Origin of the sequence: Collinsella sp. LCP21S3_A3 (assembly GCF_052118905.1) — a bacterium.
Lineage (GTDB): Bacteria > Actinomycetota > Coriobacteriia > Coriobacteriales > Coriobacteriaceae > Collinsella.
The window spans coordinates 1-57,671 of sequence record NZ_JBQKGH010000011.1 but is presented as its reverse complement, the minus strand read 5'-3'; the positions used below and the strand labels follow the sequence as shown (position 1 = coordinate 57,671).

Sequence of the window (57,671 nt, the reverse complement as noted above, 5' to 3'; positions counted from 1 at the left end):
CAGGACCAGCTGGATTCGGCCACCATAGAACTGAGGCACCGCGAGCGTGTAGCTAGCTGCGGGGCGGTCTGGTCCGCGTCGCGCTCGGTCAGGAACACCGCGCGGCTAAAAGAAAACGACAGGTAGTTTTTGAGGATGCGGTTACTGGGACCCCAGTCCTCGGGATCGGCGAGGTCAACCAGGCGGTCGTAGCAGGGCTCGGGGCAAAACGCGAAGTCACACACATTGCTGCACAGGGTGCTAGGGAGTTCCATGCGGTGTCCAACCCATTCAGTAACCAGCGTGCGGAAGGTTTGATTCTATACGGGCGAAGCGCAGTCGAGACACACAACGCAATTGCGCCTAAGCTCTTCCGCGAGATCGGCGCGAGAGCGGTTTCCGGATACGAGGTCTTGGATCCAGACGTAGTACTGGTTGTCTTTGGGCTCGGGGCTGTCGGACAGCACGACCGGGGTGCCGGCGAACCTTAGGACGGACAACGCAAAGACAAGGCTGGTGCGTTTGTTACCGTCCTCAAAGATGTGGTCCTTGACCATGTGCTCGGCCACGTAGGTGACCTGGTCAAAGATGTCTGCGAAGCGGTCGGCCGGCGATTGGCCGAATATCGTACAGAATGCACCCGCAAGCACGGACTCGACGCGTCCAAGCTCAAGCGCGGCCCGGCCGCCTGTGGCGTCGGTTGTATAGCAGCGCCTGACCGTCATCAGCGTGCTGTGTAGGCGCATTACGGCCGCGGCCATAGATTCGAGCGAACCGGCATCATTGAACGCGAGCGGCGCGAACGGATGAGCGCTCCGCTGCGTATCCGCCATCATGAGTCCTCCAAGAGCCTGAGCGCGTTGGGCATGCCCTCAATGGTCAGTCGAATAGCTTCATCGATCGACGTGACGCCGGCGAGCAAAATCGATGATGGTGAATTTGCCTCGTGTGCAGTTGAATGACCTTCTTTAGCAACGTGATTGGCGCCGTCATCTAGTTGAACGTAGTTCCAAGGCATGACTGCCTCCTCTATAGCTTTACGAACGGAATGGCCCGCGAGTCGTACTCCAGGGCGACCGGTTGCCAGACGAGGTCTTCGATCGCGCAGTTTAGGGTGTTTGCGAGCGCCAATGCCGAAGAGACCGAGGCGCGGCGCAAATCCAGCTGATTCTGTTCGTAGAGCTGTATAGCGCGAAGTTTAACCCCCGATTGGGCGGCGAGCTGTTTTTGCGTTAGGCCGGCCGCCTTTCGTGCCGCTTTGAGGCCCTTTTTGTCTGCCTGGGCTTTGTTCCATTTATCGATGACTATCTCTGCGAATGTATCTTCCGACGCCTCGTGAAGCGGGGAATACGAACCGATAATCCAATCAAGCGGGGCGACTTCAAAGAGCTCGTTAAAGTTCAAGCTGCTCGCCCATTGCGAATAAGCCAAAACCCAGCCCGCCCAATACTGAGGCGAACGATCAAGCGGATAGCTCTCCCTACATTCTGCGGGTTTCAGTCCCGCACTGGCAATTATTTCACGCGCAAGTTCGTCACCCGACATGCCGCAGACAACGCGCGCCACACCACGCTCGAATTGACTCATCTCGCGAGAATTCAATAGGATTGTCGTTAGTTCGACAGGACTCAGCCCTTGGTCACAGAGGGCAAAGTCGACCGCCTCGCCCAGCGTTCTCATGGCATCCTCGAGATACATCTCACTGTAGGCGTGGGTCATTTTCTGTCATCCCCTCTCGAACGATATCGACGATACGAATTCCCTCAAACGGGTTTTCGGTAAGCAATTCCCGATACTGCGCCCTTGCCAACTCATCTCGGTCCTTGGCCAATGGGCCATATAGAGCTTGTGGCGCACGTTCAAATCCAGCAAAACGAATGCTCTTAAACGCGCGCTCGCTTTTGAGCACAATCTGTTCTCCAAGGTTACCGAGCCTCATCGCTCGACCGAGCTGGTCAATGGTGATCGTATTGTTTACAAACGCCCTGGCATAGCTGAAGTACGAGTCATCCGCACGCCACCCTCTAATCACATCGTAAGCGTTAGCATCAGGCAAAAAATGATCGCGAAGGTATTCGCATGCCCCCACAGCGACGGCGGTGTCCTTTCGGAATGAACGATGCTCTACAAGCAATGCTATCCAATGCAGAACTGAATATTGCGGCGATAGCAAGTCGAGAATTTTGAGATCGGCCATGTCGAGTTCATATCGATTTGCAAAGCCGTCTGCGTCCCTAGAGCATGCCCATTCCCTTGCAAGGTCGAGGCTCTCTGTGCAATAGAATCCCTGTCCATAGTCGTTATGGACATTCCCCAGGCCAATCTGGGGAGTCTCAATGATCTTCTGAGAACCATGCCATAGTTCCACGCGAGTCTCCTAACAGGTATCGCCCTAGCGATAGTATAGCATGCTATCGCTAGGGCGATACCTGTATTCAAGTGCAAGAGGGTGTATGGAACTGAGTTTGAGTTCAATACTGACTTCTAAGACTCTCCGAATCCGGAAGTATGCGGCAAAATTCAGACTTGCCGACCACACTGGAGCACACCGACGCCTCTACCTGCTACAGTACTTCATAGATGCACACCTCATCTTGCTCGATGCTTTTGCGGAAGGGCGGGCGCATGTGCTCTGGTGGGTTGGTGACGATATCAACTTTTCGCCCAAGTTCCTTCTCGAGCTCATGGGAGAGTTCGTAAAGCGCGCCGAACGTCATGGTGTTGCCGCAGACTAGGCGCAAGTCAATATCGCTATCAGGCGTTTGCTCGCCTCGGGCAAACGAACCAAATAAATATGCCTCGCTGACGTCGTATTGAACCAGCACGCGGGAGGCCGCAGATGATATGTCAGCAAGTGAAACCATGTCTCAATTGGGCGTTTAACAGTAGAACGTCAGGGGGCCAGCGCCGAAACCGCCGGTCCGGCTTTTTGGCGTTCGGCGAGCTCGAAGATAAACGGGGCGTTTGATCTAACGAATTCAGTCAAGAAATTGAGGTCATCAGCAGTAAATCCTTCGACGTTGAACCATTTGACCGCAGGCAAGAAGCATTCCGCATGGTCAAAGCCAAAGTCAACCGGGCGCTCGACGGCCACGCGAACGGTTCCGTCTTCTCTTGTCTCTGAGTAGGCAAATTGAGTGCCATCATCAAGCTGAACATAGCTCCAAAACATGACTACCTCCTTAGTGGTTTTATTAAAGTATAAAGAGCAGACTAGATGTAACGCGGCATGAATTGGAGCATTCCTATAAGACCTTGCAACCGTGCTCGTTAACCCAAGGCGGCAAGCCGTTCTAACTAACCCGAATGCAGCAAGTAAAAGCAAGGCTTGACCCCAGGAGCAAAGGAATTCTCGGTCAAAAGGACCTACCCCCATTCGGGAACCCAGCCGAATCCATCCCAAGTCAACCTTGCTTTGGTCGGAACTATATCACCACGAGTTCGGGCTACGCTAGCCAGCGGGATATTTCCGATAACCACCGATGTGCAAAAAATGGCGAAGTACGAACCTCGCCAGTCTGACGCTTCCGAGACAATCGCCTCTTCGGTGATTGAATTCTCTCACACTTCAGAGGCTTTTAGAGCCGCATCGATTAGGTCGGCGGCGTTGTCGAAGCGGCCGGGATTCCCCCTGGCAAAGAACGCATCGCTCTCGTGAATTGCCTCAAGGCTTTCCGTGTTGGGCTCGGCGTGCAGAGTGAGCTGAGTGATGGTATCTGTAAGCTCCTTGTCACGTTTACTTCGCTTCATAGAGACGCACCTCATCCTGTTCGAGATTTTTGCGGAAGGCCGGGCGCATGTGCTCTGGTGGGTTGGTTACTATATCAACCTTTCGGCCAAGTTCCTTTTCGAGCTCAAGTGAAAGTACATATAGCGTGCCAAACGTCATCGTGGCGCCGCAGGCTAGACGCAAGTCAATATCGCTATCGGGCGCTTGCTCGCCTCGGGCGAACGAGCCAAACAGATATGCCTCGCGGACGTCGTAGCGAACCAGCACGCGGCAGACCGCAGTGGATATGTCAGTAAATGAGATCATGGATAATTGCCGCTCAACGGTAAACATCAGGGGACCAGCGCCGAAACCGCAGTCCAACTTTATGGCGTTCGGCAAGCTCGAAAATGTATGGGGAATTTGACCTGAGGTTCTTGGGTAATAGTGTGACTGGCCGTAGCACGGGATAATCACACTATTGGCCCGACCCAAATACATCATCTACAAGATCAGGCAAATCTGTCCATACCTGATAGGCGGCAACGTTGTCCGGATTTGCTTCTCTTGCGCGGCGTTTATCATCGGTATTGTGCTTTGCGGCATTGGCCAAAGCCTGGTCCTTTTTGCCATCAATCATTTCTAGATTTACAGACTTGAACTTAGACGCAGACGACCTGTTGGGGTCGGTGGTCTTTAATACACCAAGGTTGCGCGCCCTTTTCTCACATTGGGGAGTCGATGCAAAAGTTTCCGGGCATGGTGACACATGATCGATGAGCCACACTTCAAAGCATGGATTAGAGATTGCAAGCCTTACACCTTTGGCCTTTGCTTCTCGTTCTGCCACGGCTAGGTTTCTGAACTCATCCGAATCGACAACAATCCATGCGGAACTCAATGCTTCGATTTCACCTATTTTAACTGCCTTTTTATCATTCTCGAGCTCTCGCGACAGTTGCTTGGCCACCTTCAAGGGATCTCCGTCTATATGCCGATACCGCACGCTTCCGCGAACGTCCATCTCACTGATTAAGTGGTTGAAGTATTCGGTTTCGGTCACCTTGCCATTGGACACAATTAAGTGGCGCTTTCTTTTGGCTCTTGTTTGCTTTTTGCGGCCAAGAGCAAGCCCTCTCCTTTCTGCCTTAGCCATTTATATCAGCGCCCTCCTTCATGAGTCGGGCCACAAGTTGATGAAAACTTGGGTTGGGCAGCGGCACATAGACACCGTTTAAGTAATTGCGCCCCAGATTCTCATTTGCGCGAGGGGAATACTCCATCGCGGCAATTAATTGCGAAGTACCTTCAGAGTCCTTTTCCACAAACCAGACCTGGTCACGTTCGAGCACCTCTTCCATGGGGCTGGTTCGCGTCATCAAGGTGACATCATGGGTTGAGAAGATTAGCTGCGCGCCATTTGGATTTGTGTCGGGATCGGCGAACAGTGAGACGAAGTCGCGCAGGAGCGTAGGATGAAGACTTGAATCAAGCTCGTCAATTACTGTTGTGGCCCCGCTGCTTAAAGAGCGTAAGGCTACCGAGAAAAACGCCAGCGCAGCTTTTGTACCCTCCGATTCATGGGCGGAGTCCAGCCAAAAGCCATCTCCCGAGCCTTTGTGGTGGAAGAACAGGTCATAAGCGAACGACCATTTAAAGTCTTCTGCAATTTTATTACGTGCCTCTTCCGGAATCTCATCGAGTCCAACGAGCGAGTCTTTTAAACTCATGACGCCTTCCGCTTGACGGACATCCATGCCGTCAATTCCGATGTCAGCATATTTAATAAGCTGAGATAGCATGTGAGCTCGTGCGTCATCGTTGATAAACAGCTTTTTTATGGTGGCGAGCTCTGCTAGATAATGCGTTGCATCATAAAGATTGATGTCATTTGCAAGAGCTGCAAATGCAGGTTGAATTACATCGCTTCCAGCCGCCGCGGCGGCAGATAAGAACAAAGAATTATTGCGCGTGATATCCCAAAGTTGTTTTTTGGCGCCTGTAAAGGTGCTACCAAATTTAATTGACTGTTCCCCGTTTATCGATGAGCGGTCATAGAGAAGGGACGGCTGTTTTGATCGATACACGATGAGATTCTCATATGTAACCTCATTTTTGTTTACACCAAATGAAAACTCATACTTTAAGTTGTTGGCGATAAAATCTATCGAGAATTCTGTGTCATTTGTTCGCGATTCCGAGTCAAGTAAAAAGGGGACGATGGGTATTTGAGACTTCACATCGCCCGCCGCGTAACCGGTACGTACAAAGTAAGAGACAAAGCTAAGAGCGTTTAAGAAATTTGATTTGCCCGAAGCGTTTGCACCGTAAATCGCAGCCACTCGCACGGGACCAAGTTCCTTTTTGCTTGAAATCGGTTCGAAAGAGAACTGCTGCGTATCCCGAAAACTGAGGAAGTTCTTAAAAGAAAAGTTGAGGATCATCTTTAGAATCCTTTTCGCAAAAGTTGATTTACCACAGACATCCTTTAATAACAAGGACAATTATATAGTTTTAAAACCATTATTTGTTAGCTTTGAACAAATATCTGCTTTAAATTGAAATTTATTTAAGATGCCCTATTAACATTACAAATTGCTCCATCGCCGCTACGACAAGATCGGCACCATTGTCAAAACGTCCTATTTTGCCAGATGCCAGGAATGCGTCCCCTTCGCGAATGGCCTCAAGACTTTCGGAATTAGGTTCCTCGGGGGCAAAAGCCAGCGGGATGCGATGAGAATTGGCATTTTGCTTGAAGAAGAATCGATATCGTAGAAGCTTCCCTATTCAAGGAGAGAGAGTGTGTTGACGTAAGCCAATACCCTCACTCAGGAGCAATCCGGAAAGCGAGCGCCTTGGCAGCGAATCGCGGCGCATAGGAGCGCTATGCCGAGAAAGATTAGCGTAAGGGATGCGGCGATCCAGCAGTTATCACCGGCCTTGGGGAGCGAGGCGGTCGTCGCGGTGGCGGCCTTGGGCCTAGAGGCCTTTCCGGCCGTGGTGTTGGTCGCTGTGGTCGTGGTTACTGTCTTAGTCGCGGCTGCGGGCTTTTGTGTGGGGTTCGTCGACGGATTCGCAGCTGGCTCGCCGGTAGCGGGATCGGTGCCAGGGGCGGACGGACCATCGCCCGGCGCATCGGGACCGGCGGTCTCCCCCGCCGGCGCCGTGGTATCCACGGGCTCGATCGTCACATGCGCTGCCGCGGACCCGTCGGCACCCACCACGCCGCCCGTGCCAAAGGTCCCACCCGCAGGCGCAACAAAGCGCGCGGATGCAAGCGACCCGCCCAGGCAGGCGACGCCGCCGTCGGCGCCCGACGCATCCAGCCAGGACGCATCGACGGTAAGCTGCCCGGCCGCGCCGCCGCCGGCAGCCCTGCTCGGCAGGCACACGCCATAGGCGCGCACGCTCGCCCCGGAGCCCGCGCCCGCGGCGACAACGCGCCCACCGCCGCGAACGGCAAGACCGTCCGCGATCACGCCGGCAACCCGCGCATCCGCGATGCCGGCGCCGTCGGCCCGCGCGTCAACCTTGCAGCGGTCCACCGCGAGCGTCCCTGACACGTAGATCCCGCACTGCGAGCCCGTGGCCACCAGCGACCCGGTGCCGCGGAGCGTCAGATCGCCCCACACCTCCATGCCGCAACGCGAGATGTCCACGTCGGGCGCGCTCGTCTCGACAACAGTGTTCTGCCCGGTCAGCGTCACCACCAGGCCGCCGTCGGCGCCGATAGCCTCGCCTGTGTATCCGTTAAGTTCCAGGTGGCCGGCATCGGTCCAAGCCCACCCGGGGCCCGAAACGCCTGGCTCGCGGTACGTCGCGCCCGCGATGATCAGGCTCTCCGCGCCCGCGGCATAAGAAGGCCCGCCCAGCAAAACGCATAGGCAGGCCATGGCAATAAACAGGATGTAGTGTCGGCTGGTGTGGAACGCGGCAGCAAACATAACCGCTCCGATCTTCGCAAGAGCCATTGGAAACTGCATCAGGAAATGACCTGGTGGCAGCAGTTATTAGTGTAGCGAGATTAGACAGGGGGCACAGCAAATACCCGTAATCGATTCCCGAAATTAGGTGTAAATCGTTTTGCCAGTCGGTGAATGGAAGGGACGCCCGGCAGCAATTGACGTTCATGAAAACTCGAGTTTGTATCAACGGGCCATTGCGGGCATAAATCGTAAGACGAATCTACTTTGATAGCTGCAGCTCATGGCAATCGCTCACTCCGGCCACACGGCAAACTACCAGAAGGACGGCTACGCCTACCGCTCAACCGACCTATCCAACAATTACTTTGTGCGAAATGGCAAGGCCGATGAATGGGCAACAAAGTACACCGACCGCATTCAACAGCACTTGGAAGTCAAGGCAGAGAGTTTTCCATCGATGCTGATAACCAGTCCTTCCCGCCGAGCATCTCGGGGATTCAGAACGGGATTGTTGCATATGCGATGAATCTGCGGGAGCGAGAAACCAATTACAGCAAAGTTGAGCTTGCTGCGACTTCGAACGTCACCAAAGAATCGATCGCGTCGGAAATGTTGGTGTAAGCGCGCCGACGGCTGACCGCTAAACGCAAGCGGCCCCTGTCCCAGAATCTGGAATCGCTACATAACACAGGTTCTGGGAAAGGACAGGGACCGCTATGGAGATATTAGCAGACGCGATGCCGGAGAAGGCCGCCATCCCGAGGTCGACCGACGGGATGGTCGACATCCGGTCGCTGCTCAGGCTGCTCGCCGAGCAGGTTGTCAACGCCATCATTGACGAGGAGGCCGACCAGCTCTGCGGCGATGGGGCCAACGGCAGGAACGGCTACCGCAACCGCACGCTCGAGACGTGCGTGGGCACGCTCAACCTGAGAATCCCCGAGCTCAGGACGGGCAGTTTCTTCCCCGAGGACGTCCTCGAGCGCCACCGGCGCGTCGACCGCGCGCTCGTCGCAGCGGTGGCCGAGATGTACGCCACCGGCACCGGCACCAGGAAGGTGCAGAGGATAGCCGAGAAGATGGGCATCGAGAGACTCGGCAGGGATCGAGTGGGCGCGATCGCCGCGACCCTCGACGCCGAGATAGCCGACCTCGCGGAGGGGCCGCCCGATGCGCGCGCGATACCCTACATCTGGCTCGACGCGACCTGCGTCAAGTGCCGCCGCGGGGGCCGCGTGGCTTCGACCGCGGCGGCCACGGCGATAGGCTGCGACGAGTCCGGCTGGAGGCGGGTGCTGGGGGTATCCGTGGCGGGCACGGGGTCCTGCGAATCGCGGCTCGGTTTCCTGCGGGAGCTGCGCTACCGGCACCGAGCTCGTCGCATCCGATGCCCACGGGGGCCCGGTCAGGGCCATAGGCGAGGTCTTCCAGGGGGCGGCCTGGCAGCGATGCGCCGTGCACCTGGTGCGCGACTGCATGCGCGAGGCCGGCTCCCGACAGCTGAGGCGCCGCGCGGGGCACCTCGTCTCCTCGGTCTTCCGCGCCGGGGACGCCGCCATCGCCGCGGCCATGCACCACGCGGCGTGCGAGATGCTGGAGGGGTGCTGCCCGAGGGCGGCAAGGGTGCTCGAGGAGGCGGAGCCCGACGCGCTCTCGTACCTGGACTTCCCGCCGTCGCACTGGAAGCGCCTGCGCACCAACAACGTGCAGGAGCGCACCAACAGGGAAATCAAGCGCCGCTCGCGCGTGGTGCAGGTCTTCCCGTCGGAGAGTTCGCTGCTCAGGCTCGTGGGCGCCGTCATGTGCGACCAGGCCGAGACATAGTCCGGCTCGCGCTACTTCTCGGAGAGGAAGATGGCCGAGATGCATGACGCCGCGTTCAGAATGGGTGCCGCGGGCGAGCACGACCGGGCGGAGCTGGAGAAGGCGGCCAGGAAGATAATCGAATCCAGCCTGGAACTTGCCGGCAGCGTGGAGGCGGCCTAGGATATCAACTGATTCCGGATATCGGACACAGGGGCCGCAGGGGCCCTTACACCAACTTTCTCGACACTACCGCGACCTGGACCAGCGTCACCTCTACTTCGGCCTAACCGACGAGCTGATGAGCATCGCCCACAGCGACCACACGGCGAACTACCAGAAAGAAGGCTACGCCTACCGCTCAACAGACTTAAGCAACAACTATTTCGTTCGCAACGGCAAGGCCAACGAATGGGCAGGAGCATACGCCGACCGCATCCAGCAGCACCTCAACGCCAAGGAGACCGAGTTCTCCATCGACGCTGATAACGGCACCATCCCGCCCAGCATCTCGGGGATACAGAACGCGATCGTTGCGTACGCGATGAACCATTGGGGGGTGGAGCGCGGCCGACGGCAACGTGATGCTCACGGCGACGTCGAACGTCACGACGGTCTCGAGCTACCAGTGGTCGGCGAAGTTCGACTTCGAGGTGGAGTATCCCGAGACACCCGCCATACCTGATCGCGTAATCGATGACGGCGAGTACCGCATGGCCTCGTGCGCCGACACGTCGGTTGCGCTCGGCTGCAGCGGCGGGTCGGCGGTGCTCACGTCCTCGGCGGCCACGGTGTCCATCGCCCGCGACGAGACAACCGGCATGTGCAGGGTGTCCGCGCTCGGCAGGGTCCTGAGGGCCGAGGGCTGGTCGGCGCGCTTCGCCGTCGCCGACGGCTCGCGGGCCGAGCTGTGGGAGCACAGGCGCGAGGCCGGCGCCTACGTGCTCGTGAGCGCCGATACCGGGCTCGCGCTCGACGTGCCGGGCGGCAGCGCCCAGGACGGGAAGGGAATCCAGACATGGACGCCAAACGGCACGCCCGCCCAGTCGTGGGAGCTCGAGGCAATCTAATCGTATATTGCCATCAAGAGAAAACTTAAGGTTGTGGCCTTCTGCCCAAGAAGCTATCAATGAGCGATTTCTCATATTCGTTCATGGCGAACAGCCTAAGAACAAACAGGTAGCCCACGCCAAAGACCGCCCCGGCAAGAACGAACGTCAGCCAAGACCCATGCGCGATGGGAAGAAGCCAATATGCCGCGCCGAATAGGGCAAAATACATGAGCTCGGGCACCATAACACCCATCATCGATTTCCAGAACCTTTTGACATCGAGCCCTATCTTCACCTTGTAATACCAGTTCATAATCAAGCCGTTCCCAACGAACATCGCGATAGCCGTCGAAACCGCAGCGCCGATGAGGCCGTAAACCTGCAAGAGTGCAATGGTCAGGACCAAGTTGAGGAGCGCGATGCTCAGATACACGATCCCCCTGAACTGGTAGCGGTTCATCACCTGCATGATGGTGAGGCCGAGGTTCTGGATGAGGTCGATGGTGAACGGGACCATAATCACAAGGGCTACGACGTAGGCCTCGAAAAAACCCTCACCAGCCCAAAGCGTCATGAAGTCAGCGCCGAGAACCGCGAACCCGCCCAATATGGCCAGGCACAGCATGAGGGAGATGCGACCGACTTTGATGAAAAGCGCCGAGATTGCCCCCATGTCGTGGTCATGATGGTACAGTTCGGAAACATGTGGGAAGAACACCGAGGAGACGGCCGTCCCCACGGTCATGTAGGCAGTGTAGACCTGCGAGCCGACGGCATAGACGGCGACGGGCGCCGCGCCGAAGAAGTAGCCGATTATCAGCTGGTCGGTCTTCCAGAAAATCTGGTCCGCGAGCGTCACCAGAACGATTACCGCGCTGAAGCCGAGCAGCCCGCGCGCAAGGCCTCTGTTCCACCCGTGGTATGTGTAGCTCGCCTTCAAAACATTGGCGGCATAGAAGCGCTGCGCCAGCGCGCAGAGCGCGTTCATCGCGAGCACAACGCAGGTGACGGCGAGTGCCGAGGGGCATATCCTCGTGAGAAGAAGAACCAGAACCGGCTGAAGGACCAGCGTGACGGTCTGCGACCCTTTGAGGAAGAGGAACCGCTCATTCGCAGTGATGATAGAAACGTTGATCGCGTTGTTCATCGTCACAACGCAGTTAACGCCAAGGACCATCAGCATGAGCGAACATTCGTCAATCTGGGCAGACGTGAAAGAGGTCGCGTAGACAGCTCTAAACGCCACGACGATGCCCAACATGATTACCATGGTGGCAACGGACAAGGCCCAGTACATTCGCTTTGCGATGGCAAGGGTGTTCTCCATGTTGGCCCGGTCGTCATTGGCCTTGTACATGCAATAAAACCTGCCAACGCCGGCTGCGAGAATGCCGTTGATGGAGACGATATACGACACGATAGACCCGATGAGCTGGTACAGCCCGTATTCCTCCTGCCCGATCGAAGACAAGAGCAAGGGAACGTAGATGAGCTGCACGAGTATGTTGCATATCGTGTAGACGTAGGTGACAACGACACCGCTACGCCTGTTTGATGAGTCGCTCATTAAGTGCCTATCCAATCTCGTTGAATCAAAAGAAATCCGGTCGGGGGAAGCAAACAGGCCGAGCAATCGGGTGGTATCCGGAGTTACCTCCCCTTCAGCCGAAAGCTATCGGGCAGATGCTTCAGAACGGAACCGGCCTTCCAAGGCAGCATGCTTAAATCAAGAAGGCGAAACCTTTTCTCTTCCATGAGGGTGAGCCTCAAGCCGTCAACTGCCGAAAGATCGCTGTCGCCACGCAGCCCCATGGCAACTTCGAGCGCATGCTCTCGGCGAATCGCCTCATAAGCCGCCCATCGTTCGGCTCGACTAAGGGTTTCGTTGTATCGCAGTCCCAGCAAAGCCCCCGATGCGGTTGAGAGGAAATGGGCGGCCCAATCGCCAGCAGGGATTCCACGCTCGTCCATGAATGCCAGAACCTCGTCCTCGACGTAGCAAGCCTGATAAAAATAGGCGGGATCGTACCCCCCGTTCGTGGTCGAGGCGGGGTTGTACCTGTAGAAGTACAGGGGCTCGTCAACCAGCCAAAATGAGCCAGCGTTGCGCATAATCTCAAGGCTCTGGAGTCTGTCCTCCGCCATGAGCAGGCGAGGTCTCGGTTTTTCACTTTTGCTGTAAAGCGTTCTCTTAAACGCTTTACACCAAAGGCTATTCAAAGAATAGCCTTTGGTGTATACGCGCCACACGGCGCCCTCTTCGACGGGGCCGCCGCCTCCCAAGCCCGACAGGTCGAGAAACCTTACCGGCCTCCGCTCATCGCATGTGGCGTTATAGAACACGACGTCCGCTCCATGGTCGATGAAGACACTCTTCAATTTCTCCAGCATAGAGCGGTCGAGAAGCTTGTCGTCAGAGTCGACGCAAACAACCACCTCGCCCCTCGCCAAATCGAAGGCCTTTTGGCGAGCGGCATAGGGCCCGCTGTTCGGGATGCGCTCGACGCGCACAGCGGAGAGGCACCCGGCTGTACCCTCATCCAAGGTCAGGGGTTCGGTAGACCCGTCATCGACGACAACGACCTCGTAGTCGCCGCAGCTCTGCGAGGCAATCGACCGGAGGCAGTCGTCGAAATAGCGGTCAGCATTGAACGCCGCGATGCATATCGAGAAGAAGGGCTTCGTCATCGAGCATGCCCTCCTATTCTCGGTGAATCCGCCCCGGCCTTCCGATCGTCGAATCGACGCAGCAGGCCGCTTGCCGCCCACGCGAACACGCAAAGGTACACGAACTTCATGGCCGCATCGGTGAAATAACCTCGCACGAAAAGAAGGAGGAATATGGCGAGGACCGCAGCCAGCCACATGCCGAGACCAGCCCCTTCGCGGCCGACGAGGTTCAGCCGGTTCTGGCACCATGCCAGGACGCACCCGACGAGAAACGGGCCGACGAGCCCGAACCAACCGAAGTTGTAGTAGAACTCTCCGAGCATCGATCCACCCAGGAAAGTGGTCCCAGGGATGACCGTCGTGAAGAGCGTCGAGGCTTTAAGCCCGGCAAACCTGTTCACGAGCATCGGTATGACGGACAGAATTCCCGCCACGTACGTGCTCCCCATGCCGAAGGGCAGGATGGACGGAACGCTCGCCATGCTCACAACAAGGGTCGAGAAGGCCGACCCGAACTCGCCTAGGCTGTCCCAGAAAACGTCGAAGAACGAGGCGTTGGCCAAATAATTCGCCAGAGCGTCAAAGGAGAAGCCGTCGTTTCTCAGCTCCCCGAACGCGTCAATCGCAAAAAGGAGGAAAACGGTGGAGACGCCGAATACAACGACGCGCGACGGCGAGAGCTTTCGCAGGTAGCCGAAATACACAAGGCACCACACGGCAAGGAAGCAGACCGGGTCCTGCCTGCCCCCCGTCGACATAAGAACGACCTTGACTGCGACGACGGCCCAGAACAGGAAGGCGCCCCTGCGCTCCTTCCCGACCAAGAGCAGGAACATGAGCAGCCCGGCCTCGAAAAAGAAGGACGCGGCCTGGATGGGTGCCGGGATAACGAGCGAGTACACGCCGCGATATCCCTCGGCCGCCGCCCCTGACAGTTTCGCCAGGTTCACGTACAGCCAGAAGGGAAGCCCTACCACAACGAGCACCCAGGCGAGCTTCTCACTGACTTCCCAAGGCCCTTTAACGCCCCGGCTCGCCCCTTTCGGCGGTCTGGCCTGAAAGAGTACGGCTCCCATTGTCAAGAGCGACTGCGAGTACAGGTAAAACGAGAAGGCCTCCGCCACGGTCGCGGCAGACCCGTACATCCTGAAGTCGAGGTTCAGGACGTCGTTGTAGCCGGCAGCGACGCATGCGATCTGCCCGCAATGGAAAATCCAGTTCGCGGCCAGGAATAGGACGGCGAAGAGCTGACGGCAAGGCGAGAAGGCCAGGATGGCCACCAGGAAAGCGAGCTGGAGGACCGACGCGGCGCACATGGCGCCATAGCCGTCGAACGTGCCCACGACCGCGATGACGACCATCTGTAACGCAATCGCGATTGTCGATAGAACCTTGTATGATGTTAAGTCGTTAATCGTTGAGCTAGTCATTGTTTCCATTGCCGTCACCGAACTTGGCACCCGCCGTAGGCCGCGAGGAGCCTTCTCGCCACGGTGTCGCTGTCATATCCGATGGCAACGAGGCGCCGCGCAATCTCCGCCTCCGTCGGCACCTTGTAGCCGGCCCCGGTTTCCCTGATCGCGTCCGCCCACCTCCCCGGGTCGTCGCAGGGTATCTGACGGAACAAACCGAGTCCCAGGTCGTTCGTGCCGGGAATCGAGTCAGAGGCGAGGCACATGGTGCCTGAAAGCTGGGCCTCAAGGGCCGACAGCGACATTCCCTCGACAATCGAGGGCATCACGAGGAAATCGAAGTACCTCAGAAGCGACCTTGAGTCGCTGCGCTGACCGAGCACACGCACGTGCGGGTCCCCTTCGGCCAGCGCCTCAATCTCAGCCCGCCGAGGCCCGTCCCCGGCGATAAGCAGACAGTGTTCGACGCCATCTTCGCATAGCCTTCTTGACAGAGCAAGGGCGAACTCAGGCCGCTTGTTTGCATCAAGCGCGCCGAGGAAGCCCACGCGCAGCCCGCGCTCGGAGTCGAACGAGAACTCCGAATCGTACTGCTCCCTAGTCGCAACAACTTCGGCCGGCTCCATCGGAAACTCGACAATGTTCGGCAGGAACTCGAAGCCCTTGCCGAAATAAGCCATACCCGCCGGCTCGGAGCAGGCGAACATGGCAGTCGCGTAACGTCGGTTCAGCGCCGGCGCCATGCCCATCGCTATTTTGAAGGGAAGCGACATCGAGCGCGGAAGCTCGCTGTGGCTATGCATGACTCGCCTTTCGACGCCGCAGGCCTTGGCAACCCTGCAGACCACCCAATTCAAATGGCCGAGATGCACGTGGACGGCGTCGCATCCGCTTTCGCGAATGGCCCGCTCGGCATCTTTGCAATACTCGAGCGGACTGCTTGAAAAAGGCGTCAGGCGATACGCCGTCGCGCCAAGGACGTCGAGCTCCCGGGCCTTCTCGTCGGAAGGCGGGACGCAGCAGGCGAAGTCGACGTGGAAGTCCCCGCATAGCCTGAAGCAGGCCTTTACCTGTGTCAGGACAACCGCGGCAACGCCCCCGCTCTCCAACGTCGAAACGAAAACAAGAAGTTTCAAAACAATCTCCCCAGGCGAATGCCCATCAAATCGAAGCGCTCAGCGGCCCACGGGCGAAAGCCCCTTCCTCCAAGGCGACGTCAAACCCTTTCACGACAACGTCCTCCGACAGCCTCTTGAAGCGGAGCGCCGCTTCCCGCGCGCACCAGGGGCCGTTGGTGGTCTCCTCCGCCGCGGCCCCGACACGCCGGGCGAGCTCTCCGTCGTTCAGCACGCCGACGACCCTGCAGGCCAGTCCCTCGACATCCGAGCCAGTAAAGACGAACCCGTTTTCCCCGTCCTTAATAAGGTACGGCACAGAGCCCATCTCCTCGCTCGCGACGACGCAGCAGCCCACTGACATGGCCTCGTTGACGGTCGCGCCCCAGCCTTCGTTACGGTCGCTAGTCGCCAGAAAGACGCCGCTTTCCCGCATGAGCGCGAGCGTGTCGCCGTGCGAAAGCTCCCCGAGGAACTCCACGTTGTCCGCGACGCCCAGCTCGCAAGCCAGCGCTTCCAACCTGTCCCTCTCGGGGCCGTCCCCGGCTATGCTCAACTTGACGTTGACCCCGGCCGACAAGACACGTTGAAGCGCGTGGATCTGCAGATCCACGCGCTTCAACGGTATAAGGCGCTGTGCGCTGCACAGCGCCTTATACCGTGGAAGCGGTGTTTTCGAGTCCGGTACGTCGTCCGTCGCCTGCACCTGCGGAAAATAGCCCCACTTGAGGCACTTGGAGACGGGAAAGCCGAAAAGCCCGAGGTCCCTCGCCGTGTAGGCGCTGGCACAGAGCACGCGCATCTCGTCTTTTTTATAGCGACCGAAACGGTTCCACGTCCTGTAGACCTTGGGCGGCACGAACCTCCACCAGTCACCGCGCTTAAGCAGTCTCTCCGCGTACCGGAAAAAGGGCTTACCTATCTTCGCGCGCGCGCGAACGTACTGCTCCTTGCCGGCCATGTCACCGAAGACCACGATGTCGTCCTCGACGGCATGGCGCATGGCGAGGGCGGCGTGCGCCTCGTCCTGATATTCCTTCACGACGAAGGCGTAGTCGTCGTCAAGGCTCACCCTGCCGACCATGCCGCCGGTTGCGAGCAGGGATACAAACGTGTAGTCGACGTCGTCCATGGCGTCAAACTCCTTCGCCAGCGGAAGCTGGTGCGCGTTGAGGAAGTTGGAGAAGAACGTGATGCGCATCCCTATGCACTCCTTGCAAGTTCGACCATCCGGGCAAGCGCGCCTTCGTACCCCTCGACAACGCGCGAGTCGCTCCGCCGCACGGTCTCTGCACACCCGCCCGTGTCGTAGGTCACCACGGGCGTCCCACAGGACTCGGCCTCCAGGTTCACCGTGGGGAAGTTGTCCTCGACGGTGGGATTGAAGAAGACGTCTGCAGTCGAGTAGATAACTGCGAGTTCCCGCGCGGAGTCGGTACGCTGAAGACCAATGACGCTGGGGGGGAACTGTTTAATCTGCCCTTCGCTCAGTCCCATAAGCACGATGACGTACTTGTCGTTATCCAGCTCCCCCGCCAGCCGCACGAAGTCAGCGAGGCCCTTGCGCTCGGTCCACGGACTCGCGACGCCTAGGATCATAAACCTGTCTCCTATTCCGTAGCGCTCACGGAAGTCGCCCGGAGTGGGCTTGAAAATTCTCTTGTCGATGGTGTTGTGGCGAACCTCAACGGGATAATCCTTGAGGAAGCTTTCCCCCACCAGATCAGCGAGCCATTGCGAGGGCGTGATGAGCTTCAATCGGTCGGCGGACACTAGGTTGAACAAATGTTTCTTCTGCTCGAAGTTCCACGAGCAAGAGCCTTTTGAATACGTCTTGGGATAGGTATCGAGTTGTGGGCATGGTTTTGCGTACGCGCAATGGGACTGCCATTGCGCGCACTTCGCATATGTGAAGTGCGCGCAATGGCCCGTGAACGCCCAGCAGTCGTGCAGGGTCCACTCCACCCTGCAATCATGGCTCGCAAGCCACCCGAACAACATCTCTATGTTCACGTAGTACCCGTGCAGGTTGTGTAGGTGCACCACGTCGGGAGCAATCTCGTCCAACCTGACGAGCAAACGCTTCGTGGCAGCCATCGAGTGGAACGCCGCCTTGCCATCCAGGCGCGTCAGAAGCACGTCGAGCCTCACCTCCAGGTCGGAGGCGAAGCGCATCTCGTTGGCATTCTCAGCGTCGCGGCCGCGACCCCAGAAAGCATAAGAATCCTCACCCGCGGCCAGAAGCTCCTTGTGCTCCTTCATCATAATGCCGCCGGTCGAGCCGTTCGGCACGGTGTTTATGTGGGCATAGACCGTCACTACAGGCTCTTCCTCCACACCATCTTGTCCACGACGCCGGTGTAGCTCTGAATGATCTTGACCACCTTGGTGGACACGGTCTCGTCGGCGTAGTCGGGGACGGGCGCCTCGGGCAGCGACCCCTCCGCGTCGAGCTCGACGGCGGTGTGGACCGCCTGGAGCAGGCCGCGCTCGCTGATGCCGGCCAGCGTGAAGCAGGCCTTGTCCAGCGCCTCCGGGCGCTCGGTGGAGGTGCGGATGCACACCGCCGGGAACGGGCGCCCGACGCTCGCGAAGAAGCTGGACTCCTCGGGCAGGGTGCCGGAGTCGGAGACAACCGCGAAGGCGTTCATCTGCAGGCAGTTGTAGTCGTGGAAGCCCATGGGCTCGTGCATGCGAACGCGCGGGTCGAGCTTGAAGCCGGTGGCCTCCAGGCGCTTGCGGGAGCGCGGGTGGCAGGAGTACAGGATCGGCATGTCGTATTTCTCCGCCAGCGCGTTGATCGCGGTGAACAGGCTCGTGAAGTTGGCCTCGGTGTCGATGTTCTCCTCGCGGTGCGCCGAGAGCAGCATGTAGCGCCTGGGCTCAAGGCCGAGCTTAGAGAGGATGTCCGAGGCCTCGATCTTCTCCAGGTTGGCGCGAAGGACCTCGGCCATGGGAGATCCCGTGACGTAGGTGCGCTCCGGGGCGCAGCCGGTATCCTTGAGGTAGCGGCGTGCGTGCTCGGAGTAGGCCAGGTTGACGTCGGAGATCACGTCGACGATGCGGCGGTTGGTCTCCTCGGGCAGGCACTCGTCCTTGCAGCGGTTGCCCGCCTCCATGTGGAAGATGGGGATGTGCAGGCGCTTGGCCGCGATGGCGGACAGGCAGCTGTTGGTGTCGCCCAGGATCAGCAGCGCTTCGGGCTGAACCTGGACCATGAGCCTGTAGCTCGCGGCGATGATGTTGCCCACCGTCTCGCCGAGGTCGGCGCCCACGGCGTCCAGGTAGACGTCGGGGTCGGCGAGCTCCAGGTCGCGAAAGAAGATGCCGTTCAAGGTGTAGTCGTAGTTCTGCCCGGTGTGCGCCAGCAGGCAGTCGAAATGGCGGCGGCACTTCTTGATGACCTCGGACAGGCGGATGACCTCGGGGCGGGTGCCCACGATGATCAACAGCTTCAGGCGGCCGTCGTCCTTGAATGCGATATCGGAATAGTCCTTGCCCATGCGGCTAGACCTCCTCGTAGTAGGTGTCGGGGTTCTCGGGGTCGAAGGGCTCGTTGGCCCACATGACCGTCACGAGGTCCTTCGTGTCGGACAGGTTGGTGATGGAGTGCGTGTAGCCGGGGATCATCTCAACCACGCGCATGTCGGGGCCGCTCACCACGTACTCGTCAACGGGGAACGGGTTGCCCTCGGCGTCCTCCCCCACCTTCCTCAGCTTGATGGAGGCGGTGCCGGAGACCACCAGGAACCTCTCCCACTTGCTCATGTGCCAGTGGTTGCCCTTAGTGATCCCGGGCCTCGAGACGTTGATGGAGACCTGCCCGCGCTCAGGCGTGCGCAGGAACTCCGTGAACGAGCCGCGGTCGTCAGTGTTGGGCCTGAGGCCGTAGGCGAAGTTGCCCGGCTCGTAGTAGGACAGGAACGTGCTCCAGAGCTTCTTGGAGAAGGAGCCCTCGGAAAGGTCGGGCACCGAGAGCGTCTCGCGGCTGTCGCGGAAAGTATCCAGCAGGTAGACGATCTCGCCCAGGGACTTCACGTCGGTTTCCGGGACGTAGCAGAACCCGTCACCGTCGACGCGCTCGAGGCCCTCGTAGCCGCAGCGGTGCTCCTCGCCCACCAGGGCGCCCAGCATCTCGTCGACCAGGTCGTCGATGTAGAGGAGCTCCAGCTCCACGCTGGGGTCGTTCACGGTGTAGGGGCGGCCGTTGGCGATGGCGTCGCAGAAGGTCGCCACGGCGGAGTTGTAGCGCGGGCGGCACCACTTGCCGTAGAGGTTGGGGAAGCGGTAGATGAGCACCGGGGCGCCGGTCCTCTCGGAGTACTCGCGGAAGAGGCCCTCGCCCGCGAGCTTCGACTCGCCGTATACGGAGCCCTCGAAGCGGCCGGACAGGCTCGCCTGCGCGGAGCTGGAGAGCATGACGGGGCACGTGTTCCCGTGGCGCTCGAGCGTCTCGAGCAGCGTGGAGGCGAACCCGAAGTTGCCCTCCATGAACTCCGCCTGGTCCTTGGGGCGGTTGACGCCCGCCAGGTTGAAGACGAAGTCGGCGAGGGAACAGTACGCATCTAGTTCCCCAGGAGTCGAATCGATGTCGTACTCCATGACCTCAAGGGGAAAGAGTGACTGGTACTTCGCGCGGCGGTCCTTGCCGTCGCGGATGTTCTTCAGCGCGCAGCAGAGGTTCCTCCCGACGAAGCCCCTGGCGCCGGTGACGAGGACGCGCACCCTACTGCACCGCCTCGTGCTCGCGGCCCTCCAGGGCCAGCTGCACGTACTCGGCGGTCTTGATCTTGGCGATGGTGCCCTCCACGTCGAGCCTCTCGGTGTTTTGGGAGGTGTAGGACTCGTCTGCCTGGGTCTCCACTTCGCCGTCCACGACGAACTTGTCGTAGTTCAGGTCGCGAGAGTCGCAGGCCACGCGGTAGTAGCCGCCCATGTCCTCGGCGCGCAGGCGCTCCTCGCGGGTCATGAGGGTCTCGAAGAGCTTCTCGCCGTGGCGGGTGCCGATCACCTGGGTGCCCACGCGGCCGAAGACCTCCTGCACGGCCTCGGCGAGGTCGCCGATCGTGGAGGCCGGCGCCTTCTGGATAAACAGGTCGCCGGGGTTGGCGTGCTCGAAGGCGAACTGCACCAGGTCGACGGCCTCGTCCAGGTTCATGAGGAAGCGTGTCATGTTGGGGTCGGTGACCGTGAGCGGCTCGCCCTTTCGGATGCGGTCGATGAAAAGCGGGATGACAGAGCCGCGCGAGCACATGACGTTGCCGTAGCGGGTGCAACAGATGGTGGTGCGCCCGGCGCCGTTGCGGGCGTTGGCGTAGATGATGGACTCCATCATGGCCTTGGACTTGCCCATGGCGTTGATGGGGTATGCGGCCTTGTCGGTGGAAAGGCACACTACGCGGTCCACGCCCTCGTCGATGGCAGCGTGCAGGACGTTGTCCGTGCCGATGACGTTGGTGCGCACGGCCTCCATGGGGAAGAACTCGCAGGAGGGCACCTGCTTCAGGGCAGCGGCGTGGAAGATGTAGTCCACGCCGTGCATGGCGTCCCGCACGCTCTGGGCGTTGCGGACGTCGCCTATGAAGAAGCGCACCTTGGAGGCGAGCTCGGGCGACTTCTCCTGCAGGCGGTGGCGCATGTCGTCCTGCTTCTTCTCGTCGCGGGAGAAGATGCGGATCTCGGCCAGGTCGGTGTTCATGAAGTGCTTAAGTACGGTGTTGCCGAACGAGCCGGTGCCGCCCGTGATCATGAGGGTCTTACCAGTGAACGTACCGCCGCAGTTATTCATTTTTGCCATCCTTCATAGCCTGAAGCTCCTTCTCGAGAATCGTGTAGAAGCTGTCTTTTGCAAAATGCTCTTCGTAATAACGTCTTCCGCGCCTACCCATCTCCTCGCGCTGACTGGGTGACATATCGGCAAACTGCCTGCAGATAGAGGCGAGGCCCTCAGGATCTTCTGGATCACAGCACAGACCACATCCAGCCTCTTCGATCACATGACGGGCTTCGCCGGTCACGGTGCCCAAAATAGGCCTTCCGGCCGCCATATAGGACGTAACTTTTCTGGGGAGCGTATAGCCGAGAATCGAATTGTTGGCAAAAGTGGCAACCATTGCGTCGCTTGAGCCATAGAACGACGGCATCTCAGCCAAAGGATGGCGCCCATGGAATTCAACGCACGAAGCACCAATCTCACTCTTATATCTCTTAAGAGTCTCAAGTTCAGAGCCGGAACCCACAACGTGCAGTGCAAATCTCGGGTCGCCTTCAAGATAGTGACCGGCTTCTACAAATGTATTCACAGCCTGAGCAATTCCGACGTTGCCAGCGAAAGTTAGATTTACTTTTGCGGAATCATACTCTGAACGCTTAGGAGCCTCTTCATTGAAGATATCCTCTGCATATTGCGGAAGATAGACCGTATCACGATTCATTTTTAGAACGGACTTAAAGTAGTCGCTAAAGTTTCTAGATGTAACAGCCAAAACGGTGGCAGCGTTGTAAATCTTGCGAGAAACCCGTGCATAGCCTTTAAAAATGAGGGACGTACGCTTGATGTTGCCAACAGTCAGACTTTCGGGCCAGAGATCTTGACACCACAAAAGAACAGGCACGTTATGCTTTTCACCGTATGCAAGTGCAGGTCTTGCCATCATAACGGGTGAAGTCTGGAACGAAAGGACAACGTCATACTCTGCATTCATCCTAAGAGCTTCTTTAGTAGCCCTAGAGCTAAAGCTGTAGTAATTGATCACTCGCTGCCAAATTTCACGTCCACGAGGAATGATTTCAACACGTCTAATATGAACGCCGTTGCGCTCCTGACTGCCGCGAGCACCGCGCTCATAACCAGGATAGATATCGCCATCAGGATAATTTGGGGTGCCAGTGAGCACCGTAACCTCATGGCCCATGGCGGCAAGTCCCTCACAGACATCGGCAATAGCAAACGGCTCAGGCCAATAATGCTGGCTAACAGCCAAAACACGCAGAGGACGCTCGGTCTTAAATGAGGGACCGGCAGAGACCTTATCGACATCGACCGCACCAACAAGTGCAGAGGCAATTTCGTCCTTTGTATAATCCTCGGACTCGTCAACTTCATTGATGGGAACAACTTCGTTTTCGCCAGTCTCCGGATCAAATCTCCTACGCACAACAGGAACGAACATCTGCAGATACACGCCCAAAAGAATTGCGAGCGCGGCCAAGACAACAAAGATAAGCAGCTTCCAGATGAGCGGGACCTGGGTAATGATGAATGCAAACACACACAGCAGGGCAGTAATGGCATATATGATTGCAACTAGAGCCTTTTGCCCAAAGCCACGTTTGAGAAGTCGGTGGTGAATATGTCCCTTATCGGGCGTACCGATACTAACTCCGACACGAGACCGGCGAACAATTGCAGCAAAGGTATCCAGAATGGGGACACCGACCATAACAATCGGAGCAAGGATCATCGAGAGGGTAGTATGGCCCGTATTAAGCAGCATGACAGCCAAGCCCAGGGAGAATCCAAGAAGTAGCGAGCCCGAATCTCCAAGGAAAATTTTTGCAGGGTTAAAATTCCAGCGTAAAAAGCCAAGCGTTGCACCGAAAAGAGCGGCAACCAAAGCGGCGGTTTCAAAACGGAGGGTCAAAACCGCCATAGCAAATAGTGCGGCACTGCAAACAGCAGTAATTCCTGACGCGAGGCCATCAACGCCATCAATTAAGTTAATGATATTGGCGAAGGAAACCAGGAAAATAACTGTGAGTGGATAGGCAAAGATGCCAAGATCGAGATAGCCACCATATAGCGGACTTGCAATTTGGCCAATAACAACACCCGATGCAACAGCAATGCAAGCGGCAACAATCTGCCAGAAAAACTTATTGAGAGCAGTAAGTTGAATTGCGTCGTCGACAACGCCAACGGTAAACATTGCCGCTATAGCCACAGCCACTCCCAAAGGATTTACCCCATTGGAAGACAAAACTTGAATTGTAGAAGGCATACCAAGAGAAGGAGCAGCCAAGACCCAAACGAGGAAGGAAACTGCCATGCCAAGCATTACAGCAATCCCGCCCATTCGCGGAGTAGGCTTGGTATTTACACGACGTCGGCTCGGATAATCAACCGAGCCGACCCTCCATGCAATCTTTGACGCAAGTGGCACCGTAAACAACGTCACCACCAGAGCAGTGATAAACAGCAACAGTGCAGCAGTTTTGATTTCGCCCATTAAATACATTCTCTCTTAGCCTACGTCCCCGCCCCCGGGGATCCTCCCTGTCCCGTTAAACAGTCGCCCGTAGTTAGGCGATCGCCTTTTTAAGGTTTCGCATTGCGCGCTGATCGGCCGAAAGCACGGCAAGGCCAACGCGCGTAGTTACGCGTCGGCCACACAGGTCGAGCTCCAAATAAGCAGTGCTCTTGCGTCTGTTAATGGATTTGATAAGGCCTTCGTGGCCCAGCAGCGGACCTGCCGTCACTACGACCTGGTCGCCGTCCTTTAAGGCCTCGCTCATGGGCACAACGCGGTCTCCCGCATGAGTAAAGCTGCCAATAAGCTGGACCTCTTCTTTTGCCAGCGGCACAAACTGACCGTCCTGGGATAGCACCCGGGCAAAGTCGTCCATGCGCAGCAGATACTGTTGCACGGTGCGGGGATCTGCCGTATCGCAGATAAGGTAACCGGGAAAGAGCGGCTTGGTCGTGTTGACCCATTCGCCGTGTACCTTGATCTCGGTTTGAAATTGGGGATAAAAGAGCTCCTGAATGTTGCCAGCCGGCACCATGCGCTCAATGCGCTCGCGCATTACATCTTCGCGACCATTAATGACCTGAATCACATACCACACGAGCACCACCCCCTTGCTGTCTTACGTGTGGCTCACGGGGTTTAGGTATGGCTTCGCCAGGGCGCTTGTGCGCGAAGGCGCTCCATATTCAAACCCTGAGCCCAGTTAGACAAGCGCGTGGCTCTGCCCCACCGTGAACGGTATGTATAAGTGCAGTTGCTAGAGTCGCGGACGTGTATCGCAAAATGACCGCGACCCCAGCTGCCTGCGTGCGATCCAGTCAAGCGGGAACAAAACTGAATCGCACGCAAACAGCTGTAGGACTGCTGCGATGAGTCATGGAATATCGAATCGAAAGAACGCCTTGCCCGTAGACAAAAACAAAGCCTTTCGATGCGATACGCATGACGACGGTATTGGAGCTCGTGGTTTTTCTGGCACCGCCGTTACGGCCGGATGCTGATCGACCCTGTGCTTTGCGGCTTGCTGGAGCCGTGAACACAGTTGAACCCATGTAATGTTAGTTATCCTAGCACAGCAGGTAGCCCATACGTTTTGGGGTGTTTTGAGCAACATATTGGTTACTTGCCGTGGTTATGGGGGATATTGTGCCGCCTTGCACACATTACCGCAGGTTTATAGGGGTGTGTTGGTTGGTGAGCACTGCCTGAGATGTATTACTGGCGGCGTGAATTGCTCAAACTATTATGTTTTGACTAACAAACTTTGTACAAAACGGGGAGGTAATTGCGCAACTTTTTACAGGTTGATGCGAGCGTCACTTTGGTTTGTAGTGTGGACAGGTATGAAAAAAGGCCTTCGGTTTTACGAAGGCCTTTGCATTCACGATGGTGGAGACGAGGGGGATCGAACCCCTGACCTCTTGACTGCCAGTCAAGCGCTCTCCCAGCTGAGCTACGCCCCCGTGACGAGGAGATACTATAGGGGAATGTTTTGCTTGATGCAAGAGATTTTTGTTGAAACTTTTTCTTACGGGTTTTCCTGGGACGGGGCTGAATTAGCTGGTTTTGGCTTAGCCAAAACCAGCTAATTAACCCACCGTCCCGATAAAACCCTCACGCGGCGACTGCCTGCTCGCCCGCCGTCCCGATAAAACCCTCACGCGGCGATTGCCTGCTCGCCCGCCGTCCCGATAAAACCCTCACGCGGCGATTGCCTACTCGCCCTCAGTCCCGATAAAACCCTCACGCAACAAATACGCTATTGCAGTGCCAGAGTGAACTTCGATCTTTGCGGTGGATCTTACTATGTTGCTGATGCCGGTGTCGGCTAGCAGGCCGAGGGGGCTGTGGTCTAGCTCCCACTCTAGGCCGTGTTCGCTTATTTCTGTGTTGGGGGCTATGGCGATGATGGAGAACGTTTTGCCCTCGGCACCCTCGATGGTCCAGGTCTCGTCCTGGTGCAGGAATCTGGCTGTCACTTCGTCTTCTTCGATCCAGACGGGGGCGTCCGCATAGCCTGCCAGTAGCCCTAACACAGACAGGGCCATGTCGGGGCGACCGCCGGTGGCGCAGGTCGCAACCACCTCGGCACCCGGCCAGCGACGGCGGACGGAATCGAGCGCAAGTGCCAGATCGGTATAGTCCTTGTAGGGGTCGTGGCGCTCAACCTCAAAGGCCTCGGCAGCATCGACCAACGTGCGACCGGTGTCGCTCACCGTGTCGGCATCTCCTACATACACGTCGCAGCCCAGGCCGGCGCCCAGCAGCGCGTCGAGCCCGCGGTCCACGGCGACAACGTGGTCGCACTCCACCGCTAGTCGACGCATCAGATCCGCGCTCGCCACCACCGGTGAGCCGCAAACAACTAATACTTTGCAAGCCACGGCCCTCGCCTAGCCCTCAAACGAAAGCACGCGGGCCAAATCCAGGTCCTCATAGCTATCGATAAAGATGTCGCAGTTGTCGCGAACCTCGTCGCGCTCCATACGGCCGTGCGGGTCATAAATGCCCACGCGCTTAAAGCCTGCAGCGCCAGAGCTCTTAAGGCCAAAGACGGCGTCTTCAAACACCCACGCGCGCTCAAACTTGTGCCCGTGGCGCCCTTCCAGGCGGCGCAGCGCCAGCTCGTACACATCGGGGAACTGCTTGGAGCGGCCCGCCTCGCCCGTCGTGGTAATAAACTCCATATAGGCGTCGAGCCCCGCACCCGCGAGTGCGGACTGCACCAGCTCGGCCGGCGTGGATGTGGCCACGCACATAGCAATGCCGGCCAATTTCGCCTGCTCCAAAAACGCCAGGAGCCCCTCGCGCGGCGGCACCTTGGAGTAGCCATCGATCAGGATGTCGCTCAGCTCGCGATACAGCTCCTCGCCATTTTCGCCAATGCCCCACGTGTCGTGGTAGGCCTGGCACTCGTCCTCGAGCGACAAATGCTCAAACTGGGCAAAATCGTCAATCGTTACATCAATGCCGTGACGCCGCAATAGTTCGGGCGACGCATAGTCCCAAACGGGGGTGCTATTTACCAGTGTGCCGTCGCAATCAAAAATAAAAGCAACATTAGAGGCGGCTGTGTGGTTCATTCGCAAACCTTTCAATGTCAAATGGTAAACAACCTGCTAAAAACGTTTTACCAAACGTAAATCTAAATATCTTGAAAACCCTAATTGGTAAAACTGTCAAGAGTTTTACCATCGCAATTCTGTCAGTGGCATAAACATGGCGCTCACCGATTAAACGCCACCGTAAATCCACTTTCGTCCATAAAAGTAACGGACAGGTGTTATTGTAGTTTTTGCCGAAAGTTCCACCGTGCACGCGAGGTGGGACGACTCATAGAGCTATCGCCGTCCCTTCGATTCGTGCAGCCTTGGACCTTTCGCATCTAGTCACCAAGGCAACACGCTGCCGCGTCATGATGGGATCAAACGTGAGCGATACAAAGCTAAAGCCAGCAACCAAAAAGCCCGCTACCCGTAAAGCCGCCCCGCACGCACCGGAGCTCACCAAGGACGATGTCTATCTGTTTGGCATTGGAATGTGGGAGCGCAGCTGGGAAAAGATGGGCGCGCATCCCGACACGCAGCAGCGCACGCGCGGCTGGCGTTTTTGCGTTTGGGCGCCCGACGTTAAGAGCGTCCACGTTATCGGTGAATTCAACAATTGGGACGAACAAGCCAACCCGCTGGTGCCCGTACACACGAGCGCTATCTGGGAAGGCTTTATTCCTGGAGCCGAGCAGGGCCAGCTCTATAAATACCTCATCGAGACCAACGAGGGCGAAAAGCTCTACAAGGCCGATCCGTACGCCTTTAAGGCCGAGTGCCCTCCGGGAACGGCGAGCGTGCTGTGGACCCTCGATGGCTACCAGTGGAACGACGCCGCGTGGCTCAAGCGCCGCGCCGGCCACAACCACATGTCGCAGCCGCTCAACATCTACGAGGTGCATATCGGCTCGTGGAAGCGCCACGGAGACGAGCCACAGGGCGAGCCGGACGAGTACGGCAACTACCCCGGTCCCATGGACCCCTTCCCTGCGCAGCGCGGCGAGTTTTACACTTACGACGACCTGTCGGTGGAGCTCGTGGACTACGTGCGCGATATGGGCTACACGCATATCGAGGTCATGCCGCTTATGGAGCACCCCTTCGATGGCTCCTGGGGCTACCAGACGACTGGCTACTTTGCCGCCACGTCGCGCTACGGCAACCCGCAGCAGCTCATGCACTTTATCGATGCATGCCACGAGGCGGGCATCGGCGTAATCATGGACTGGGTACCCGGCGGTTTTTGCGCCGACTCCCACGGCCTTGCCACCTTTAACGGCCACATGCTGTTTGAGCATGAGATTCACCCCAACTGGGGCACGCACAAGTTTGACTTCGCCCGCGGCGAGGTCCGCTCCTTCTTGGTCTCCAACGTGCTGTACTGGATCGAGAACTTCCATGTGGACGGCATTCGCATGGACGGCGTGTCCAGCATGCTGTACCTCAACTTTGGCATTGACGATCCTGGCCAAAAGAAGTTCAACAAGTACGGTACCGAGGAGGACCTGGACGCCAGCGCGTTTATCCGTCAGGTCAACTGCGCTGTTGAGGCGCACTACCCCGACGTGATGATGATGGCCGAGGAGTCCACCGCGTGGCCGCTTGTGACCTATCCGCCGCAGGACGGCGGCCTGGGCTTCCACTACAAGTGGGACATGGGCTGGATGAACGACACCCTGCACTACATGCAGACCGATTTTCCGTGGCGCCCCGGCAACCATGGCTTGCTCACGTTCTCCATCATGTACGCCTTTACCGAGAACTTTATCTGCCCGCTCAGCCATGACGAGGTCGTGCACGGCAAGTGCTCGCTCATCGGCCGCATGCCGGGTGACTGGTGGCGCCAGTTTGCCGGCCTGCGCACGCTCGCCTTCTACCAGATGACGCACCCCGGTGCCAAGCTCAACTTTATGGGCAACGAGATCGGCCAGTTTATCGAGTGGCGCTACTACGAATCTATTCAGTGGTTCTTGACCGAGCAGTATGAGACCCATGCACACCATCAGGCGTTCATTAAGGCGCTCAACCACCTGTATACCGCCGAGCCCGCCCTGTACGAGCGCGGTTACAATGACGACGGCTTTACCTGGATCGACGCGGACAACTCCAAACAGTCCATCGTGAGCTTTGTGCGTCAGGGCGAAAACGTCGATGACGACCTCGTGATCCTGATCAACTTTGACCCGGCGGCCTACGAGAGCTTCCGTGTGGGCGTGCCGCGTGAGGGCGACTGGGAGGTCATCTTTGACTCCGACCGTCCCGAGTTTGGCGGCAGCGGCTATGCTGGCGAGGAGCCCTACACCTGCTCGAGCGAGCCCTATCCCTGGAACGGGCAGATGGACTCCATCGAGATTAAGGTGCCCAGCCTGGCAGGCGTGGTGCTTAAGCGTCGCGGCCCCAGCAGCTATAAGCCGCCCGTGGTCGAGGAGCCCAAGAAGGCGACCCGCAAGCGTGCGTCCTCGGTGAAGCCCAAGCCAGCGGCCGCCAAGAAGGCTCCGGCCAAGGCGAAGGCTACGACGACCAAGGCCAAGGCTAAGGCCGCCGCAAAGCCCGCTGCCAAGGCTACCGCGACCAAGAAGCCGGCTGCCAAAAAAGCCGCCACCAAAGCCAAGTCTGCTTCTGTTAAGTCGTCACCTAAGGATGCGTAACAAAGCCGTTACAGCTGTAATTACCCGCCCCAGCGGGGCGTAGGATACAAGTCACAACCGTTCCGGGAGAAACATCCCCGGGGGAAAGGAACGTATGAATAAGATCTTCGACAACAAGCAGGAGTTTACCGAGCTCTATCGCGATGCCGTCATGAGCATTAGCGGCAAGAACGTCGAGGCCGCCAGCGACCTGGATCGCTTTAACGCCCTGGCCAAGCTCGTGGCCGAGAAGGCCCGCACCGTTGCCACCAAGAGCGACGCCCGTGCGGCAGCCGAGGGCAAGAAGCGCGTGTACTACTTCTCGATCGAGTTTTTGATCGGCCGCCTGCTTGACAACTACCTGCTCAACTTTGGCGTGCGCGACATGGTCGCCGAGGCGCTCGACGATATGGGCCTTGACCTGTCCGTCATCGAGAGCCAGGAGCCCGATCCGGCGCTGGGCAACGGTGGCCTGGGTCGTCTGGCCGCATGCTTCCTGGATTCCATGGCAGCCGAGGGCATTGCCGGCTACGGCAACGGCATGCGCTACCGCTACGGCCTGTTTAAACAGGAGATCGTCAACGGCAGCCAGGTCGAAACCACCGACGAGTGGCTCACCAACGGCTATCCCTGGGAGGTCCGTCGTCAGGACAAGGCCGTGACCATTAAGTTTGGTGGCCGCGTCGAGGGCTTTGAGGAGAACGGCCGCACGTTCTATCGAACCGTGGACACGCAGGACATCCTGGCCGTCCCTTATGACATCCCCGTGGTGGGCTATGCCGGCGAGACCGTCAACAAGCTGCGCGTCTGGGCCGCTGAGCCGGTCGAGGAGCACTTCGATCTGGAGGCCTTCAACCGCGGCGACTACGCCCTGGCCGACGCCGAGCGCGCCGAGGCCGAGGCTATCAGCGCCATCCTCTACCCCAACGACGCCGGCGAGCACGGCCGTCTGCTGCGTCTGAAGCAGGAATACCTGTTTGTCTCGGCCGGTATCTATAGCCTGCTCGACACCTTTGAGAAGGAACACGGCGCGAACTGGGAGCTGCTGCCGCAGTTTGTGGCCATCCACACCAACGATACGCACCCCGCCATGTGCGGCCCCGAGCTCATGCGCATCCTCATCGACGAGAAGAAGCTCGAGTGGGATGACGCCTGGAACATCGTGACGCAGGTCGTGAGCTACACCAACCACACCATCCTGCCCGAGGCCCTGGAGAAGTGGCCCATCGGCACGTTCTCCAAGCTCCTCCCCCGTGTGTACCAGATCATCGACGAAATCAGCCGTCGTTGGCATGAGTCGTTCGATACTACGCAGGAGGGCTGGCAGGAGCGTCTGCGCCAGACCGCCATCCTATGGGACGGCGAGGTTCGCATGGCCAACCTGTCCGTGATCTGCAGCCACAGCGTCAACGGCGTGGCCAAGATTCACTCCGATATCATCAAGAACAATGTGCTCAAGGACTTCTATGCCCTGACGCCCGAGAAGTTCAACAACAAGACCAACGGCATCTCGCACCGTCGCTTCTTTGCCGAGGCCAACCCCACCTACGCCAAGCTCGTGACCGAGGCCATTGGCGACGGCTGGCTGAAGGATGCCTTTGAGCTGGAGAAACTTAAAGGTTTTCAGAACGACACCGAGTTCCTGAAGGCCGTGGGTGCCTCCAAGCGCGCCAACAAGGAGCGTCTTGCCGCCTACGTTAAGGCAGAGACCGGTCTGGTTATTGACCCCAACACCGTCTTCGATGTTCAGGTAAAGCGTTTTCATGCCTACAAGCGCCAGCTCATGAACATCATGAAGGTGATGGACATCTACAACCGTCGCATCGCCAATCCCAACTTCCACGTGACACCGACGACCTTTATCTTTAGCGGCAAGGCCGCCTCGAGCTACACCTTTGCCAAGGAGACCATCCGCCTGATCAACTCGGTGGCCGAGGTCATCAACAACGACCCGCGCGTCAACGAAGTCATGAAGGTCTGCTTTATCCCCAACTTCCGCGTGAGCAACGCCCAGCTCATCTACCCTGCCGCCGAGATTTCGGAGCAGATTTCCACAGCTGGCAAGGAGGCCTCGGGCACGTCCAACATGAAGCTCATGATGAACGGCGCCATTACGCTGGGCACCCTCGACGGCGCCAACATCGAAATCGCCGATTTGGCCGGCCGCGAGAACGAGGCGATCTTTGGCCTGACCGCTCCCGAGGTCGAGCAGCTCTGGGCATCGAACAGCTACTTTGCGTGGGATACGCTCAACAATGATCGCGAACGTCTGGGCCGTGTGATGGATGAGCTCAAGGACAACACGTTTGCCGGCCTTTCGGGCAACTTTGAGAGCATCTACAACGAGCTTATGAACAACAACGACCCCGACCTGGTCATGGCAGACTTCCGCAGCTACGTGGATGCATGGGAGAAGCTCACGGGCAGCTATGGCGACCAGGAGACCTGGAACCGCAAGGCGCTGCTCAACACCGCCTCGAGCGGCTGGTTCTCGAGCGACCGCACCATTCGCGAGTACCGCGACGAGATCTGGCACGCTTAAAGGCCGCGAGTTCCCTTTGCCGCACGGCATTACTCGACGGGCGCGACCGAGCGCCGCGCCCGTCGCTAATGGGTTTAGGAACATCGATGACAGAAGGAGAAACCGATGAGTAAGAAAGAATGCATCGCGATGCTCCTCGCAGGAGGACAGGGAAGCCGATTGGGGGCACTCACCCAAAAGATCGCTAAACCGGCGGTTAGCTTTGGTGGCAAGTTCCGCATTATCGACTTTTCGCTGTCCAACTGCTCCAATTCGGGCATCGACACGGTGGGCGTTCTGACGCAGTATCGTCCCTATCTGCTGCATGCCTACGTGGGCTCTGGCGAGGCGTGGGATCTGGACAGCCGCGACGGTGGCGTGTCGATCCTGCCGCCGTACGAAACGCAAACCGGTGGCGCATGGTATGCGGGCACGGCCGACGCCATCACGCAGAACCTCGACTACATCAAGTCCAACGACCCCAAATACGTCCTGATTCTTTCGGGCGATCATCTGTATCGCATGGACTACCGCAAGATGCTCAAGACGCACATTGAGAACAACGCCGACCTCACGGTGAGCGTTATGCCCGTGCCGTGGGAGGAGGCCAGCCGCTTTGGCATCCTGACCACCGACCCCGAGGACGGCCGCATCACCAAGTTCACGGAGAAGCCCGAGAAGCCCGATTCGAACCTCGCGTCCATGGGCATCTACATCTTCTCGGCCGACGTGCTGATCAAGGCGCTCGAGGAGGACGCTCTGGACCAGCGCTCGAGCCACGACTTTGGCAAGGACATCATCCCCAAGCTGCTCGGCGAGAACAAGCGCCTGTACAGCTACGAGTTCCACGGCTTTTGGAAGGATGTTGGCACCATCGCCAGCTTCCACGAGACCTCGATGGACCTGCTGGGCAACAACCCCGAGTTCGATCTGTTTGACAAGAGCTTCCCCATCATGTCCAACATCACCACGCGTCCGCCGCACTACATTGGCCCGGACGGTCGCCTGGACGACTGCCTGGTCTCCAATGGCTGCAAGATCTACGGCACCGCTCGCCACTCGATCCTTTCGACCGATGTCATCATCGAGGAGCGCGCCGTGGTCGAGGACTCCGTGCTGCTGCCGGGTGCGCACGTTAAGAGCGGCGCGCACATTTGCCGCGCTATTTTGGGCGAGAACTCCACGGTCGAAGAGGGCGTGAAGCTCGGCTCTGTCGATACCACCAAGGATACGGCCGTCGTTGGAAATGACGTCGTTGTCGGGAAGGGGGAATGATCCGATGATCAATCGCAAGGCCATCGGCTATATCACCGCTAACTACTCTTCGACCTACGGCAGCGTGCTGCTCAAGGATCGCCCCATCGCATCCGTTCCGTTTTTGGGCCGCTACCGCCTGATCGACTTTCCGCTGTCCAACATGATGAATGCCGGCATTAAGACCGTCGGCGTTGTCATGCCGGGCAACTACCGCTCGCTGATCGACCACGTGGGCTCGGGCAAGGACTGGGGCCTGGACCGCAAGAACGGCGGCCTGTTCATGGTGCCCGGCAACGCGTATGGCACCACCAAGGGCGGCATGCGCTTCTTGCTCCGCGACATCATCTCCAACAAGACGCTGTTCCAGCGCTCGGACAAGCCCTATGTTGTGATGATGGGCACCAACGTCATCTTTAACATGGACCTCAACACCATTATCGAGGCGCACGAGAAATCCGGTGCCCAGATGACCGTGGTGTACTGCAAGGCCACGCACAACATCGAAGACGAGACCAAGCTCGATATCAACGAGAACGGCCGCCTGACGGGCGTAAGCGCCGGCGTCGCGTACGGCGACAACGCCTCTATGGACTGCTGCATCGTCAACCGCGAGACGCTGCTCCAGATCATCGACCACTACCAAGCCGCCGACTATCTGGACCTGCTCGAGGCACTCCAGGGCGACTTTGGCAACATCGACGTGTGCAGCTACAAGTACAAGGGCGAGGTCGTGGGCGTGTTTAGCGAGAAATCGCTGTATCGTCGCAGCATGGACCTGCTCGACCAGACCGTTGCCGATCAGCTCTTTGACCCCGAGCGTCCGATCCTGACCAAGGCCCACGACGTGCCGCCTTCGCGTTACGCGACCGGCAGCCACGCCTGCAACTCGATCATCTCGGCCGGCTGCATCATCAAGGGCACCGTGCGCAACTCGATTCTGTCGCGCGGCGTTGTGATCGAGGAAGGCGCCTCGGTGACCAACTCGATCATCAACCAGAGCTGCATCATCAAGAGCGGCGCCCGTGTTGAGAACGCCATCTTGGACAAGAACAACGTGGTTCCCACCAACACCGAGCTTCGCGGTACGCCCGAGAACATCCTGGTGCTGGGCAAGGCTCCGTTAACTTCCGATACCACCATCGCTCGTTAACGTTGGCACCACATAATCGCACGTAACTTGTAGAATAGTCGCCCGGTTAGCGCCAGGCGACTATTCTCGAATTGCAACATGGGAGACAAAATGGCACAAACCAGCAAAAAGATGCAGATCGTGTTTGCCTCGGCAGAGTGCGCGCCGTTTGTTAAGACCGGTGGCTTGGGTGACGTGGCGGGCTCGCTGCCTGCGGCACTCGTGCGCGCTGGCGCCGAAGTCATTGTGATGGTGCCCAAGTACGCCACCATCAAGGACGAGTACAAGGCGCAGATGGAGCACTTTACCGACTTTTACGTGAGCCTGAGCTGGCGCAACGAGTACTGCGGGTTGGAGAAGCTCGAGCACGACGGCGTCACCTATATGTTCGTGGACAACGAGCACTACTTTGCGCGCGACTATCCCTACGGCTTCTTTGACGACGGCGAGCGCTTCGCGTTTTTCTCCAAGGCCATCACCGAGAGCCTGCAGCACCTGCCCGAAGGCTTTGAGTGCGACATCCTGCACTGCAACGACTGGCAGACGGCGCTGGCGCCCGTGTTCTTGCGAGAGTTCTACCAAGGCCTGCCGCTGTACGACCGCGTCAAGACCGTGTTCTCGATCCACAATGTGGCGTTCCAGGGTCAGTTTAGCGATACCGTGATGGAAGACATACTGGGTGTGGCGCATATTCCGGCAGCTGCCACGCAGTTGCGCTGTGACGCCTGCAGCATTAACTATATGCTGGGCGCGCTGCACTATGCCGATGCCATCACCACGGTGAGCCCCACCTATGCGAGCGAGATCCAGACGCCCGAGTTTGGCGAGGGCCTGGACGGCGTGCTGCGCGAGCGTTCCTACGCTCTGCAGGGTATCCTCAACGGCATTGACGTTGTGGGTTTTGATCCGGCGACCGACAAGCGCATTGCCGCCAACTACACGGTTGATGACCGTGCGGGGAAGGCCGTATGCAAGGCAAAGCTGCAGGAGGAGTTGGGGCTCGAGATTCGCGACGACCGCCCGCTTATGGTGATGGTCACGCGCCTGACGCGACAGAAGGGCATGGACCTGGTCATGTACGCGCTCGACCGCATCCTGTCCGGTGGCGTTCAGGTGGCCGTGCTGGGTACCGGCGACCGCGACTACGAGGACGGACTGCGCTACTTCCAGTACAAATACCCCGGCACCATGGCGGCGCGTATCGAGTTTGACCCGGCGCTTTCGCAGCGCATGTACGCCGCCGCCGATATGTTCCTGATGCCCTCGAAGTTTGAGCCGTGTGGCCTGTCGCAGATCATCGCCATGCGCTACGGCACCCTGCCCATTGTGCGCGAGACCGGTGGCCTGAAGGACACCGTGCAACCGTACAACGAGTTTACCGGCGAGGGCACGGGCTTCTCATTTAGTCACTTTAACGGCGACGAGATGGGCGACGCGGTGTTCCGCGCGGCTCGCCTGTTCTGGGATAACCGCGGGGCCTGGAATCAGCTGGTCACGCAGGCCATGAGCCAGGACTTTAGCTGGACACGTTCGGCCGATAAGTATCTGGACCTGTACTTCTTTATGCACCCGGAGATTGAGAGGCCGGTGGCAGTGGAGGCTGCTGCGGCCGTGGAGGAGCCGGCTGCCGCTGAGGCCGAGCCTGCGGCACCCGTTAAGGAGCCCGCTGCTGCCGAGGCCGAGCCTGCGGCACCCGTTAAGGAGCCCGCTGCTGCCGAGGAGCCCAAGGCCGAGGAGAAGCCGGCTGACGACGGCGAGGTAAAGCCCACGGCGAAGCCTGCCGCCAAGAAGACGACGACCCGCAAGACGGCGGCTAAGAAGGCCACGACCACGAAGGCCGCTACGAGCAAGACCACCGCTGCCAAGAAGGCCGTCGAAGCCGAGGCCGCTCCCGAGGTAAAGGCCGAGGCCACCGCTGAGGCTGCCACTGCCGAGGCTAAGACCGCGGCAAAGGCTCCGGCCAAGACCGCTGCCAAGAAGACGACCGCGACCAAGACCGCGACCGCCAAGAAGGCCACGGCTACGAAGTCGCCGGCGACCAAGGCTGCTACGACGAAGGCCGCCGCGAAGACGGCCCCGAAGGCTGCTGCAAAGCCCGCCGTCAAGGTCGAGGAGGCGCCCTCCGAGCCCAAGGCCAAGGCAGCTGTCGAGGCAAAGCCGGCCGCCAAGACCACCACACGCAAGCGCGCCACGACAACGGCCAAAAAGGCTACGACCAAGACAGCCGCTCCCAAGGCAGAGGCTAAAGCCAAGGACAAACCCGCAGTAAAGGCCGAGCCGGAACCGAAGGCCGCCGAGGTCAAGGCCGCTCCGAAGGCTACGGCAAAGACCGAACCCGCCAAGAAGGCCCCGGTCTCCCCCGCCGCTCCAGCCGAGGAAAAGGCTCCGACCAAGAAGACCTCCGTCCGCAAGGCAACGGCCACCCGCAAGCGCCGCTAGTCCACAGACGATCTAAAACCTAATAAAAACCCTAAACAAGGGGCGCTCCAACCGGGCGCCCCTTCTCTGTGGATAGTTGGTAAAACGATTTTCTAGGACAACCGTTCGCCGATAGTGAGCGACTGTAGTTTATACAACTAAAGTGCAACGGATATACTTATGCACTGTGCGTTAAGCCCATGACCCGCTGGCCATGATTGTATAGAACTGGACCGTACTATGAGATTGATACACAACAGCCGCCTGACGCAGTTTCGCACTCCTTTTGGCGCTGTGACCACTGGAACTTCCGTTTCGCTTTCGGTGATTTTGGAGGATGCCGACCCCAACCAGGCAACGCTCACCCTGCGCACCTGGGTTGACGGCATCGGAGAGACCTTGATCCCCATGGAGCACAAGGGCGATGGCATCTTTACCGGTGAGCTCAACTGCGCCGAGCCCTGTCTTGTATGGTACAGCTTTATATGCAATATCGAAGGCCAGTCCGAGGTCCGCTTGGGTGCGCCGCAGGGTCGCACCGGCGGCGAGGGCGTTGTATACAACTACGCCGAGGTTCCGTCCTTCCAGATTACCGTCTACAAGCACCGCGAGAACCGTCCCACCTGGTACGAGCACGGCATGGTCTACCAGATCTTCCCCGACCGCTACGCCCGCGACGAAAACTGGCGCGAGCGCACGCTGGCCGAGGTCGAAAAACCGCGTAAGGGAATCCAGCGTCGCATGGTCGAGGACTGGAACGAGCCGCCCGTGTACGAGCGTGCCGAGGACAGATCCATCAAGACCTGGGATTTTTACGGTGGCTCGCTCAAGGGTATCCAAAATGACCTGCCCCGCATCGCCGAGCTGGGCTTTACGGCCATCTACCTCAACCCGATCTTTGAGGCCGCGAGCAACCACCGCTACGACACAGCCGATTACACCAAGATCGACCCGATTCTGGGAACCGAGCAGGACTTTACGGAGCTATGCGAGGCGGCCGAGAAGCTCGGCATTTCCATCATCCTGGACGGCGTCTTCAACCATACGGGCGACGACTCGATCTACTTTAACCGCTACGGCAACTATCCCGGCGTCGGCGCGTGGCAGAGCGAGGACTCCCCGTGGCGCGATGCGTTTACCTTCCACGAGGACGGTTCGTATGACTGCTGGTGGGGCGTGAGCAACATGCCCGCCCTCAACGAGAATTCCGAGCTCGTGCGTAAAAAGCTTCTGGGCAAGGACGGCGTCATTCGCAAGTGGCTGCGCGCCGGTGCCCACGGCTGGCGACTCGATGTGGCCGACGAGCTTTCCGATGACTTCCTGGCCGATATCAAGGCCGCCGTGCTCGAAGAGAAGCCCGATGCGCTGCTGCTCGGCGAAGTCTGGGAGGACGCTTCCAACAAGATCAGCTATGGCCATCTGCGCCGTTATCTGCAGGGCTCCGAACTCGATTCCGCCATGGACTACCCCTTCCGCGACATGGTCATCGGCTTTTTGATGGGCTACAAGGACGCCTATCAGGCTGCCGAGGACATCGAGACACTGCGCGAGAACTACCCGCGCGAGGCACTGGCCTGCGCGCTCAATCTGCTTTCGAGCCACGACCGTCCGCGCATTATCTCGGTGCTCGGCGGTGGTCCCGACGAGTCGCAGCTACCCGAGAGCGAGCGTAGCAAATGGCGCTTGGACGAGAACTCCATGGACCTGGCCAAGAGGCGCTTTTGGTTGGCGACGCTCATGCAGATGACCTTCCCCGGCGTGCCCTCGATCTATTATGGCGATGAGTACGGCCTGGAGGGCCTCACCGATCCGGGCAACCGCCGTACCCTGCCGACAAAGGACCAGCTCCACGATTTCGATACGTTGGCCATCGTGAAGAACGCATCCGCCCTGCGCCGCGCGTTGCCGTTTATGGTTGACGGCGAGATCAAGGCCTTCGCGCTTAACGACGACGTCCTAGCCTACACCCGCACGGGCAAAGACGGCGAGGCTGCGACTGTTATCGTCAATCGCAGCCTGCGCAATTCGCACCGCGTGACGATTCCAGCGCTCGGTGAATGTGCGAGCGACGTGATCAGCGGTCACGAGTGCGAGATCCACAACGGCACGGTTACGCTCGACCTGTACCCGCTGGGCTCTTCGATCATCTATCACCATGCCGAGAGGCGCCTGCAAGAGCCGCTCGATCATGGCGCGGGCGTCGTATGCCACATCACCTCGGTGCCGACTGACGATGGCAAGCCGGGTACGATCGGCGCACCCACGCGTCGCTTTATCGACCACCTGGCCGCCATGGGCATGCGCTACTGGCAGGTCCTGCCCGTCAACCCGACGGATTTCTTCCGCTCCCCCTATGCCGGACCCTCGGCTTTTGCGGGTAACATCGACCTGCTGCCCGAGAGTCACGAGGAGCTGGCCGCCGACTTCGCTTCTTGGAAGGCCCACGGTGGCGAAGATGCCGACCCGCTGTACACCGCGTTTAAACATCGCAATGCCGATTGGCTCGAGAAGTACTGCGTCTACATGGCCGTTAAGAAATACTTTGAGGGCGAGTCGCGCCACAATTGGCCGGCAGATGTCGCGCGCTACAACGAGCATCTGATCGACGACAAGCGCTTCCACGACGAGGCCGAGCTTCAGGCGTACATGCAGTACCGCTTTGACCTGGCTTGGTGCGAGCTCATGAACTATGCGCACAAGAAGGGCATCGAGGTCATCGGCGATATCCCGATGTATGTATCGGACGATTCGGCAGATGCGTGGAGCGAGCCCGAGAACTTCTGGCTGTCCGATACCGGCAAGGCAATCGAGATATCCGGTGCGCCACCCGACAACTTTGCGCCCGAAGGTCAGGTGTGGGGAAACCCCACCTTCCGCTGGGATCACATGAGGGAGAGCGGCTATCGCTGGTGGCTCGATCGCCTGCGCCGAGCGTTCGCGCTCTACGACCGCGTGCGCCTGGACCACTTCCTGGGCTTCCACAACTACTTTAGCATTCCCGCTGGCAAAGCCTGTGCTGACGGCCGCTGGCTTGCCGGTCCGGGCAAGGACCTGTTCCAGGCCGCCTACGACGAGCTGGGTCCGCTCAATTTTATTGCCGAGGATCTGGGCTATCTGACGCCTGGCGTTCGCGCTATGGCTTCGACCTGCGGTTTTCCCGGCATGGACGTACTGGAGTTTAGTGACTACGACGTTCGCTGCGGAATTCATCCCACGCCGGGCAAAATCCTGTACACCTCGACGCACGACACTTCGACGCTCGCTGGCTGGTGCACGCGCTCCTTTGCAGGCGGCGACGAGCCGAGCGGTGCTGAGGTGGCGGCCAAGCTGATGGGCGACGCGCTCGCAAGCGATGCCCCCCTGGTGATGATGCCGCTGCAGGATGTGCTGGGGCTGGGCGATGACGCACGTATGAACGTGCCGGGTGTAGCCACAGGCAACTGGACGTGGCAGGCACAAGAGGCAGACGTTGCGGAGGCCGAAGAGAAAACTGCGAAGCTCCTGCGCAGCACCCATAGATTCTGGGGCGAAGCGTGATAAAACCCTCGATATGGGGTACAGTTACAGCTGTTTGAATTTTTGCGGGCAGAGCGATCTGCCCGCTTTGTGCTGAAAAGGAAGTATTATGGCGCGCTACGAATACAAGTGCACGAGCTGCGGCAACGTTTTTGAGGTTGAGCACCCCATGTCCGAGACTCCCGAGGTTGTATGCCCCAGCTGCGGCGCCCCGGCATCTAAGACGTTCTCGGCCAGCGGCATTAAGTTCGACGGCAGCGGTTTCTACAACACCGACCAGCGCAGTGGCGGGTCCAGCACCAGCGCCACCAGTGGCTGCTGTGCCGACTGCCCGCATAGCCACTAGCGACAAGCGACCCCGACACCCAGGCTTCCTGATGAGTTGCGGTGAAATAGTTCCTGAATCAGCCCTTTCAACGGCCAAACAGGATCCATTTCACCGCAACTTTTCTTTAGATCGGATTTCGGGCTGATGCTAAGTTTGTAACATTTCAAAACCCTGCCGGATTACGGGGCCGAATTGGCAACCTCTATCCATTCCGGTAATTTGCAAATTTCAACAAACCATCTACCTGCGGTTTTATTTAGGCCATTTTTGCTGTGGTCAGGCATCACCAATCTTGCCCCGTAATCCGCTCTACTTTTGATAGCAGCAAGTATGAAACGGGGCTATTTTTCCCACTCTTTAGCTAATTTGGGACGGGGCTTTTTTAGCTGTCCCAGCTGATAACGCAAATGTTTGGCCGACTGGCGGCCAGGGCAGCTAAAAAAGCCCCGTCCCAAATTAGCTACCCTTGGAATCCGTTTTACTTGCGGACCAGTCTGGCGCAGAAGTGGCCATCGTAGGAATCGGCGTTTGCGGGGACGCTCTGGAAAAGTCCACGGTCGTTCTGGCGTACGGAGACAAGCTTCTTGGCCTGCGCGAAATCGGGGAGCTGCAAAATCTGGGCTTCGGAGAGCGGCGCCACGGAAAAGCCGGCGCCCTCGGGAGAGGCCAGGAAGGCATCAACGACCTGCGTGTTCTCCTCGTCGAAGACCGAGCAGGTGGCATAGATAAGCTCACCGCCGGCAGCCACGCGCGCGGCTGCTTCCTTGAGCATCGTCAGCTGCAGGCGGGGCAACTCAGTCGTAACGTCGTTCTCGGTCAGACGCCACGGTATCTCGGGATGACGGCGCATGGTGCCGGTGCCCGAGCACGGAGTATCGATAAACACCGTGTCGAACAGGGCAGGCTCGCCAAGCATCGCGTCAAAGGACGTGAGCACCTCATTGAGCTCGCAGGCATCGCCCGACACCGTACGAACACCCGTAATACCCGCCTTATGCAGACGTGCGAGATTCTGGTCGCACTTGCGGTCGTGCAAATCGAGTGCGGTGTGCTGACGGTCGTAACCGGCACGCTTGGCCTGGCACATCATCACATAGGTCTTGGTGCCACGACCGGCGCCAATCTCTAGACAACGCCCGGGACGGGTCGCCGCGGTAGCGATGAGCTGGGCGTTAAGGTCCGAGGCCACGGCAGCTGCGCGCTCAAACACACCCGACGCAACCGTGGCCTGCGCGTCGACCGGCGCATGGCAACCCGGGAACACGGGTGCCACAAGCTGCGAAATGTACGGATCGGGTTTGGTTGCAAAGGCATTCTCGTGCAAAGCCAGCGGCGCGGGCGCCAGATTGCCGGCAAAGCCGAGCGCGCCCTCGGGTGTATCGAACGACGCCATAATGCGAGCGCACAGCCAGCGCGGCATGCCCATCAGGCGAGATAGGCGAACCAAACGGCGCTCGGACTCATCGGCATCCGCCGCAGTGGCAAAGTCCTCGACGTTGTCCGCAACCTTATGCAGCACGGCGTTCGCCAGACCGGCGGCAGACTTAGCACCGCTGCGCACGAGCTCAACGCCCTGACTCACCGCAACGCAACCCGGGGTATGCAGGTAGAGCATCTCGAAGGCCGAGATACGAAGTGCCATGCGCACACGAGGCGCGACCTTGTTGGGCTTATCGAGAAACTGGTCGAGCAGCTCATCCAAAATGCCCTGGGTGGCTGCAACGCCCAGTGCCAAACGAGCGGCAAAAGCAGAATCGCGCTGGTCGATGGCCTTGGCCGAGGCGCGGGACGAGAGCACATCACGCGCGTACATGCCGCGGCGATCGGCCTCCATCAAAACATCGAGCGCGAGCTTGCGCGCGGGGGAAAGCTTACTCATGACAAAACACCCCACGAAAGATCCGCACCCTGCAGGCCGGCAGCCCAGGCAGAAGCAGCCATAGCACGCTTACCATCGGGCTTTACCTCGAGCAGTTCGATCGCGCCATCGGACAGGCCCAGGTAAACGCGCTTGGCCTGAACGGCGACGAGCCCCTCGCCAAGCGATACATCTGCCGGCGCGGCATCGAGCACGCGCACGGTCTTGCCGGCAATCACGCAGCGAGCGGGAGCGGTGTCGGAAGAGGCAAGCACATGACGCACGCAATCAAGCGCCCCCATCTGCGGATCCAGACGCATCTCCTGCTTGGAAATCTTGGCAGCATGCGTGACAAGGGACTCATCCTGCTCAGTCCAAACAGCCGAGCCGTCGGCAAGCGAGGGAAGCGTATCGGCAAGCAACTTACCGCCCAGCTCACCAAGCTCCATGGTCAGTGCCTCGGCATGTTTACCGGCAACCGAGGTCGACACCTGCGCGCAATAAGCGCCCGTATCCACGCCATGCCCAATGCGCATAATGGAAACGCCAGCAACCTCGTCACCAGCAAGAATGGCACGCTGAATGGGAGCAGCGCCACGCCAACGCGGCAGCAGCGAAGCATGAACATTCACAATACCGAGCGGCGCCATATGCAGCACCTCATCGGGCAAAATGCAGCCATAGGCAGCCACACAGAAAATATCGGCATCAGCAGCCTTAAGGCGATCAATAACATCCGGCGTCATACGATTTGCCTCAACAACGGGCAGACCAAGCTCAAGCGCCTTGGCCTTAACAGGAGACGGCTCCAGCTTTTTACCACGCCCGCGAACAGCATCGGGACGCGTAATTACCAGCGTAATCTCATTCCCAGCCTCAACAAGCGAAGTCAGCGACGGCACCGCGAAATCGGGCGTACCCATAAACACAATACGCATAAAGAACGTCTCCCCTCAAACAAAACCGAGACGGCTACAAATAACAGCGGAAAGCCAAGTCGCCAGCCCATCCGCAATAACAATTCAACAAGAACAAATATACCCAAAACCAAAGAAAGAGCCGCAATAAAAGCAGCTCTTCCAACAAAGCAATTATCAGCGAAGACGTCCCTCCCTGGCCCGACGGCACCCGAGCGAACCGAGCCAAGAACTAGTAGTCCCTGGGGCTGGCCGCCTATATATCATCCCGTGCTCAAACATTCTCGCTGCGCTGCGAAACTGCGCGCGGGACGATATATAGGCGGCCAGCCCCAGGGACGGACGACCTTATTCAGTCTCGCCCGGTCGAGCGCCGCGGGCCAGGGCGTCCTGGTACTCCTTGACGGCCTTGATGCGCTGCATCGGCTTGAGTCGCTCGAACATGGTGTTGCCGTGCAGGTGATCGATCTCGTGCTGCAGGCACACGCAGAACAGGTCGCCTGAGGCCTCATAGCGAATCAGGTTGGCGTCCAGATCGTATGCCTCGACAACGACATGGTCGGGACGCTCGATCTCGCAGCTAATGCCAGGGATAGAAAGGCAGCCCTCGCTAAACGGCACCAGATGGTCACTCTGCTCAACAATGACAGGGTTGATGAGCACGTAGGGGTCATAGTCGTTCTTGTCGGTGTAGTCGCAGTCGATGGTGACGAGCTGGATGAGCTCGCCGATCTGCGGGGCAGCCAGGCCGCAACCGCCGTTGTCGAACATCATCTTCTTCATCTTCTCGGCAAGCGCCTCAATCGCCGGGGTGATCTCCTCGATAACGGCGCACTCTTGGCGCAGACGAGGGTCGGGCGACAATACGATTCCGTTGGCTTCCATGGCCATCCTTTCGGGTTGTTACATCAAATCATAGGCGTCGACGTCAACGCTCACGCTCACGCCGCGCACGGAGCCCACCTCTTTGAGGCAGGCGTCGATATCATCAGAGACATGGTACCCTACCGGCGACTTGACAAGCAGATGGAAGCGATAACGGTCTTTGGCTCTCTCGATTACACACGAAGCCGGGCCCAGCACCTGGGGCACGGCGCTCCCCGCCCGCAAAAAGTCAGGCGCGGCGGCATGCCAGCGGCGCTTGAGAAGCTTTGCGATGCGCCCAATGTAGTCCTGCGCATTATCACGATTCGCCGACCACACCAAAACGTTGACAAGACGCACGAACGGCGGATACAGGGCGTCTCGGCGCTGGTCCAGGTCGTAGTCGGTAAAGATCGAGCGGTCGTGCTCGGCAACGGCGCGAATGACCGGGTCCTCGGGCAGATACGTCTGGATGATAACCTCGCCGGGACGATCGCCGCGACCGGCGCGACCGGCGACCTGTTCCAGCAAATCGTAGGCGCGCTCCCCCGCCCTAAAATCGGGCAGCTTTAACGCAAAGTCGGCATTGACCACGCCCACGAGCGTGACCTCGGGAAAATCGAGGCCCTTTGCAATCATCTGGGTACCCAGCAGCACCGCGCAATCCGCGGCATCGAACTGCTCGAGTAGTTTTTTGTGCGCATCCTTGCCGCGTGTGGAATCGGCGTCCATGCGAATGATGGCGACATCCTCGGGCAGTATCTGGTGTAGGGCGTCCTCGATCTGCTGCGTACCCAGCCCCATTTTTGCCAGGTAGCGGCTGCCGCACTTGGGACAACGACTCGTGGGCGCCGGATAGGGCTGCACGCGCCAAGACGATCCGCAGGTGTGGCACTGCAGCGTGTGCGTGCGCTCGTGGTACGTGAGCGCGGTAGAACAGTGGTTGCAGGTGGGGACGCAGCCGCACTCACGGCACATCAAAAACGGCGCAAAACCGCGGCGGTTGTGCAGCAGTACGGCCTTCTCGCGGCGCTCGACCACGCGTTCCAGGCCTTCCATCAGCGGTTTAGAGAACATGGAGCGGCTGCCGTGCGCGAACTCGCGGCGCAGATCGGCAATGCGGACCGTGGGCAGCACGGCGTGTCCCGGGCGCTCGGGCATCTCGACACGCGTCCAGGTGGCACCGTTATACATACCGCGGCGACAGCGATCGAGGGCCTCGGCCGAGGGCGTGGCGGAGCCCAACACGAGCGGGCACCGATAGCGGCGCGCCATCTCGGCAGCCACCTCGCGCGCATGGTAGCGCGGGCTGGAGCCCTGCTTGTAGCTGGTCTCGTGCTCCTCGTCGATGATGATGAGGCCAAGATCGCTGAGCGGGCAAAAAAGCGCCGAGCGGGCGCCCACGACCACGCGCGCGGCACCGCTGGCAACCATATCCCACTGGTCCAGACGCTCGCCGGCCGAAAGTCGCGAGTGGAAGACCGCGACCGTCTCGCCAAAGCGCGAGCGGAAGCGGCCGACGGTCTGGGCCGTCAGCGAGATCTCGGGCACGAGCACGCAGGCCGAACGGCCGGCCGCCAGCACGCGCTCAATCGCCGAGAGGTAAACCTCGGTTTTACCGGAACCGGTGACGCCATCGACAAGGACCACGTCGCCATGGGCATCAAGGCGGGCGCGTTCAATCTGGGCGAGCGCCTGCTGCTGGCCGTTGGTGAGAGAGACCGGCGCCTTGCCGCTTGCCGAGGACAACGTGGTCTGCTCGCTACACCCACGCCAGGCGCGGCGCTCCTCCACCACCACGACGCCGCGTTTTTCGAGCGCTTTAATGGTCGCCGACATGCTGTTGTAGAGCAGGTTGAGGTCGCGCGTCGTGACCGGGCCGCATTGGAGCGCGGCGATGAGCTGACGCTGACGGACCGCAGTCTTGGGCGGCGTGTAGTCGAAACCCTCGGGCGTGAGCATGACCCAACGGTTTTGGATGGGTTTGACGGCGGGGCGCTCAACGGTCCACACGCCGTCATCGCCCTTCACGACACGCGGACTGCCGCCCGGAGGCAAGAACAGACGCAGGCACTCGGAAAGCGTCGCGACGTACTCGTGGCTCATCCAGCGCGCAATGCGTGCAGCCTCGGCGGTAAAGAGCGGCTTGCTGAGGATGGCCTCGATGGGCTTGATGCGCAAGGGGTCGGGGGCGTCGTTGCCTTGCAGGTCGCCCAGCTCGGGCGCGATATCGACGATATAGCCCGCGGCCGCACGGTTGCCAAAGCGGACCAGGACCGTGGACCCGATCTGGGCATCGTTGGCAAGGGACTGCGGGATGCCGTAGTCGAATGGCTCGGGGAGCGCACGGGTCGGGATGTCGAGGACCACGCTCGCGTAGGCGGAGACGGGTTCGGGTGCGGGCTCGGGCTGCGCCGGGGCGGCGGCAGGGGCCGCGGACTTCGGAGCTTCCTTAGGTTCCGGCGAACCAAACAGCGACAGTTGCTCGGCCATGGTCTCTGTACCTCCCATCCCATACGTCTTTAGAAACAAGAGCCCCGCTCGGGTGAACGGGGCTCGGATACATGCGTTTACGCAGCTGCTACAGCGCCATCGTGCGGGCGCGGTCGATGCGCGCCAAGCAGTCGTCGCGGCCGACGAGCGTCATGGTCTCGCCCAGCGGGGGGCTCACCATGTTACCGCAGACGGCGACGCGCACAGCTTGGAACACCACGCGCTTCTTGAGGTCCATCTGCTCGGGCAGCGGCTCAAGCGCGGCGTCGATGTTGGCAGCCGTCCACTCATCCACGCCCTCGAGCGCGGCCTTGGCGGCATCCAGAATGGCGCCCATGCCTTCCTTGGCCAGACCCTTGTTGACAGACTTCTCGTCATACTCGAGCGTCTCGGCCGTGGCAAAGATGGGGGCGGCGACGGTCACGGCGTCGGCCGGCATCTTGGTGCGCGGCTTGACGATGGCGGCAAGCGCGTCGATCCAGTCCTCGCCGTACTCGATGTTACCCTCGATCATACCGGCCTCGTGCAGCTCGGGGATCATGATCTCGTCGGCAAACTGGGCGTCAGACATGTTGTTGATGTACTCGGCATTGACCCAGTCGAGCTTTTTGGGGTCGAAGGTCGCCGGGTTCTTGGAGATGCGGTCGAGCGAGAACTTACTGGCCAGGACATCGCGCGGGATGATCGTGGTCTCGCCGTCGAGCGACCAGCCGAGCAGCGCCAGGTAGTTAACGAACGCGTCGGACAGGTAGCCGGCGTCGCGGTACTCCTCCACCGAGGTGGCGCCGTGGCGTTTAGAGAGCTTCTTGCCGTCGGCACCCAAGATCATGGAGATGTGGGCAAACGTGGGAACGGGCGCGCCGAGGGCCTCGTAAACCATGACCTGGCGCGGGGTGTTGGACAGATGGTCGTCGCCGCGGATGACATGGGTGATCTTCATCATGGCGTCGTCGACGACGGTCGCGAAGTTATACGTGGGCGTGCCATCCGAGCGGAAGATGACGAAGTCGTCGAGCTCCTTGGCGTCGAAGGTCACCTCGCCGTGGACGGCGTCGTGGATGACGACATCGCCGCGGTCCTCGGGCACCTTGATGCGAAGGACGTAGGGCTCGCCGGCCTCGATGCGGCGGCGTGCCTCCTCGGGATCGAGATCGCGACAGCGGCGCTGATAGCCCTGGAAGGGGTCTTTACGCTCCTGGGCGGCCTTACGATCGGCCTCGAGCTGCTCCTTGGTGCAGAAGCAGGGATAGGCCTTGCCCTCGTCCCAGAGCTTCTGGGCGGCCTGCTTGTACAGGTCCAGGCGCTCGGTCTGGGCATAGGGGCCATAGTCGCCGCCAACCTCGGGGCCCTCGTCCCAGTCCAGGCCCAGCCAACGCATAGCGCGCAGAATGATCTGCGTGTTCTCGTCGGTAGAGCGGGTGGGGTCGGTGTCGTCGATGCGCAGGATGAACGTGCCGCCGTTTGCGCGGGCAAAAGCCCAGTTATAGATAGCGGTGCGGGCGCCGCCGATGTGCAGCTTGCCCGTCGGTGAGGGTGCAAAGCGGACGCGAACGTCTGATGCCATGGAAATCTCCTCGATTGCAGGATGGATGTCTAACCGCACCAGTATAAAGCAACAACGCCCACCTCCGCACAAAGGGCACCGACCCAGTCATCGAGGCCGGGTAGCTAATATGGTAGCTAATTTGGGACGGGGCTTTTTTAGCTGCCCCGGCAGGCTATCGGCTAAACCAGCAAACAATCAGCCGGGGTAGCTAAAAAAGCCCCGTCCCAAATTAGCTACCTCATGAGTAGGTGCGGAAAGGGTGTGAATGTTGGATTTACGCGCTATGATGTGCCCCTGCATACAGAGCCCAGCGGAATGGTAACGGTCGCTGGGACACGTTATTCGAAAGGACAATCATGTCAGAAGAGCTTCGTTCCATCCCGCCCCAGCAGGGGTCTTTTGTGTTTACGTCGGAGTCGGTGACCGAAGGCCATCCCGATAAGATCGCCGACCAGATCAGCGATGCCGTCCTCGACGCAATCCTCGCTAAAGAAATAGAGCTGCAGGAGCAGGGCTATATTGCGCCCAACGGCGTGCCCGCCAATGTGGAAAACGTCCGCTGCGCCTGCGAGACCCTCGTGACCACCGGCACCGTCATCGTCGCCGGAGAGATTCGCACCCAGGCATACGTCGACGTGCAGGAAATCGCCCGTGGCGTCATCCGCCGCATCGGCTACAACCGCGCCAAGTTTGGCTTTGACTGCGATACCTGCGGCGTCATGAGCCTCATCCACGAGCAGTCCCCCGATATCGCCCAGGGCGTCGACGAGTCATTTGAGACCCAGACCGGCGCCACCACCGACCCGATCGACCTGATCGGTGCCGGCGACCAGGGCATGATGTTTGGCTACGCCTCCAACGAGACCAAGACCCTCATGCCCATGCCGCACTACCTGGCAAGCCGCCTGGCGGAACGCCTGTCCGCCATGCGCCACGACGGCACCCTTCCCTATCTGCGCCCCGACGGCAAGACCCAGGTCACCGTGCGCTACGAGGACGGAAAGCCCGTGGAGGTCACAACCATCGTCATCTCCACGCAGCACGCTGCCGAAGTTGAGGACATGGGCAAGATCAAGGCCGACCTCATCGAGCATGTCATCGCACCCGTCATGGATGCCGAGAACATGCCGTGGGATGGCGCCGATATCTATGTGAACCCCACCGGCCGCTTTGTCGTGGGCGGCCCCATGGGCGACACGGGCCTGACCGGCCGCAAGATCATCGTCGACACCTACGGCGGCTACGGCCGTCACGGCGGCGGCGCCTTTAGCGGCAAGGACTGCACCAAGGTCGACCGCTCTGCCGCGTACGCCGCTCGCTGGGTCGCCAAGAACGTAGTCGCCGCCGGCCTGGCCGATCGCTGTGAGGTCGAGCTGGCCTACGCCATCGGCGTGTCCAAGCCGCTGTCGATCATGGTCGACACCTTTGGCACCGCGCATATTGCCGAGGACAAGATCGTCGAGGCCGTGGAGAAGACCTTTGACCTGCGCCCGGGCGCAATCATCCGCGACCTGGACCTGCGTCGCCCCATCTATGAAAAGACGGCAGCCTACGGTCACTTTGGCCGCGAAGACGCCGACTTTACCTGGGAGAAAACGGACCGCATCGACGAACTCAAAGCAGCCTGCGGCCTGTAAGCCAGCGGCAAAAGCCACAGCCAAATAAAAACGCACCAAAAAGAGGTACCGGAACAACCGGTACCTCTTTTTTGTTAACCGGTGGTGAAGATATTTCGATATGCAATGCATGACGCGTCAGCAGCTAATGAATTTTGCGCACGCGCACTTCTACCATGTATCCTTAGTCCCGAGGGGCGGGGCATAAGGTCGATCACGAGTTCCGCACGAGCCGGAGAGCACTTAATGTGCTCTCCGTGCGAGTCAGGACTGTCCGAGCAGGCGACCAAATACTAAAGCCCTTGGAACGACGGGACAGCGTTTGCCCCGCCCCTCGGGACGACGGGATAGAAAAGGAGCAACCATGGCAGGCAAGCCGCAAACACTAGCTACGACCTCGGCATTCGAGATCTTGGGCCCCATCATGGTCGGCCCCAGCTCATCGCACACCGCCGGCGCCCTGCGTTGCGCCCAGGTTGCCGCCAGCCTGCTGGAAGGCCGAATCACCAAGGTCACCTTTGGCCTGTGGAACTCCTTTGGCCACACCTACCGCGGCCATGGCACCGACCGCGCACTCGTCGCGGGCATCTTGGGCCTCGACACCGACGACGAAAACATCAAGCAGGCCTTTGACCTCGCGCGCGAGCGGGGCCTCAGCTATCACTTTGACATTAAGGGCGACGACGCCTCCATCCACCCCAACACCGTCGACATCGACATGGTCGATGACACGGGCGCCACGGCGCAGGTCCGCGGCGAGAGCCTTGGCGGCGGCAAGATGCGCATCAGCCGCATCAACGGCGTCGGCGTCGATATCTCGGGCATGTATTCCACCCTGTTTGTGGCGCACCAGGACGTCCCCGGCGTTCTCGCCGCGCTCACGAACCAGCTCGCCTACGCACACGTAAACATTGCCTTCTGCCGCACCTACCGCACCGAGGTGGGCGGCCAAGCTTATTCCGTATTTGAGACCGACGGCACCCCCGATGACATCGTCGTTCCCATGCTACGCATGCTCGACCATGTCGATTACGCCACCTTCATTGAGCTTCCCGGCTCGGCCTCATCGCTCTCCCCCGGCGTTTCCGCCAAGGAAATCTTCGACGATGGCGAACAGCTCCTCGACGCCTGCGCCGAACTGGGCCTCAACATTGGCGCCGTCATGGCCGTACGCGAAGCCCGCCTGACCGGCGAGCAGCACGCCGTCGCCGCCATGCGCCGCGTACTCGAGGTCATGCGCGAGGAGACGACGGCGCCCATCGCCGCACCGCAGCGCTCGCTCGGCGGGCTTATCGGCGGCGAGGCAAAACTCGTCGACGCCACATGCCGCAACGATCTGAGCACAAACCTGATGGGCGCCGTCCAAACCGAAGCCGTAGCCCGCGCCATGGCTGTGCTTGAGCGCTCTGCCACCATGGGCGTCATCGTCGCCGCCCCCACGGCCGGCTCTGCGGGCGTCGTGCCCGGCTGCGTGTTGGCGCTCGCCGACCATCTACAGCTCGATGACGAACAGGTCATGGACGCACTCTACTGCTCTGCCGCGATTGGTCTCAACCTCACCACAAGCGCTTGCGTCGCCGGTGCCGAAGGCGGATGTCAGGCTGAGGTGGGCAGCGCCGCCGCCATGGCCGCTGCCGCGCTAGTCCAGATGCTGGGCGGCACGCCCGAGCAGGCACTCGACGCTAGTTCTATCGCACTGAGCAATCTGCTTGGTCTTGTATGCGATCCCGTGGGCGGCCTTGTCGAAGTGCCATGCCAAAACCGCAACGCGATCGGCGTGGCGGCCGCATTTAGCTCGGCGCAGCTCGCCCTCGCCGGCATTAAGAGCCTGGTGCCGTTTGACCAGATGGCACACGTCATGCTCTCGGTGGGCCACGCGTTGCCGGCCACGCTGCGCGAGACGGCAAAGGGCGGCATTGCACAAGCTCCGGCCGCGCTTTCGGCCTGTGCAAAATGCGGCGTGTGCGGATAAAGAACAGTCCAAAACAAGAGGTGGGACAAATGTCCAACCTCTTGCCAATGCCACCGTTTCAATACCACAAACAACTAGGTAATCGCTATAATGCAAGCCCAGTAAAAACACGATGAGCCGCAAGGCGAAACTCGAAGGATATGCATACGATGTCGCAAAACGACCGCACCCAACTGATTCCCGATCCTAAACAGCCTTCTAGGCCTACCGACGGCGTCCAGTCGCCGCGCCCCATTACGCCAACGCGTAGCACAAAGCATGGTTTGGGAAACACCTCACAGCGACAGAACCCTCATGCGTATCAGCAGCGTCAGAGCAATAAAGCGACTAAGCACGCGCCTTCACACACCCAAAACCATCACAAGGGCCCCCGTGGGTCAGAGAACCACGCCAACGGGAAAAAATCCGGGGCGAAAATGACCCTTTTCGTTGCTCTGGGCCTCATTGTTGTCGTTTACATTGTTGGCGTTGTCGCATTTTCGCAGGTAGCCTATCCCAACACCACCATTGCCGGCGTCGACGTCTCGTTCTCCAGTGCTTCGTCTGCTGCCACTAAGGTCAACTCGGCATGGAAGCACTATAAGCTCACCGTGACAGGCGATGACTTTAACTGGACCTATCAGCCCGAGTCCGATGAACCCATCGTCGACGGCGAAGCTGCCGCAAAAGAAATCATCAGCCGCAACGAAGCCTTTATATGGCCGGTCCGCCTTGTGGAATCCTTAAGCGGCAAGACCAAAACAACCGCTACCTCCAACAAAGTCGATCTTGAACAAGACGTCGACCTGTCCATGCTCTCTGACACCTTTGACCAAAAGAAGTTTGAGGAGGATCTGGGCGCCGCCATTGACGAGTTTAACGAGGGCCGTTCGGGCACGTTCGAGGCCAATAGCTCCTATGACGAGCAAGCCGGCAAGTTTACCGTCGAGAAGGCGCGCTCCAACGAAAAACTCAACCGCGAGCATGTCATTAAGTATGCCGAGCTCGAGCTTGCCTCGCTGGCCGAGACCGTAGATCTTTCCAAGCTCGGCAACGATGCCTATGAACCGCTCAATGAAACGCTGACCAATGATCAGATTCAGGCCGCATGCGATGCCGCCAACAACTTCTTGGGCGTCAACGTGACCCTCAAGCTCAACGGCGAGGATGCCGGCAAGGTCGACGGCAGCTCCGTGTTGCAGTGGATCAGCTTTGTCGATCCGGCCAACCCCACACTCGATACGTCGCAGATCGGTAGCTGGGCAGCCGAGCTCGCCAACGGCTTTAATACCGTGGGCACCACCCGCTGGTGGACGCGTGCCGACGGCAAAGAATGTGCCGTCGAGGGCGGTGACTTTGGCTGGTCCGTCGATAGCGACGCACTCGCCAAGCAGGTCGAGGACGCCATTAACAACAAGCAGACCGGCGAAATCGAGATTAAGTACTCCCAGAAGGCCGACACCTATACCGCAAAGGGAGAGCCCGACTGGAAGGCGTATATCGACGTCGACCTGTCCGAGCAGCACGCGCGCTACTATGACGAGAACGGTAATATCGTTTGGGAGGCCAACTTTATCTCGGGCAAACCGGGAGAGGATGCCACCCCCGAGGGCGTTTGGCAGATCAATAGCAATGACGGCGCAAGCAAGCTCATCGGTGCCAAAGACCCAAAGACCGGAAAACCAAAATACGAAAGCCCCGTGTCATATTGGATGCCGTTTGAAGGCAACATGGTTGGTTTCCATGATGCAACATGGCAAAACGATCAGAGCTTTGACGACCCAAATTCGTACAAATGGTGCGGCAGCCACGGTTGCATCAACTTGCGTCTGGCCGATGCCAAGGCACTCCACGATTGCATCAACGTAGGCCTATGCGTGGTCGTGCACTCGTAGGGAAACACGCCTTCGCACAACGGGGAACTGACGCTCCAATCTAACAGTTCCGAAAGAATCCGCCATATGCGCCCGCTTCTCGCGACGGGCGCATATACTTATCGAAGAACTTTCTATAAAGGAGACGCCATGTCGAATGTCCCCACCATCACCCCGGGACCGAATGATACCGAGCGAGCGCCCGAGGGTGCCACCGAAACGCTTCCCCTCATAACAAACATGCGCGCCACACAGCAAAACGGCAGCACAAGCGATGCAACCGAGATTTCTGACGAAGAGGCCTACGCCAAGCTCAAGGCGAAGCGTGCCGAGCGTCGGCGCAAAAAGCTCATCCGACGCGGCATTGCGGCCGGCGTCGTGGCCGCCATTGTGCTCATCGCCGTTGTCGTAACCTTCGTCATTAACGCACGGCCCGCAGGTACCAACGGGCCGGTGACCGACATGGTCACCGAGGGTACATTTACGACCACCGTCGAGGCTAAAGGCCAGCTCAAGCCTATCTCGGCTTCGGTGGTCTCCCCTTCTGTCGACGGCACGGTGGCATCGATCAACGTATCAGCCGGCCAGTCCGTTAACGAGGGCGATGTGCTCATGACCATTAAAAATGACGAGCTCGATCGCAACGTTGCCGAGGCGCAGCGCGCGGTGGCGGCGGCACAGGAAGACCTCGCCAACGCGCAGAAAGCGGTAGCTGCCGCCCAAGCCGCTCCGGCGACTGACACAGATGCGGCAGGCGCAAGTGGCGCCAGCGGTAGCACCGGCACGAGTGCCGTCTCGAGCGCCCAACGTAACCTGGCCTCGGCCCAGGCGACCCTGGACCAGGCCAACGCCAAAGCCGCCGAGCGCACTGTGACCGCGCCCAGCTCGGGCAGCATCGTCGAGCTCAACGCCAAGGTCGGCGCCACGGTGACGGGCGGCATGATTATGGGCGAAGGCGATACGACCGGCGGCAAGCAGTGCATGCAGATCGCCGACCTCTCCAAGATGAAGGTCACCGTTCAGGTGGGCGAAAAGGATATCGCCAAGATCGCAGTGGGCCAGAGCGCCAACGTTACCTATCCGGCCTTTCCCGATATCGTGAGCCAGGGAACGGTCACGACAATCGCTTCGGTGGCAAACTCCGACTCCACCTACGGTGGCGGCGGTAGCGTGACCTATAACGTCGATATTTTGATTGACGCGCCCGACGCGCGCCTCAAGCCGGGCATGACCGCCGAGGTCTCGGTGGTAACCGAGCAGCTCGACGATGTGGTGATGGTGCCGACCATGGCGCTCATGACCGAGGATGGCGAGCACTATTACGTCAACGTGGCAACCGACGGTGAAGGCAAGGAGATGCGCCGCGTGAAGGTGACCATTGTGACGCAAAACGAAAACGACGCCGTGGTCGGCAAGACGCAGGTCAAGCGCGACGACCAGGGCAATGAGATCAACGCAGACGTACCGGTTACCAAGCTGCGCGACGGCGACACCCTCATCGTGGACACCGGCGCAGGCATGACGGCCGACGGCGACGACTCTGGCAGCATGTCTGCCGACGAGGGCTTGTAATGCGTCCCGTCATCAACATCCGCAACGTGCATCGCATTTTTGAGAGCGAGGCCGGCTGCGCCCATATCCTGCATAACGTGAGCCTGGCAGTGAATCCCGGCGAATTCGTGGCCATTACCGGCCCTTCTGGCTCGGGCAAGTCAACGCTCATGAACATCCTGGGCTGCCTGGACAAGCCAACGGCAGGCGATTATTACCTGCAGGGCCTCAACGTGGCGGAGCTCGACGATGACGAGCTCACCGAAGTCCGCGCCCTGAGCATCGGCTTTGTCTTTCAGAGCTTTAACCTGCTGCCGCGCCTATCGGTCATCGAAAACGTCATGCTGCCGCTGTCGTACACCAACGTGCCGCGGGCTCAGCGTGAGATGCGCGCCGTTCATGCGCTGCAAGCCGTCACGCTGCCGGTCGACCACTGGGACCACCGCATCTCCGAGCTCTCAGGCGGACAGATGCAGAGGGTTGCCATCGCGCGCGCCCTCGTCAACGACCCGCCCATCATCCTGGCGGACGAGCCGACGGGAAACCTGGACTCCGCCACCGGAGCGCTCGTGATGGAGACCTTCCACAAACTCCAGGAACGTGGCAAGACCATTGTGCTCATCACGCATGATCCCGGTATCGCCGCCGAGGCCGACCGTGCCGTAACCATTCGCGACGGCCGAATCCACGACGGCGCGTACATCGCGCACGCACCGCAGACCCTGCACGGCGCCATTGATAACCTGCCCATGATTTCCGCACACGCCAATCCGACGAAAGGAGTGAAGGCATGAGCACGTGCGACCTTATCCAAGAAGCCCTTCACTCCCTCGAGGCCAACAAGGGACGCAGCCTACTCACCATCCTGGGCATTGTTATTGGCATCGCCTCCGTCATTGCCATGACCTCGCTTATCGGCGGTATCCAAAACAGCCTGGTCAACAGCCTGGGCCTCAACGCCGCGCGTATGGTGCAGATTTATTCGTCGCAAGAGCTCACCGAGTCGGACGTTGAGAAGCTTCGCAAGATGGTGCCGCAGATCGAGCAGATCGGTATCGTGGACAGTGCCTATACCGAGTACAAGGCCGGTGACAAAAGCTATAACGTCATGGCGCAGGGCGTCGATAGCGACATGCTCGACGCAGTGGGAGCCAGCGAGCTCGTCGCGGGGCGCACCTATACCCAGGCTGAGTCCCAATCTGGCGCACGCGTGGCGCTCATCAGCCGCGGCGGCGCGGACCAGCTGTACGGCAACGAACAGGACGCGCTCGGCAAGACCATCAAGGTGTCGAACGGCGAGGTGCAGATTATCGGCGTTATCGACGGCGGCAGCGACTCCATGGGCTCACTCACGCTCTACATGCCGCGCGAGACCATCTCGGGCCTCTTTGGCGACGAGAACCCGTCTTTTCCCAGCGTAACGGCGCTCGCCGCCGAGGGTACGGACATGGATGAGCTGTGCAAGATGATTGAATCCAAGGTGCGCAGCATGAAGGACATCGCGGATGACGACGAATATGACAGCGTGTCGGCGACCTCAATGAAAAGCGCCATCGACGCCCTCAACTCCTTTATGGGCGCGTTTTCGCTCATCATGGGCGCCGTTGCCAGCATTTCGCTGCTCGTGGGCGGTATCGGCATCATGAACATGATGCTCACCAATGTGACCGAACGCATCCGCGAGATCGGTATTCGTCGAGCCTTGGGTGCCAGCCGTCGCGATATCACCGCACAGTTTTTGGCCGAGTCTTCGGCGCTGTGCATCACCGGCGGTCTGCTAGGTGTCCTGATTGGCTACCTGCTTGCCTGGGGCCTAGCGATGTTCGCCGCGGGTTCCGGCGTGCTTGGCGAACTCGGTGCCAGCGGTACCATAACGCCGAGTTTTTCGATCGCCACGGTGCTGCTGGCCTTTGCGGTCTCCGTCGGCATCGGCGTAATCTTTGGCTTCTACCCCGCCCGCCGGGCCGCAAAACTCGACCCCGTGGAGTGCCTGCGCTACCAGTAATGCAATCCCCCCCCTGAGTTGCGGTGAAATAGGGAGTGTTTTAGCCGTTAAAAGGCCTATTCAGTCCTTATTTCACCGCAACTCGGAGGGGATAAGGCGGTAGTGTCGAGAAAGTTGGTGTAGCGCCCGATCCGAAGCGAGTCGGCCCGGCGTCCCAGAATCTGGAATACGGTTGATATCCTATGCCGCCTCGACCCTGTCCGCAAGCTCGAGGCCGGACTCGAGCATCTTCCTT

At 59.4% G+C, this 57,671-nt stretch carries 45 protein-coding genes, 1 tRNA gene and 2 pseudogenes (1 of these 48 running past the window's edge); 17 read left to right on the top strand and 31 right to left on the bottom strand.

The window, feature by feature from the left end; translation table 11 throughout:
- From ACTQ0H_RS06955 to ACTQ0H_RS06900, 12 genes and pseudogenes are all read right to left on the bottom strand, one after another.
- A pseudogene (locus ACTQ0H_RS06955) lies at nt 1–48 on the bottom strand (DUF3825 domain-containing protein); its annotated part reaches 153 nt to the left of the window's first position; the annotation flags it as partial.
- A gap of 251 nt (nt 49–299) precedes the next feature.
- A complete protein-coding gene (locus tag ACTQ0H_RS06950) occupies nt 300–812 on the bottom strand; it encodes a Fic family protein (protein WP_441538438.1) in 513 nt (170 codons plus the stop codon).
- Nucleotides 812–997: a hypothetical protein gene (locus ACTQ0H_RS06945; RefSeq protein ID WP_441538437.1), complete on the bottom strand. Its 186-nt coding sequence runs from the start codon at nt 995–997 to the stop codon at nt 812–814. Before ACTQ0H_RS06945 ends, ACTQ0H_RS06950 begins: the two co-directional genes overlap by 1 nt.
- Before the next feature lie 11 nt (nt 998–1,008).
- Nucleotides 1,009–1,698 carry a helix-turn-helix transcriptional regulator gene (locus tag ACTQ0H_RS06940; RefSeq protein ID WP_441538436.1) on the bottom strand — a complete coding sequence of 230 codons (690 nt, stop codon included), beginning with the start codon at nt 1,696–1,698 and terminating at the stop codon, nt 1,009–1,011.
- Nucleotides 1,679–2,347: a DUF3990 domain-containing protein gene (locus ACTQ0H_RS06935; protein WP_441548012.1), complete on the bottom strand. Its 669-nt coding sequence runs from the start codon at nt 2,345–2,347 to the stop codon at nt 1,679–1,681. The genes ACTQ0H_RS06940 and ACTQ0H_RS06935 overlap by 20 nt, the downstream gene beginning before the upstream one ends.
- A gap of 196 nt (nt 2,348–2,543) precedes the next feature.
- A complete protein-coding gene (locus ACTQ0H_RS06930) occupies nt 2,544–2,843 on the bottom strand; it encodes a nucleotidyltransferase family protein (protein WP_441548011.1) in 300 nt (99 codons plus the stop codon).
- Nucleotides 2,844–2,872: 29 nt separating this feature from the next.
- Nucleotides 2,873–3,151 carry a hypothetical protein gene (locus ACTQ0H_RS06925; RefSeq protein ID WP_441548010.1) on the bottom strand — a complete coding sequence of 93 codons (279 nt, stop codon included), beginning with the start codon at nt 3,149–3,151 and terminating at the stop codon, nt 2,873–2,875.
- A gap of 389 nt (nt 3,152–3,540) precedes the next feature.
- Entirely contained in the window at nt 3,541–3,729 is a 189-nt protein-coding gene (locus ACTQ0H_RS06920; protein WP_441548009.1) for a hypothetical protein, read from the bottom strand.
- Nucleotides 3,716–4,015 carry a nucleotidyltransferase family protein gene (locus ACTQ0H_RS06915; protein WP_441548008.1) on the bottom strand — a complete coding sequence of 100 codons (300 nt, stop codon included), beginning with the start codon at nt 4,013–4,015 and terminating at the stop codon, nt 3,716–3,718. Before ACTQ0H_RS06915 ends, ACTQ0H_RS06920 begins: the two co-directional genes overlap by 14 nt.
- Before the next feature lie 151 nt (nt 4,016–4,166).
- Nucleotides 4,167–4,844, bottom strand: coding sequence for an RloB family protein (locus ACTQ0H_RS06910; RefSeq protein WP_441538426.1), 678 nt, complete (start codon nt 4,842–4,844; stop codon nt 4,167–4,169).
- Entirely contained in the window at nt 4,837–6,132 is a 1,296-nt protein-coding gene (locus ACTQ0H_RS06905) for an AAA family ATPase (protein WP_441548007.1), read from the bottom strand. The genes ACTQ0H_RS06910 and ACTQ0H_RS06905 overlap by 8 nt, the downstream gene beginning before the upstream one ends.
- Before the next feature lie 387 nt (nt 6,133–6,519).
- On the bottom strand, nt 6,520–7,662 hold the full coding sequence (locus ACTQ0H_RS06900; protein WP_441548006.1) for a hypothetical protein: 1,143 nt from the start codon (nt 7,660–7,662) through the stop codon (nt 6,520–6,522).
- Between the two features lie 345 nt (nt 7,663–8,007).
- Between ACTQ0H_RS06900 and ACTQ0H_RS06895 the strand changes: the two genes are divergently transcribed.
- The 4 genes and pseudogenes from ACTQ0H_RS06895 (at nt 8,008) to ACTQ0H_RS06880 (ending at nt 10,490) form a co-directional block, all read left to right on the top strand.
- Nucleotides 8,008–8,238, top strand: a complete 231-nt coding sequence (locus tag ACTQ0H_RS06895; protein WP_441548004.1) for a hypothetical protein — start codon at nt 8,008–8,010, stop codon at nt 8,236–8,238.
- A 95-nt stretch (nt 8,239–8,333) separates the two neighbouring features.
- Nucleotides 8,334–9,603 (top strand): annotated as a pseudogene (locus ACTQ0H_RS06890) (IS256 family transposase).
- Between the two features lie 118 nt (nt 9,604–9,721).
- Entirely contained in the window at nt 9,722–10,105 is a 384-nt protein-coding gene (locus tag ACTQ0H_RS06885) for a hypothetical protein (protein ID WP_441548003.1), read from the top strand.
- The gene (locus ACTQ0H_RS06880) at nt 10,005–10,490 is read left to right on the top strand and encodes an RICIN domain-containing protein (RefSeq protein ID WP_441548002.1); all 486 of its coding nucleotides are present in this window, start codon (nt 10,005–10,007) and stop codon (nt 10,488–10,490) included. The genes ACTQ0H_RS06885 and ACTQ0H_RS06880 overlap by 101 nt, the downstream gene beginning before the upstream one ends.
- A 25-nt stretch (nt 10,491–10,515) precedes the next feature.
- Here ACTQ0H_RS06880 and ACTQ0H_RS06875 read toward each other — a convergent pair whose 3' ends face one another.
- The 14 genes from ACTQ0H_RS06875 to ACTQ0H_RS06810 form a co-directional block, all read right to left on the bottom strand.
- Nucleotides 10,516–12,039: a lipopolysaccharide biosynthesis protein gene (locus ACTQ0H_RS06875; RefSeq protein WP_441548001.1), complete on the bottom strand. Its 1,524-nt coding sequence runs from the start codon at nt 12,037–12,039 to the stop codon at nt 10,516–10,518.
- Between the two features lie 83 nt (nt 12,040–12,122).
- Complete coding sequence (locus ACTQ0H_RS06870) at nt 12,123–13,160, bottom strand: glycosyltransferase family 2 protein (RefSeq protein WP_441548000.1); 1,038 nt, start codon at nt 13,158–13,160, stop codon at nt 12,123–12,125.
- Entirely contained in the window at nt 13,157–14,503 is a 1,347-nt protein-coding gene (gene wzy / locus ACTQ0H_RS06865) for an O-antigen polysaccharide polymerase Wzy (RefSeq protein ID WP_441547999.1), read from the bottom strand. Before wzy ends, ACTQ0H_RS06870 begins: the two co-directional genes overlap by 4 nt.
- An 83-nt stretch (nt 14,504–14,586) precedes the next feature.
- Nucleotides 14,587–15,690 (bottom strand): glycosyltransferase, encoded by a 1,104-nt coding sequence (locus ACTQ0H_RS06860; protein ID WP_441547998.1) that lies wholly within the window; start codon nt 15,688–15,690, stop codon nt 14,587–14,589.
- Nucleotides 15,691–15,715: 25 nt separating this feature from the next.
- The gene (locus tag ACTQ0H_RS06855) at nt 15,716–16,870 is read right to left on the bottom strand and encodes a glycosyltransferase family 4 protein (protein ID WP_441547997.1); all 1,155 of its coding nucleotides are present in this window, start codon (nt 16,868–16,870) and stop codon (nt 15,716–15,718) included.
- 2 nt (nt 16,871–16,872) lie between these two features.
- The gene (locus tag ACTQ0H_RS06850) at nt 16,873–17,988 is read right to left on the bottom strand and encodes a glycosyltransferase (RefSeq protein ID WP_441547996.1); all 1,116 of its coding nucleotides are present in this window, start codon (nt 17,986–17,988) and stop codon (nt 16,873–16,875) included.
- On the bottom strand, nt 17,988–19,172 hold the full coding sequence (wecB, locus tag ACTQ0H_RS06845) for a non-hydrolyzing UDP-N-acetylglucosamine 2-epimerase (protein WP_441547995.1): 1,185 nt from the start codon (nt 19,170–19,172) through the stop codon (nt 17,988–17,990). The genes ACTQ0H_RS06850 and wecB overlap by 1 nt, the downstream gene beginning before the upstream one ends.
- A gap of 4 nt (nt 19,173–19,176) precedes the next feature.
- Nucleotides 19,177–20,394: a polysaccharide biosynthesis C-terminal domain-containing protein gene (locus ACTQ0H_RS06840; protein ID WP_441547994.1), complete on the bottom strand. Its 1,218-nt coding sequence runs from the start codon at nt 20,392–20,394 to the stop codon at nt 19,177–19,179.
- A gap of 1 nt (nt 20,395) precedes the next feature.
- Nucleotides 20,396–21,466, bottom strand: coding sequence for a polysaccharide biosynthesis protein (locus tag ACTQ0H_RS06835; protein WP_441547993.1), 1,071 nt, complete (start codon nt 21,464–21,466; stop codon nt 20,396–20,398).
- Nucleotides 21,450–23,897 carry a glycosyltransferase gene (locus ACTQ0H_RS06830; RefSeq protein WP_441547992.1) on the bottom strand — a complete coding sequence of 816 codons (2,448 nt, stop codon included), beginning with the start codon at nt 23,895–23,897 and terminating at the stop codon, nt 21,450–21,452. The genes ACTQ0H_RS06835 and ACTQ0H_RS06830 overlap by 17 nt, the downstream gene beginning before the upstream one ends.
- A gap of 73 nt (nt 23,898–23,970) precedes the next feature.
- Nucleotides 23,971–24,522, bottom strand: coding sequence for an antiterminator LoaP (gene loaP, locus ACTQ0H_RS06825; RefSeq protein ID WP_441547991.1), 552 nt, complete (start codon nt 24,520–24,522; stop codon nt 23,971–23,973).
- A 783-nt stretch (nt 24,523–25,305) separates the two neighbouring features.
- Nucleotides 25,306–25,381, bottom strand: a tRNA-Ala gene (locus ACTQ0H_RS06820).
- Between the two features lie 252 nt (nt 25,382–25,633).
- Nucleotides 25,634–26,302, bottom strand: coding sequence for a thiamine diphosphokinase (locus tag ACTQ0H_RS06815; protein WP_441547990.1), 669 nt, complete (start codon nt 26,300–26,302; stop codon nt 25,634–25,636).
- Between the two features lie 9 nt (nt 26,303–26,311).
- Nucleotides 26,312–27,001, bottom strand: coding sequence for an HAD family hydrolase (locus ACTQ0H_RS06810; protein WP_441547989.1), 690 nt, complete (start codon nt 26,999–27,001; stop codon nt 26,312–26,314).
- Nucleotides 27,002–27,333: 332 nt separating this feature from the next.
- Here ACTQ0H_RS06810 and glgB point away from each other — a divergent pair, with 332 nt between their 5' ends.
- From glgB to ACTQ0H_RS06775, 7 genes are all read left to right on the top strand, one after another.
- A complete protein-coding gene (glgB, locus tag ACTQ0H_RS06805) occupies nt 27,334–29,613 on the top strand; it encodes a 1,4-alpha-glucan branching protein GlgB (protein ID WP_427729048.1) in 2,280 nt (759 codons plus the stop codon).
- A 94-nt stretch (nt 29,614–29,707) separates the two neighbouring features.
- Entirely contained in the window at nt 29,708–32,134 is a 2,427-nt protein-coding gene (locus ACTQ0H_RS06800) for a glycogen/starch/alpha-glucan phosphorylase (protein ID WP_441547988.1), read from the top strand.
- Nucleotides 32,135–32,239: 105 nt separating this feature from the next.
- On the top strand, nt 32,240–33,388 hold the full coding sequence (locus ACTQ0H_RS06795) for a glucose-1-phosphate adenylyltransferase (RefSeq protein ID WP_441041080.1): 1,149 nt from the start codon (nt 32,240–32,242) through the stop codon (nt 33,386–33,388).
- A 4-nt stretch (nt 33,389–33,392) separates the two neighbouring features.
- Nucleotides 33,393–34,520, top strand: a complete 1,128-nt coding sequence (glgD, locus tag ACTQ0H_RS06790; protein WP_441547987.1) for a glucose-1-phosphate adenylyltransferase subunit GlgD — start codon at nt 33,393–33,395, stop codon at nt 34,518–34,520.
- A 90-nt stretch (nt 34,521–34,610) separates the two neighbouring features.
- A complete protein-coding gene (glgA, locus tag ACTQ0H_RS06785) occupies nt 34,611–36,938 on the top strand; it encodes a glycogen synthase GlgA (protein WP_441547986.1) in 2,328 nt (775 codons plus the stop codon).
- Nucleotides 36,939–37,157: 219 nt separating this feature from the next.
- Nucleotides 37,158–40,454 carry a 4-alpha-glucanotransferase gene (locus ACTQ0H_RS06780; RefSeq protein WP_441547985.1) on the top strand — a complete coding sequence of 1,099 codons (3,297 nt, stop codon included), beginning with the start codon at nt 37,158–37,160 and terminating at the stop codon, nt 40,452–40,454.
- Nucleotides 40,455–40,542: 88 nt separating this feature from the next.
- Nucleotides 40,543–40,779 carry an FmdB family zinc ribbon protein gene (locus ACTQ0H_RS06775; protein WP_441083368.1) on the top strand — a complete coding sequence of 79 codons (237 nt, stop codon included), beginning with the start codon at nt 40,543–40,545 and terminating at the stop codon, nt 40,777–40,779.
- A 460-nt stretch (nt 40,780–41,239) separates the two neighbouring features.
- Here ACTQ0H_RS06775 and ACTQ0H_RS06770 read toward each other — a convergent pair whose 3' ends face one another.
- The 5 genes from ACTQ0H_RS06770 to gltX form a co-directional block, all read right to left on the bottom strand.
- Entirely contained in the window at nt 41,240–42,640 is a 1,401-nt protein-coding gene (locus ACTQ0H_RS06770) for an RsmB/NOP family class I SAM-dependent RNA methyltransferase (protein ID WP_441547984.1), read from the bottom strand.
- A complete protein-coding gene (fmt, locus tag ACTQ0H_RS06765; RefSeq protein ID WP_441547983.1) occupies nt 42,637–43,557 on the bottom strand; it encodes a methionyl-tRNA formyltransferase in 921 nt (306 codons plus the stop codon). The genes ACTQ0H_RS06770 and fmt overlap by 4 nt, the downstream gene beginning before the upstream one ends.
- Nucleotides 43,558–43,884: 327 nt before the next feature.
- On the bottom strand, nt 43,885–44,421 hold the full coding sequence (gene def, locus ACTQ0H_RS06760) for a peptide deformylase (protein ID WP_118449363.1): 537 nt from the start codon (nt 44,419–44,421) through the stop codon (nt 43,885–43,887).
- Nucleotides 44,422–44,439: 18 nt separating this feature from the next.
- Nucleotides 44,440–46,893 (bottom strand): replication restart helicase PriA, encoded by a 2,454-nt coding sequence (gene priA / locus ACTQ0H_RS06755; RefSeq protein ID WP_441547982.1) that lies wholly within the window; start codon nt 46,891–46,893, stop codon nt 44,440–44,442.
- Nucleotides 46,894–46,981: 88 nt separating this feature from the next.
- Complete coding sequence (gene gltX, locus ACTQ0H_RS06750; protein ID WP_441538379.1) at nt 46,982–48,457, bottom strand: glutamate--tRNA ligase; 1,476 nt, start codon at nt 48,455–48,457, stop codon at nt 46,982–46,984.
- A gap of 338 nt (nt 48,458–48,795) precedes the next feature.
- Between gltX and metK the strand changes: the two genes are divergently transcribed.
- The 6 genes from metK (at nt 48,796) to ACTQ0H_RS06720 (ending at nt 57,436) form a co-directional block, all read left to right on the top strand.
- Nucleotides 48,796–50,076 (top strand): methionine adenosyltransferase, encoded by a 1,281-nt coding sequence (gene metK / locus ACTQ0H_RS06745; RefSeq protein WP_441547981.1) that lies wholly within the window; start codon nt 48,796–48,798, stop codon nt 50,074–50,076.
- Nucleotides 50,077–50,419: 343 nt separating this feature from the next.
- Complete coding sequence (gene sdaAA / locus ACTQ0H_RS06740) at nt 50,420–52,027, top strand: L-serine ammonia-lyase, iron-sulfur-dependent, subunit alpha (RefSeq protein ID WP_441538377.1); 1,608 nt, start codon at nt 50,420–50,422, stop codon at nt 52,025–52,027.
- A 416-nt stretch (nt 52,028–52,443) separates the two neighbouring features.
- Complete coding sequence (locus ACTQ0H_RS06735) at nt 52,444–53,901, top strand: L,D-transpeptidase (RefSeq protein ID WP_441538375.1); 1,458 nt, start codon at nt 52,444–52,446, stop codon at nt 53,899–53,901.
- Between the two features lie 129 nt (nt 53,902–54,030).
- Nucleotides 54,031–55,452, top strand: coding sequence for an efflux RND transporter periplasmic adaptor subunit (locus tag ACTQ0H_RS06730; RefSeq protein ID WP_441538373.1), 1,422 nt, complete (start codon nt 54,031–54,033; stop codon nt 55,450–55,452).
- Nucleotides 55,452–56,225: an ABC transporter ATP-binding protein gene (locus tag ACTQ0H_RS06725; protein ID WP_427717357.1), complete on the top strand. Its 774-nt coding sequence runs from the start codon at nt 55,452–55,454 to the stop codon at nt 56,223–56,225. Before ACTQ0H_RS06730 ends, ACTQ0H_RS06725 begins: the two co-directional genes overlap by 1 nt.
- A complete protein-coding gene (locus ACTQ0H_RS06720; protein WP_441538371.1) occupies nt 56,222–57,436 on the top strand; it encodes an ABC transporter permease in 1,215 nt (404 codons plus the stop codon). Before ACTQ0H_RS06725 ends, ACTQ0H_RS06720 begins: the two co-directional genes overlap by 4 nt.
- Nucleotides 57,437–57,671: the final 235 nt, after the last annotated feature.

Excerpts from the sequence above, each read along its gene's own strand:
- ACTQ0H_RS06950 (WP_441538438.1), bottom strand. The coding sequence starts at position 812 with ATGGCGGATACGCAGCGGAGCGCTCATCCGTTCGCGCCGCTCGCGTTC.
- ACTQ0H_RS06945 (WP_441538437.1), bottom strand. The coding sequence starts at position 997 with ATGCCTTGGAACTACGTTCAACTAGATGACGGCGCCAATCACGTTGCT.
- ACTQ0H_RS06940 (WP_441538436.1), bottom strand. The coding sequence starts at position 1,698 with ATGACCCACGCCTACAGTGAGATGTATCTCGAGGATGCCATGAGAACG.
- ACTQ0H_RS06930 (WP_441548011.1), bottom strand. The coding sequence starts at position 2,843 with ATGGTTTCACTTGCTGACATATCATCTGCGGCCTCCCGCGTGCTGGTT.
- ACTQ0H_RS06925 (WP_441548010.1), bottom strand. The coding sequence starts at position 3,151 with ATGTTTTGGAGCTATGTTCAGCTTGATGATGGCACTCAATTTGCCTAC.
- ACTQ0H_RS06920 (WP_441548009.1), bottom strand. The coding sequence starts at position 3,729 with ATGAAGCGAAGTAAACGTGACAAGGAGCTTACAGATACCATCACTCAG.
- ACTQ0H_RS06915 (WP_441548008.1), bottom strand. The coding sequence starts at position 4,015 with ATGATCTCATTTACTGACATATCCACTGCGGTCTGCCGCGTGCTGGTT.
- ACTQ0H_RS06910 (WP_441538426.1), bottom strand. The coding sequence starts at position 4,844 with ATGGCTAAGGCAGAAAGGAGAGGGCTTGCTCTTGGCCGCAAAAAGCAA.
- ACTQ0H_RS06905 (WP_441548007.1), bottom strand. The coding sequence starts at position 6,132 with ATGATCCTCAACTTTTCTTTTAAGAACTTCCTCAGTTTTCGGGATACG.
- ACTQ0H_RS06900 (WP_441548006.1), bottom strand. The coding sequence starts at position 7,662 with ATGGCTCTTGCGAAGATCGGAGCGGTTATGTTTGCTGCCGCGTTCCAC.
- ACTQ0H_RS06895 (WP_441548004.1), top strand. The coding sequence starts at position 8,008 with ATGGGCAACAAAGTACACCGACCGCATTCAACAGCACTTGGAAGTCAA.
- ACTQ0H_RS06885 (WP_441548003.1), top strand. The coding sequence starts at position 9,722 with ATGAGCATCGCCCACAGCGACCACACGGCGAACTACCAGAAAGAAGGC.
- ACTQ0H_RS06880 (WP_441548002.1), top strand. The coding sequence starts at position 10,005 with ATGCTCACGGCGACGTCGAACGTCACGACGGTCTCGAGCTACCAGTGG.
- ACTQ0H_RS06875 (WP_441548001.1), bottom strand. The coding sequence starts at position 12,039 with ATGAGCGACTCATCAAACAGGCGTAGCGGTGTCGTTGTCACCTACGTC.
- ACTQ0H_RS06870 (WP_441548000.1), bottom strand. The coding sequence starts at position 13,160 with ATGACGAAGCCCTTCTTCTCGATATGCATCGCGGCGTTCAATGCTGAC.
- wzy (WP_441547999.1), bottom strand. The coding sequence starts at position 14,503 with ATGGTCGTCATCGCGGTCGTGGGCACGTTCGACGGCTATGGCGCCATG.
- ACTQ0H_RS06855 (WP_441547997.1), bottom strand. The coding sequence starts at position 16,870 with ATGCGCATCACGTTCTTCTCCAACTTCCTCAACGCGCACCAGCTTCCG.
- wecB (WP_441547995.1), bottom strand. The coding sequence starts at position 19,172 with ATGGGCAAGGACTATTCCGATATCGCATTCAAGGACGACGGCCGCCTG.
- ACTQ0H_RS06835 (WP_441547993.1), bottom strand. The coding sequence starts at position 21,466 with ATGGCAAAAATGAATAACTGCGGCGGTACGTTCACTGGTAAGACCCTC.
- ACTQ0H_RS06830 (WP_441547992.1), bottom strand. The coding sequence starts at position 23,897 with ATGGGCGAAATCAAAACTGCTGCACTGTTGCTGTTTATCACTGCTCTG.
- ACTQ0H_RS06810 (WP_441547989.1), bottom strand. The coding sequence starts at position 27,001 with ATGAACCACACAGCCGCCTCTAATGTTGCTTTTATTTTTGATTGCGAC.
- glgB (WP_427729048.1), top strand. The coding sequence starts at position 27,334 with ATGATGGGATCAAACGTGAGCGATACAAAGCTAAAGCCAGCAACCAAA.
- ACTQ0H_RS06800 (WP_441547988.1), top strand. The coding sequence starts at position 29,708 with ATGAATAAGATCTTCGACAACAAGCAGGAGTTTACCGAGCTCTATCGC.
- ACTQ0H_RS06795 (WP_441041080.1), top strand. The coding sequence starts at position 32,240 with ATGAGTAAGAAAGAATGCATCGCGATGCTCCTCGCAGGAGGACAGGGA.
- glgD (WP_441547987.1), top strand. The coding sequence starts at position 33,393 with ATGATCAATCGCAAGGCCATCGGCTATATCACCGCTAACTACTCTTCG.
- glgA (WP_441547986.1), top strand. The coding sequence starts at position 34,611 with ATGGCACAAACCAGCAAAAAGATGCAGATCGTGTTTGCCTCGGCAGAG.
- ACTQ0H_RS06780 (WP_441547985.1), top strand. The coding sequence starts at position 37,158 with ATGAGATTGATACACAACAGCCGCCTGACGCAGTTTCGCACTCCTTTT.
- ACTQ0H_RS06775 (WP_441083368.1), top strand. The coding sequence starts at position 40,543 with ATGGCGCGCTACGAATACAAGTGCACGAGCTGCGGCAACGTTTTTGAG.
- ACTQ0H_RS06770 (WP_441547984.1), bottom strand. The coding sequence starts at position 42,640 with ATGAGTAAGCTTTCCCCCGCGCGCAAGCTCGCGCTCGATGTTTTGATG.
- fmt (WP_441547983.1), bottom strand. The coding sequence starts at position 43,557 with ATGCGTATTGTGTTTATGGGTACGCCCGATTTCGCGGTGCCGTCGCTG.
- def (WP_118449363.1), bottom strand. The coding sequence starts at position 44,421 with ATGGAAGCCAACGGAATCGTATTGTCGCCCGACCCTCGTCTGCGCCAA.
- priA (WP_441547982.1), bottom strand. The coding sequence starts at position 46,893 with ATGGCCGAGCAACTGTCGCTGTTTGGTTCGCCGGAACCTAAGGAAGCT.
- gltX (WP_441538379.1), bottom strand. The coding sequence starts at position 48,457 with ATGGCATCAGACGTTCGCGTCCGCTTTGCACCCTCACCGACGGGCAAG.
- metK (WP_441547981.1), top strand. The coding sequence starts at position 48,796 with ATGTCAGAAGAGCTTCGTTCCATCCCGCCCCAGCAGGGGTCTTTTGTG.
- sdaAA (WP_441538377.1), top strand. The coding sequence starts at position 50,420 with ATGGCAGGCAAGCCGCAAACACTAGCTACGACCTCGGCATTCGAGATC.
- ACTQ0H_RS06735 (WP_441538375.1), top strand. The coding sequence starts at position 52,444 with ATGACCCTTTTCGTTGCTCTGGGCCTCATTGTTGTCGTTTACATTGTT.
- ACTQ0H_RS06730 (WP_441538373.1), top strand. The coding sequence starts at position 54,031 with ATGTCGAATGTCCCCACCATCACCCCGGGACCGAATGATACCGAGCGA.
- ACTQ0H_RS06725 (WP_427717357.1), top strand. The coding sequence starts at position 55,452 with ATGCGTCCCGTCATCAACATCCGCAACGTGCATCGCATTTTTGAGAGC.
- ACTQ0H_RS06720 (WP_441538371.1), top strand. The coding sequence starts at position 56,222 with ATGAGCACGTGCGACCTTATCCAAGAAGCCCTTCACTCCCTCGAGGCC.